The sequence below is a fragment of the Nocardia shimofusensis NBRC 100134 genome, assembly GCF_001613125.1.
Lineage (GTDB): Bacteria > Actinomycetota > Actinomycetes > Mycobacteriales > Mycobacteriaceae > Nocardia > Nocardia shimofusensis.
Genome location: NZ_BDBT01000030.1, coordinates 1 through 56,914 on the forward strand (window position 1 = coordinate 1; position 56,914 = coordinate 56,914).

Annotated in this window: 49 protein-coding genes (1 of these 49 cut by a window edge); 21 read left to right on the plus strand and 28 right to left on the minus strand. The window is 70.8% G+C overall.

What is annotated here, in order from left to right:
- The first annotated feature begins 236 nt into the window (after positions 1-236).
- Positions 237-1,502: a diguanylate cyclase domain-containing protein gene (locus NS3_RS23430; protein ID WP_067863568.1), complete on the plus strand. Its 1,266-nt coding sequence runs from the start codon at positions 237-239 to the stop codon at positions 1,500-1,502.
- 364 nt (positions 1,503-1,866) lie between these two features.
- Here NS3_RS23430 and NS3_RS23435 read toward each other — a convergent pair whose 3' ends face one another.
- The 3 genes from NS3_RS23435 to NS3_RS23445 all read right to left on the minus strand — a co-directional run bounded on the left by NS3_RS23435 (position 1,867) and on the right by NS3_RS23445 (position 5,068).
- The gene (locus tag NS3_RS23435) at positions 1,867-3,561 is read right to left on the minus strand and encodes an FAD-binding dehydrogenase (RefSeq protein WP_067863571.1); all 1,695 of its coding nucleotides are present in this window, start codon (positions 3,559-3,561) and stop codon (positions 1,867-1,869) included.
- Positions 3,558-4,226 (minus strand): TetR/AcrR family transcriptional regulator, encoded by a 669-nt coding sequence (locus NS3_RS23440; protein WP_067863574.1) that lies wholly within the window; start codon positions 4,224-4,226, stop codon positions 3,558-3,560. The genes NS3_RS23435 and NS3_RS23440 overlap by 4 nt, the downstream gene beginning before the upstream one ends.
- 350 nt (positions 4,227-4,576) lie before the next feature.
- Complete coding sequence (locus NS3_RS23445) at positions 4,577-5,068, minus strand: DUF8176 domain-containing protein (protein WP_245649773.1); 492 nt, start codon at positions 5,066-5,068, stop codon at positions 4,577-4,579.
- A gap of 394 nt (positions 5,069-5,462) precedes the next feature.
- Here NS3_RS23445 and NS3_RS23450 point away from each other — a divergent pair, with 394 nt between their 5' ends.
- Positions 5,463-6,149 (plus strand): TetR/AcrR family transcriptional regulator, encoded by a 687-nt coding sequence (locus tag NS3_RS23450; protein WP_245649774.1) that lies wholly within the window; start codon positions 5,463-5,465, stop codon positions 6,147-6,149.
- On the opposite strand, the gene NS3_RS23455 is transcribed toward NS3_RS23450, so the two are convergent.
- From NS3_RS23455 to NS3_RS23480, 5 genes are all read right to left on the minus strand, one after another.
- On the minus strand, positions 6,146-6,985 hold the full coding sequence (locus NS3_RS23455; RefSeq protein WP_067863583.1) for a DUF72 domain-containing protein: 840 nt from the start codon (positions 6,983-6,985) through the stop codon (positions 6,146-6,148). The genes NS3_RS23450 and NS3_RS23455 overlap by 4 nt on opposite strands.
- Before the next feature lie 10 nt (positions 6,986-6,995).
- A complete protein-coding gene (locus tag NS3_RS23460; RefSeq protein WP_157101498.1) occupies positions 6,996-8,333 on the minus strand; it encodes a hypothetical protein in 1,338 nt (445 codons plus the stop codon).
- Positions 8,334-8,457: 124 nt separating this feature from the next.
- Positions 8,458-9,162, minus strand: a complete 705-nt coding sequence (locus NS3_RS29295) for an Rv3235 family protein (protein WP_157101499.1) — start codon at positions 9,160-9,162, stop codon at positions 8,458-8,460.
- Between the two features lie 103 nt (positions 9,163-9,265).
- Positions 9,266-9,466 (minus strand): ferredoxin, encoded by a 201-nt coding sequence (locus tag NS3_RS23475; protein ID WP_067863596.1) that lies wholly within the window; start codon positions 9,464-9,466, stop codon positions 9,266-9,268.
- Positions 9,463-10,833: a cytochrome P450 gene (locus tag NS3_RS23480; protein ID WP_157101505.1), complete on the minus strand. Its 1,371-nt coding sequence runs from the start codon at positions 10,831-10,833 to the stop codon at positions 9,463-9,465. Before NS3_RS23480 ends, NS3_RS23475 begins: the two co-directional genes overlap by 4 nt.
- A gap of 217 nt (positions 10,834-11,050) precedes the next feature.
- On the opposite strand from NS3_RS23480, the gene NS3_RS23485 reads away from it, so the two are divergent.
- Positions 11,051-11,698, plus strand: coding sequence for a TetR/AcrR family transcriptional regulator (locus NS3_RS23485; RefSeq protein WP_067863599.1), 648 nt, complete (start codon positions 11,051-11,053; stop codon positions 11,696-11,698).
- 246 nt (positions 11,699-11,944) lie between these two features.
- Complete coding sequence (locus NS3_RS23490; RefSeq protein WP_067863602.1) at positions 11,945-12,364, plus strand: hypothetical protein; 420 nt, start codon at positions 11,945-11,947, stop codon at positions 12,362-12,364.
- A gap of 34 nt (positions 12,365-12,398) precedes the next feature.
- Here NS3_RS23490 and NS3_RS23495 read toward each other — a convergent pair whose 3' ends face one another.
- Both NS3_RS23495 and NS3_RS23500 read right to left on the minus strand, forming a co-directional pair.
- Positions 12,399-13,706, minus strand: coding sequence for a sensor domain-containing diguanylate cyclase (locus NS3_RS23495; RefSeq protein WP_067863605.1), 1,308 nt, complete (start codon positions 13,704-13,706; stop codon positions 12,399-12,401).
- Between the two features lie 32 nt (positions 13,707-13,738).
- Positions 13,739-14,548: an SAM-dependent methyltransferase gene (locus NS3_RS23500; protein ID WP_067863608.1), complete on the minus strand. Its 810-nt coding sequence runs from the start codon at positions 14,546-14,548 to the stop codon at positions 13,739-13,741.
- Between the two features lie 168 nt (positions 14,549-14,716).
- On the opposite strand from NS3_RS23500, the gene NS3_RS29300 reads away from it, so the two are divergent.
- Positions 14,717-14,869, plus strand: a complete 153-nt coding sequence (locus NS3_RS29300) for a hypothetical protein (protein ID WP_157101500.1) — start codon at positions 14,717-14,719, stop codon at positions 14,867-14,869.
- Positions 14,870-15,016: 147 nt separating this feature from the next.
- Here the strand turns inward: NS3_RS29300 and NS3_RS23505 are convergent, their stop codons facing one another.
- On the minus strand, positions 15,017-15,364 hold the full coding sequence (locus NS3_RS23505) for a cupin domain-containing protein (RefSeq protein ID WP_067863611.1): 348 nt from the start codon (positions 15,362-15,364) through the stop codon (positions 15,017-15,019).
- Positions 15,361-16,155, minus strand: a complete 795-nt coding sequence (locus tag NS3_RS23510) for a class I SAM-dependent methyltransferase (protein WP_067863614.1) — start codon at positions 16,153-16,155, stop codon at positions 15,361-15,363. The genes NS3_RS23505 and NS3_RS23510 overlap by 4 nt, the downstream gene beginning before the upstream one ends.
- Before the next feature lie 118 nt (positions 16,156-16,273).
- Here NS3_RS23510 and NS3_RS23515 point away from each other — a divergent pair, with 118 nt between their 5' ends.
- The 6 genes from NS3_RS23515 (at position 16,274) to NS3_RS23540 (ending at position 20,954) form a co-directional block, all read left to right on the plus strand.
- On the plus strand, positions 16,274-16,939 hold the full coding sequence (locus NS3_RS23515; protein ID WP_067863617.1) for a helix-turn-helix domain-containing protein: 666 nt from the start codon (positions 16,274-16,276) through the stop codon (positions 16,937-16,939).
- 173 nt (positions 16,940-17,112) lie between these two features.
- On the plus strand, positions 17,113-17,583 hold the full coding sequence (locus NS3_RS23520) for an MTB12 C-terminal domain-containing protein (protein WP_067863620.1): 471 nt from the start codon (positions 17,113-17,115) through the stop codon (positions 17,581-17,583).
- A gap of 13 nt (positions 17,584-17,596) precedes the next feature.
- The gene (locus NS3_RS23525) at positions 17,597-18,325 is read left to right on the plus strand and encodes an ABC transporter ATP-binding protein (RefSeq protein ID WP_067863623.1); all 729 of its coding nucleotides are present in this window, start codon (positions 17,597-17,599) and stop codon (positions 18,323-18,325) included.
- Positions 18,322-19,203 (plus strand): ABC transporter permease, encoded by an 882-nt coding sequence (locus NS3_RS23530; protein WP_245649776.1) that lies wholly within the window; start codon positions 18,322-18,324, stop codon positions 19,201-19,203. The genes NS3_RS23525 and NS3_RS23530 overlap by 4 nt, the downstream gene beginning before the upstream one ends.
- A gap of 58 nt (positions 19,204-19,261) precedes the next feature.
- Positions 19,262-20,344, plus strand: a complete 1,083-nt coding sequence (locus NS3_RS23535; protein ID WP_067863627.1) for a DNA polymerase III subunit beta family protein — start codon at positions 19,262-19,264, stop codon at positions 20,342-20,344.
- A gap of 118 nt (positions 20,345-20,462) precedes the next feature.
- Positions 20,463-20,954 carry a hypothetical protein gene (locus NS3_RS23540; RefSeq protein WP_067863631.1) on the plus strand — a complete coding sequence of 164 codons (492 nt, stop codon included), beginning with the start codon at positions 20,463-20,465 and terminating at the stop codon, positions 20,952-20,954.
- 70 nt (positions 20,955-21,024) lie between these two features.
- On the opposite strand, the gene NS3_RS23545 is transcribed toward NS3_RS23540, so the two are convergent.
- The gene (locus NS3_RS23545) at positions 21,025-21,471 is read right to left on the minus strand and encodes a DUF7144 family membrane protein (protein ID WP_067863634.1); all 447 of its coding nucleotides are present in this window, start codon (positions 21,469-21,471) and stop codon (positions 21,025-21,027) included.
- A gap of 215 nt (positions 21,472-21,686) precedes the next feature.
- Here NS3_RS23545 and NS3_RS23550 point away from each other — a divergent pair, with 215 nt between their 5' ends.
- Positions 21,687-23,717, plus strand: coding sequence for a winged helix-turn-helix domain-containing protein (locus tag NS3_RS23550; protein WP_067863636.1), 2,031 nt, complete (start codon positions 21,687-21,689; stop codon positions 23,715-23,717).
- Between the two features lie 39 nt (positions 23,718-23,756).
- On the opposite strand, the gene NS3_RS23555 is transcribed toward NS3_RS23550, so the two are convergent.
- A complete protein-coding gene (locus tag NS3_RS23555; RefSeq protein ID WP_067863753.1) occupies positions 23,757-25,265 on the minus strand; it encodes a flavin-containing monooxygenase in 1,509 nt (502 codons plus the stop codon).
- A gap of 71 nt (positions 25,266-25,336) precedes the next feature.
- On the opposite strand from NS3_RS23555, the gene NS3_RS23560 reads away from it, so the two are divergent.
- Positions 25,337-26,371, plus strand: coding sequence for an AraC family transcriptional regulator (locus NS3_RS23560; RefSeq protein WP_067863639.1), 1,035 nt, complete (start codon positions 25,337-25,339; stop codon positions 26,369-26,371).
- A gap of 34 nt (positions 26,372-26,405) precedes the next feature.
- On the opposite strand, the gene NS3_RS23565 is transcribed toward NS3_RS23560, so the two are convergent.
- Positions 26,406-27,134 carry a hypothetical protein gene (locus NS3_RS23565; protein ID WP_157101501.1) on the minus strand — a complete coding sequence of 243 codons (729 nt, stop codon included), beginning with the start codon at positions 27,132-27,134 and terminating at the stop codon, positions 26,406-26,408.
- A gap of 247 nt (positions 27,135-27,381) precedes the next feature.
- On the opposite strand from NS3_RS23565, the gene NS3_RS23570 reads away from it, so the two are divergent.
- From NS3_RS23570 to NS3_RS30185, 5 genes are all read left to right on the plus strand, one after another.
- The gene (locus NS3_RS23570; RefSeq protein ID WP_067863645.1) at positions 27,382-28,323 is read left to right on the plus strand and encodes an alpha/beta hydrolase; all 942 of its coding nucleotides are present in this window, start codon (positions 27,382-27,384) and stop codon (positions 28,321-28,323) included.
- A 53-nt stretch (positions 28,324-28,376) separates the two neighbouring features.
- Positions 28,377-29,138 carry a VIT1/CCC1 transporter family protein gene (locus tag NS3_RS23575; protein WP_067863648.1) on the plus strand — a complete coding sequence of 254 codons (762 nt, stop codon included), beginning with the start codon at positions 28,377-28,379 and terminating at the stop codon, positions 29,136-29,138.
- An 88-nt stretch (positions 29,139-29,226) separates the two neighbouring features.
- The gene (locus NS3_RS23580; protein ID WP_245649777.1) at positions 29,227-29,988 is read left to right on the plus strand and encodes a PhoU domain-containing protein; all 762 of its coding nucleotides are present in this window, start codon (positions 29,227-29,229) and stop codon (positions 29,986-29,988) included.
- A gap of 119 nt (positions 29,989-30,107) precedes the next feature.
- The gene (locus NS3_RS23585) at positions 30,108-30,869 is read left to right on the plus strand and encodes an HNH endonuclease family protein (RefSeq protein ID WP_084495865.1); all 762 of its coding nucleotides are present in this window, start codon (positions 30,108-30,110) and stop codon (positions 30,867-30,869) included.
- An 8-nt stretch (positions 30,870-30,877) separates the two neighbouring features.
- Positions 30,878-31,516 (plus strand): hypothetical protein, encoded by a 639-nt coding sequence (locus tag NS3_RS30185; protein WP_245649778.1) that lies wholly within the window; start codon positions 30,878-30,880, stop codon positions 31,514-31,516.
- Here NS3_RS30185 and NS3_RS23590 read toward each other — a convergent pair.
- The 7 genes from NS3_RS23590 to NS3_RS23620 all read right to left on the minus strand — a co-directional run bounded on the left by NS3_RS23590 (position 31,397) and on the right by NS3_RS23620 (position 50,332).
- Positions 31,397-32,203: an ABC transporter permease gene (locus tag NS3_RS23590; RefSeq protein WP_067863657.1), complete on the minus strand. Its 807-nt coding sequence runs from the start codon at positions 32,201-32,203 to the stop codon at positions 31,397-31,399. The genes NS3_RS30185 and NS3_RS23590 overlap by 120 nt on opposite strands.
- The gene (locus NS3_RS23595) at positions 32,203-33,063 is read right to left on the minus strand and encodes an ABC-2 transporter permease (RefSeq protein WP_084495866.1); all 861 of its coding nucleotides are present in this window, start codon (positions 33,061-33,063) and stop codon (positions 32,203-32,205) included. Before NS3_RS23595 ends, NS3_RS23590 begins: the two co-directional genes overlap by 1 nt.
- Entirely contained in the window at positions 33,060-34,043 is a 984-nt protein-coding gene (locus tag NS3_RS23600; protein ID WP_067863660.1) for a daunorubicin/doxorubicin resistance ABC transporter ATP-binding protein DrrA, read from the minus strand. The genes NS3_RS23595 and NS3_RS23600 overlap by 4 nt, the downstream gene beginning before the upstream one ends.
- Positions 34,044-34,057: 14 nt before the next feature.
- Positions 34,058-47,458, minus strand: coding sequence for a non-ribosomal peptide synthetase (locus NS3_RS23605; RefSeq protein ID WP_067863663.1), 13,401 nt, complete (start codon positions 47,456-47,458; stop codon positions 34,058-34,060).
- 284 nt (positions 47,459-47,742) lie between these two features.
- Complete coding sequence (locus NS3_RS23610; RefSeq protein WP_067863666.1) at positions 47,743-48,159, minus strand: AMP-binding protein; 417 nt, start codon at positions 48,157-48,159, stop codon at positions 47,743-47,745.
- Positions 48,160-48,307: 148 nt separating this feature from the next.
- The gene (locus NS3_RS23615; RefSeq protein WP_067863670.1) at positions 48,308-49,513 is read right to left on the minus strand and encodes an FAD-dependent oxidoreductase; all 1,206 of its coding nucleotides are present in this window, start codon (positions 49,511-49,513) and stop codon (positions 48,308-48,310) included.
- 174 nt (positions 49,514-49,687) lie between these two features.
- A complete protein-coding gene (locus tag NS3_RS23620; RefSeq protein WP_157101502.1) occupies positions 49,688-50,332 on the minus strand; it encodes a PadR family transcriptional regulator in 645 nt (214 codons plus the stop codon).
- 282 nt (positions 50,333-50,614) lie between these two features.
- On the opposite strand from NS3_RS23620, the gene NS3_RS23625 reads away from it, so the two are divergent.
- From NS3_RS23625 to NS3_RS23635, 3 genes are all read left to right on the plus strand, one after another.
- A complete protein-coding gene (locus NS3_RS23625; RefSeq protein WP_067863673.1) occupies positions 50,615-51,490 on the plus strand; it encodes an oxidoreductase in 876 nt (291 codons plus the stop codon).
- Between the two features lie 62 nt (positions 51,491-51,552).
- Positions 51,553-52,074 carry a transcriptional regulator gene (locus tag NS3_RS23630; RefSeq protein WP_157101503.1) on the plus strand — a complete coding sequence of 174 codons (522 nt, stop codon included), beginning with the start codon at positions 51,553-51,555 and terminating at the stop codon, positions 52,072-52,074.
- A 65-nt stretch (positions 52,075-52,139) separates the two neighbouring features.
- On the plus strand, positions 52,140-52,463 hold the full coding sequence (locus NS3_RS23635; protein ID WP_067863762.1) for a DUF3817 domain-containing protein: 324 nt from the start codon (positions 52,140-52,142) through the stop codon (positions 52,461-52,463).
- Positions 52,464-52,484: 21 nt separating this feature from the next.
- Here the strand turns inward: NS3_RS23635 and rdgB are convergent, their stop codons facing one another.
- The 6 genes from rdgB to NS3_RS23665 form a co-directional block, all read right to left on the minus strand.
- Positions 52,485-53,093 carry an RdgB/HAM1 family non-canonical purine NTP pyrophosphatase gene (gene rdgB, locus NS3_RS23640; protein ID WP_067863679.1) on the minus strand — a complete coding sequence of 203 codons (609 nt, stop codon included), beginning with the start codon at positions 53,091-53,093 and terminating at the stop codon, positions 52,485-52,487.
- On the minus strand, positions 53,093-53,866 hold the full coding sequence (gene rph / locus NS3_RS23645; RefSeq protein WP_067863682.1) for a ribonuclease PH: 774 nt from the start codon (positions 53,864-53,866) through the stop codon (positions 53,093-53,095). The genes rdgB and rph overlap by 1 nt, the downstream gene beginning before the upstream one ends.
- A gap of 47 nt (positions 53,867-53,913) precedes the next feature.
- A complete protein-coding gene (locus tag NS3_RS23650; RefSeq protein ID WP_084495868.1) occupies positions 53,914-54,678 on the minus strand; it encodes a cyclic nucleotide-degrading phosphodiesterase in 765 nt (254 codons plus the stop codon).
- 192 nt (positions 54,679-54,870) lie between these two features.
- Positions 54,871-55,584, minus strand: a complete 714-nt coding sequence (locus tag NS3_RS23655; protein WP_084495867.1) for a rhomboid family intramembrane serine protease — start codon at positions 55,582-55,584, stop codon at positions 54,871-54,873.
- Between the two features lie 90 nt (positions 55,585-55,674).
- On the minus strand, positions 55,675-56,637 hold the full coding sequence (locus NS3_RS23660) for a PLP-dependent cysteine synthase family protein (protein WP_067863689.1): 963 nt from the start codon (positions 56,635-56,637) through the stop codon (positions 55,675-55,677).
- 6 nt (positions 56,638-56,643) lie between these two features.
- On the minus strand, positions 56,644-56,914 hold the 3' portion of the coding sequence (locus NS3_RS23665; RefSeq protein WP_067863692.1) for a MoaD/ThiS family protein. It continues 17 nt past the right edge of the window; the window shows 271 of its 288 coding nt (coding positions 18-288); its start codon lies off the right edge, out of view — the gene reads right to left on this strand; it ends in the stop codon at positions 56,644-56,646.

Genomic DNA, 56,914 nt, shown 5'->3' on the forward strand with positions numbered 1-56,914 from the left:
CTTGCTCGGCTACGACGTGACCCGCGCGCTGGAAGGGTAATTGCCGTCGGCACGGGCATTCGCTATTGTCGATCTTCGATACCACTTAGTCTCTTTTGACTCTCGATGATCGCTCCTCCCGGTATCGGCATCTCGGACTCGGAAACCTCGGCGCAGGGTGGGTAATTCGCCGAACCGATGTCGTGATGCGAGCTACACCGTGCTATTCGCCGCGTCGTACGACGAACAGGATTCGCATGGCCCGAGACACCGCCGCCGCCGACACCGCGACACCCGGCGGCACCGCCGTGGCGCAACTGGCGCAGCGCTATTGCGCGCTCGTCGAGCACTCCCCCGACGCCATCTGCGTGCTCGAGGGCGGTTCGATCGCGTACCTGAACCCGGCGGGCATGCGGTTGTTCGCCGCCGGTTCCGACGTCCTCGGGCGGCCGCTGTCGGAGTTCCTGTCCCCCGCCGAGTTCACCAACCCGGTCCGGCCGAACCGCCGGGCACCCGCCACCCTGCTCCGCCCCGACGGCGTCCGGATACCCGTGGAGACGGCGACAGTGCTCACCGTATGGCAGGGCCGCGACGCCTACCAGGTGGTGCTGCACGACCTCAGCGCCCAGCGCGCGGCCGAGGCGGCCCGGCGGCAGATGGAACAGCACTTCGCCGCGGTGGTCTCCCAGCTCGAGGAGGGCGTCGTGGTGATGACCAGGGACGGGTGCATCGAATCGATCAATCCCGCCGCGCTGCGCCTGCTCGGTTGCGAGGGCGCCGAACTCGTCGGCCACAGTTACCAGGCGCTGTCCTTGCGCATGGTCGACGCCGACGGCGCGCCGCTGCCGCCCACCGCCCACCCGATGGTGCGCACGGTCCATACCGGGGAGCCGACGACCGGTTTCGTCTTCGGCATCGAAGGCCACCATCGGGGCAGGCGCTGGCTGGCGGGCAACTGCCGCCCGCTCGATCCCGCCGATCCGCACTCGGCGGTGGTGGCCTCGTTCACCGACATCACCGACAATCGCGACCGCCACCGCAAACTGCGCTACCAGGCCACCCACGACGATCTGACCGGGCTGAAGAACCGCGCCACCATTCTCGCCCGCCTCGAACACGCGCTGGCCGAGCCCGTGCGCGAGCAGATCTCCGCGGTGCTGTTCGTCGACCTGGACCGATTCAAATCCGTCAACGACCGACTCGGGCATTTGGCGGGCGACGAGGTGCTGCGGATCATCGCCCGCCGCCTGCGCCGCGCGGTGGCCGACGGCGATCTCATCGGCAGGCTGGGCGGCGACGAGTTCCTGATCCTGCTGCGCGGTCCCGGCCGCGACCCCGCCGCGGTCTCCGAGCGCCTGCACGCGGTCGTCGCCGAACCGATCCGGCTGCCGCGCCACCGTCTGGAGCTGGGGGTCTCGATCGGGGCGACCCGGCTCTCCGTCGCCGAGCCGCGCTCGCTCTCCGAGGTGCTGCACGACGCCGACATCGCCATGTACCGGGAGAAGGCGGCCGCGAGCGCCTGAGGATACGCCCGGACGCGCGATTGTCCGCGATGTCCGCGTGTGGGCGACAGCCGAATACCCCTGCCCCAGCGTACGATCGGCAATCGGATCGGCCCCTCCCTGAGCCGATTCCCGTGCGGCTCGAACCCCCTGCGAGTCGCGCATCTCCGAGTCGATGCCGCCGGGCTCCCCCTCCCGGCGGCATCATCGTTTCTCCTGACCCTCAAGGGTTTTCACGACCATCCCAGCAGTTGCCGTATCGCCCGCAATGCGCGCATCGCCCGAGACGGCCACACGCCAGGAGCGGACATCCGGCCCGCCCTGCGGTCGGGCAGACATCTGGAGCAACCTTGTGGTTGCCCCTCGAGTCGGCCCGAAATCGGGCTCAGGGCAACGACTTCGCCAGTGCCCGCCCGGCCGCGCGGCCCGAGAAGATGCAGCCGCCGAGGAAGGTGCCCTCCAGCGCGTTGTACCCGTGCAGGCCGCCGCCGCCGAACCCGGCGACCTCGCCCGCGGCGTACAGGCCGGGCAGCGGCGTGCCGTCGGGGCGCACTACCTGCGAGTCCAAGGTGGTCTGCAAACCACCGAGGGTCTTGCGGGTGAGGATGTTCAACCGCACGGCGATCAGCGGCCCGGCCTTCGGATCGAGGATGCGGTGCGGCTTGGCCACGCGGCCCGCCTTGTCGGCGAAGGACTGCCGCGCGTTGGTGATCGCCATCAGCTGGGCGTCCTTGCCGAACTTGTTGTCCAGTTCGCGATCGCGCGCCACGATCTGTCGCTCCAGGTCGGCGAGGTCCAACTGTGGGCCGCGCGTGATCTTGTTCATGCCCTCGACCAGTTCGGCCAGCGTGTCGGCCACCACGAAGTCCACGCCGTGCTTCTTGAACGCCTCCACCGGGCCCGGCGCGCCCTTGGCCACCCGGCTGGCGAGGGTGAGCTTGATGTCCTTGCCGGTGATGTCGGGGTTCTGCTCCGAGCCCGACAGCGCGAACTCCTTCTCGATGATCGACTGGGTGAGTACGAACCACGAGTAGTCATAGCCCGTCGCCAGGATCGCCTTCATGGTCGCATTGGTGTCGAAGCCGGGGAAACACGGTGCCGGCAGCCGCTTTCCGTTCGCGTCGAACCACAGCGACGAGGGACCCGGGATGATGCGGATGGCATGGTCGGGCCAGATCGGATCCCAGTTGTGGATGCCCTCGGTGTAGTGCCACATGCGGTCGCGGTTGACGATCGCGCCGCCCGCGGCCTCCGAGATCGCCAGCATCCGCCCGTCCACGTGCGCGGGCACCCCGGAGATCATGGTCCGCGGGCACGGTCCCAGCCGATCCACGGGCCAGTTCTGCCTGATCAGCTCGTGATTGTGGCCGATGCCGCCGGAGGTCACCACGACGGCTCTCGCGCGGAACTCGAACTCGCCCACCACTGTTCGCGAGGACGCCTTGCCGCGCTCGAGATCGGTGTCCTCCAGGACGCTGCCGCGCACGCCGACCACCGCGTCGTTCTCGACGATCAGTTCGTCCACGCGGTGGCGGAAGCTGAATCGGACCAGCCCGCGCTTCTCCGCGGCGAGGACCGGTTCGGCGAACACGCGCACCACCTCGGGCCCGGTGCCCCAGGTGAGGTGGAAGCGCGGCACGGAGTTGCCGTGGCCGTCGGCGGCGGCCCCGCCGCGTTCGGCCCAGCCGACCAACGGGGTCACCCGGAGTCCGAGCTGTCGCAGGTAATCCCGCTTCTCGGTGGCGGCGAAACGCACGTAGGCTTGTGCCCACCGGCGCGCCCAATGGTCCTCGTCGTCGCGGTCGAAGCCGGCCGAGCCCTGCCAGTCCTGCCAGGCCAGCTCGTAGGAGTCCTTGATGCCGAGCCTGCGCTGCTCGGGGGTGTCGACCATGAACAACCCGCCCAGCGACCAGAACGCCTGGCCGCCCAGGTTGTTACGGTTCTCCTGATCGATCAGGTGCACCTTCTTGCCGGCCAGCGCCAGTTCGTGGGCGGCGACCAGGCCGGCCAGTCCCGCGCCGACCACGATCACGGCGTCGTCGTGGGCCTCGCGCGCGAATTCGCTATTGCTCATCGTCATCCTTCGATTGGCGTGCTGTAGGCCAGCACGACGTGGCAGAACAGGTCGGCACGCCGACCGAGGACCGTCCGGTTGCCCGGCTCCATCAGCACCTGCGTGGCCGTGCCGTCGTGCACGGCGACCAGCGCTTGGCCGAGCGCGGCAGGATCGGCGACGGTGCGCCCCGCCCGGCGCAGCGCCGCCACCACGGTCGGCATCAGGGCGGCCACGATGGCCTCCTCCCGCTCGGCCATCACCCGGCGCAGATCGGAAGTGCGCAGCGCGTGCGCGGTGAATTCGGCGGTGATCCGGAACCAGGCCTCTTCCAGCGGCACCGCCGCCAGCAGGCCGGCGACGGCCGCGCGGACATCAGCGATGTCGGGTACAGCGGGGGCGCCGGGCAGCGCGGGATCGTCCACGGCAAGGGCGTCGAGCGCGACACGCAGATCCTCGAGCAGGGCGGCCGAGCGCTGCTCCCACATGGCCAGGAACAACTCGTCGAGGGAGGTGAAGTTCGAATAGAACGCGCCGCGGGTGTACCCCGCCCGCTCGCACACCCGCTCCACGGTCGCGCGGCCGAACCCCTCTTCGGCGAAGACCTCGTAGGCCGCGGCCAGCAGCCGCTCGCGAGTGCGTACCCGTCGCCGGCTCGGCGGCTTGCTCCCCGCGGCCGTGCCGGTCCGCACTCGCGCCTGGAGCGCGGGCGCCCGGGGCGGGTCGCCCGCCCGTGATTCTCCGGCCCGAGCTGCTGCCGTCACCGTTCCTCCTCGCGGCTTTCCGCCGCTGTCCGCTCCGCCGACGCCGCCGAGGTCGCGCCGCTTCCGACACGACCACTTCCGATACGTCACTGCTCTCGGCGTCACTGCTCTGGACGTCACTGCTCTGGACGTCACTGCTCTCGGCAGGGAACGCTTTCGATACAAGAATGTATCAGATACAGGAATGTATCGGCGGGGTCTCGAAGGAGGGCGGTTCGGTGGCCATCGCCTCGGCGGCGTTCACCGTCCACGGGGAGAGGCGACCGATCCCGCGCGACCTACCGGTCCGGCGGGCCGATCCGGGTGATGAGCACCCCGTCGGCGCGTTCGACCACCGTGACGAACTGCCGATAGGTCTTGACCGCGCCGTCGGGACGGACCTCGGTCAGCACCACGTCGAACCGGCCGTCCGGTAGCGGGGAGATGAGCACGCAGTGCCGGGTCTCGGGAGGCACCGAGGCGATGCCCGCGTCGATGACCTCGGCGGTCGAGACGGCCGCGTCCCGGGTGGTGATCGCGCGTGCCTGGCTACCGGAGCGAGTCACGTAGTAGGCGTACTGGAAGGCGAGCACGGCGTCCGGGCCGTTGGCCGCCGAGCCGGTGCCGTTGCCGCGCACCAACTGCGGGGTGCGCAGCGGTTCACAGCCGGGTCCGCCGCCGAGCACCGGATCGGCCACGGTCGCGGACTGCCGCGGGCCTGGCGCGGTGGAGACGTAGGCGAGCACCACCGCCACCGCCGACAGCGAAACCCCCAGCGCCACCGCGGTCACCAGCCAAGGTCTACGCCGTCGCGGTGGCCGTCCGCGCCGTCGTCGCTTCGCGAGGCTGCCGTGTCCGGGCGAGCCCCTGCGAGCTCGTCCGGCCTGCGTCTCCCCCGGAGTGATCATGCCCGGCCAGACCGGGCGCCGGGCACCCGGCGACGCACGTCGTGACCCCACCGCGTAGGACGCCATGACCGACGCACCTTCCCCTGTCAATACCGTTGCGCAGTAACAACATTGCACATCGAGCACGAAAATGACGGATGAACGGCCCGATCCGGCCCGTTCCGGACGGCCGCCGTGCGCTGTGAAAGGCGATGGCGCGCATAATCGGAACCCGCGCGCGGCGGCGCAGCGCACACGAGCGCGGTTGCGACCGGCGGCGTTCCCCGCGCCGTACCGCATGACCTCTGACAGAAAGGCTTTCATGCGCCCCTCGACAACTCGATGCGAGTCGTTGCACGACAGCGACCTCGCCGATCGTCGCGCGGCGGTCCGCACGGACTCCCCCTCGTCACCGCGCGGCCGACTGATCGCCGCGCTTGTCGAATGTGTCGAGGAGAAGGGCTATCCCGCGACCACGCTCGGCGACATCGTGGCCGCCGCACGGGTCTCGCGCAGCACCTTCTACGAGCACTTCACCAACAAGGAGCACTGTTTCGTCGAGTCGGTGCACACCGGTATCGCCATACTCGCCCAGCGCGTCCGCGCGGCGCTGGGCCGGCTACCCCGCGAGGCCGATCCGCGGGTCCGGATCGCCTGCGTCATCACCACTTTCTGCGACGCGGTCGCCGACGAGCCGCGCTTCGCGCGCATGGTGTTGGTGGAATCGGCCCGCGTCGAGCGAGCCGCGACCGCGGTGCGGGTGCTGGCGATGGACCCGATCACCGAGATGTACCGGCACTTCCACGCCAGGGCCAGGGCCGTCGATCCGCTGGTGCCGCCGGTCTCCTCCGAACTGATCGCGCTGATCCCGGACGCGATCAGCGAGCGCACCCGCCGCGTCATGCTCACCGAGGGCGCGCACGCCGTGCCCGCCTCGGCGCCACTGTTCATCGCGTTCACCACCGCGGTGCTCGGGATGGACTAGAACAGGGTCATCGGCTCCCGCGCGGCCGGATCGGGCAGCGGCTCGAGGTCGGGGACCAGCGCGCGCACCTCGTCGTGGAAGCGGCGCGCCAACCGCAGCGACGAGGCGTTGTCGGGGGTGTGCACGAACACCGTCGGGGTGCGGCCCGCGCGCAGCCAGTCCGCGACGACGGGCAGCCACGGCTGCCAGCCCGCCACGGTCGTCTCATCGTCGTCGCGGCCGTGATAACGCACCATGGGGTCGGCGGTGAGCGCGCGGGTGCGGCGCGGCAGATGCGGCTTCTTCGACCGCGCCTCCAGTTCGGCGGGACTGGAGGCGGGGGCCGAGAACAGCACCGTGGTGTCGAAGGTGGTCCACTCCGCGCCCGCGCGGTCGAGCACCCTCTCCAGCGCGGCGGCGGCACGCTGGTCGTCGTAGAACGCTCGGTGGCGGACCTCGACGGTGCGGCGGACGTCCGCGGGCAGGGTCGGCAGGAACCGGGCCAGCGCCCCGAGATCGCCGGGGCCGAACGAGCCGGGCAATTGCACCCACAGGGTGTGCAGGCGCTCGCCGAGCGGGGCCATGGCCTCCAGGAAGGCGGTCAGTTCGGCGTCGGCGCCGAAGAGTCTGCGTTCGTGGGTGATCGACTTGGGCAGCTTCGCGACGAACCGGAACTCCGGATCGGTCTGCTCGGCCCAGGAACGCACCGTGGCGGGTGAGGGCGTGGCGTAGAAGGTGGTGTTGCCCTCGACCGCGTTGCAGTGCCCGGCATACCGGCGCAACCGCTCCGACGGCGGCGGCTGCCGCTCCTGCCAGGACGGATGGGTCCACATCGCACATCCCACGTAGAGCCGCATACCCGCGACGTTAGCGCGGCCTGGGGATACCCCGATCCTCCCCCTGCTCAGCGACTGCCGCCTGGACCTCGCCGGCTGTCGTCGGCGCCGGAGGGCGTATCCGGCGCAACACCAGGATCGAGAGCGCGCATCCGACCGCGATGATCAAGGCGACCACACCGGTCAGCGCGAACAACAGCACATCGGAGGTACCGTCGCCACCCGGCGCCTCCCAACGTCGGGGCAGGGCGAAGCCGACACCGTAGATCCGGGCGCGCACGGCCACCGTCGGGCCGGGCAGGCACAGCACGAGCAGCCCGAGCGTCATGGCGGTGGCACCGTCCCGAGGCAATGCGGAGGCCAGGGCGTAGCCGACGAGCAGGGTCAGCACCAGGCATCCGCTGACCGTCGCGGGGGCGCTGGGGCCGTTGGCATCCACCGTCAGCAACGCGAACACGGCCAACCCGACCGCACCGAGGATCGCGGCCAGCGGCATCGGCCGGTAGACGCCCAACACGATGCCCGCCCCTCCGGCGGCGAGCAGCATCGGCACCATCCAACCGGTCAGCGGCACCAGGAAGACCGCCCCGCCCGCGGCTGCCACTGCCACCGCGACAAGCACCATCTCGCCCTCGCGCTGCGGCAGCAGCAGAGCGCCGAGCAGGGCCACGACCACGACCAGCAGGGCGACCGGCAGTGCGTCGTGAGGTGTGGAGCCGTCGCGGATCAGCCAGGACGAACCGACGACCCTGCTTCCGGTGATTATCAGCATCGCGAGAATCGGCCGCAACGGCAGTTCGACCGAGAGCACCGATTCCTCGGGTCGCGGGCGTCCGCGCGCGAACGCGCACCACACGATCAGCGCAGCGGTCGGGGCGATGAGGACTACCGGGAGGGACTCGGTCACGAACCAACCGAGCGGAGAATCGCCCGCGGTACCGGCGAACTCCGCGTCCGAGACGCTGAGGTCGCTGAGCATGATGGCGCCCATGCCACCGAGGGCGGCCAGCAGCATGAGCGCTCTGTGGTGCTGGATGGCCGAGAGGACCCCGCCGAGCACTATTCCGCCCGCCATGCAGTCCACGTAATTCAGGGTGGTGAGCGGCGCGAAGCCGGAGAATCCCAGCCACAGCAAATGATTGGCCAGCAAGATGAGGCTGCCGCCGAACGCGATCAACCAGGCGATCCGGGTGGAACCGGTCGTGGTCGCGAACCCCACCGTGATGATCGCCGCCATGCCGCCGACGGCAGTCGCCCTGGGCAGGCTGTGCATCAGCAGTTCCATCTCGAGTGAGGCGGCACCTTCGGCCCAGGCCAGCGAAATCGGAGTGGACAGCGCGAGACAACCCATCACAGCGGACAGAAACACCGTGATCGCCTCGATCACTCTCGGACTTCGCCGCACCCACTCCAAAGTAATCGAGCCGACCCGGCCTGTGGCCATTTGTGGAGGTGTGTCCGCTGTTCAGCGCATCTGCGGCCACACCAGCCACTCACCGCACACGCAATGCCGTCAGCCGCCAGCCGGTGGCGCGCCTGCGCACGGCTCGGGCGGCCAAGGCGAACCGCCTCTCGCCCCGGTTGTAGCCCGCGCACAACTCCGCGGTGTCGGCGGCGAGCAGCCGCACATCGATCCTGACCAGCACGGCCGAGCCGAGCGCGCGTTCGGGCGCCGGGCCTGCGCTCACCAGGGTGCGCACCGCCGCCAGCACCAGCGGATCGGCGACGCCGGCCAATTGCTCGACCTTCCTGCGCCGGTCCAGCACCTCGAGCACCGCGCGCAGCGAACGATCGGCGAACCGGTGGACCTCGGAGGTCGCCTCGGCGCGTTCGACGGCGTGCGCGGCACGCACAGCCAGCCGGACGCCCGCGCCTCCGGATCGCCCGCCGGCCCGGCCCGTGCGCCGATGAGCGGCGCGACCATTGCCGTCGACTTCCCGACTGCCGCCTATATGCGCACCGGCGTCGGCGTGCGCATCGGCGTCGGCGCAGCCGCCACCGCCGTCGACGCGCGCCCGGCCCTCGGCCCGCATACGGCCGTCCCCGTGCCCACGGCTCTCGGCAGGTCCACTGCCGTCGACGTGCACAACGCCCACGGTGTGCACCTCGCGTCCACGGTGCCGGGTGAGTGGCTGTTCACCCCGCAGCGGCGGCTCACTGCCCGGCGCCTGCGACAACAACCCGTTTTCCTCGGACATCCCCTGATCCCCTTCTCGCGTCCGGATTTCCGAAGATGATCATGAAACCGGCGCCGACGGACGACCCGAGTAGCCGACTACTCGAATTCCGCCCCAAGGGTGCTCAGGCCTGGCCGCGGTCCAAGCTCAAGGCCTGCACCGGGCAACTGTCGACCGCGAGTTCGACGATGTCCCGGTCGGCCTCGGCGACGGTCTCGCGGGTGAGGGTGACGATGCCGTCGTCACCGACGCGGAACAGCTCCGGCGCCAGCGCCTCGCACATACCGTGTCCCTCGCAACGGTCCCTGTCTGCGATCAATTTCATCGGTCGATCCGTTCCACAACGATGGGCAGGCCGTCGGCGGGGGTCGGCCCGGTACCAGCCACCAGCAGCGGTTCGTAGCCGGGGCGCACCGACCAGCGGAAGTTCAGCAGCATCTGGTGCAGCACCGCCTTGACCGTCATCCCGCCGAAGTACAGGCCGATGCACTTGTGCGCACCGCCGCCGAAGGGCGACCAGGCGAAGCGATGCGACTTGTCCTCGCGCCGTTCGGGTGAGAACCGCTCGGGATCGAATTCGTCGGGATCGCTCCAGTACTTCGCCATGCGCATCATCATGTACGGCCCGCACATGACCAGCGTGCCCTTGGGCACGTAGTACCCGCAGATGTCGGTGTCGGCGATGGTCTCGCGGGCCTGCTGAGCGACCGGCGCGTACATGCGCAGCGCCTCCTTGAAAGCCATGTCCAGCAACGGCATCGAGTCCAGATCCTCGTAACCGAGCGAGTCCTTGCCCAGCGCGCGGGCCTCTTCGCGCAGCCGCTCCTGCCATTGCGGATGCCTGCCCAGTTCGTAGACGAGCATGGAGGTCGCGATCGTGCTGGTGTCGTGCGCGGCCAGCATCACGAAGATCATGTGCTGGACGACTTCTTCGTCGGTGAAGGTGTGACCCTCGTCGGTGGTCGCCTTGCTCAGCACGCTGAACAGATCGGCGCCGTCGCCCGCGCGCTTGGCGTCGATCTCGCTGCGGAAGTACTCCTCGAGCTTGCGCCGCCCGCGCAGCCCGCGCGCCCACACGCCACCGGGCACATTGGCGCGCACCATCGCGGTGCCGCCGTGCACCGCGTCGTCGAAGGCGTGCGCCAGCGCCACGCTCTCCGGTCCCAGCTTCGCGCCGACGAAGACCTCGGTGGCCTGGTGCAGCAGCAGTTGCTTGATCGCGGTGTGCAGGTGGAATTCCGGCGAGGGCTGCCAGGCGGCGATACCGCGGCGCAGCAGTGGGCTGGTCAGTTCCTGGTAGCCGATCAGGCGGGGCCGGGTGAATGCCTGCTGCAGGATCCGGCGGTGGAACATGTGGTCGTCGAAGTCGCGCAGCAGCACGCCACCGTGGAAGAACGGCCCGATCAGCCATTCCCAGCCGCGCTGGGCGGAGAAGACCTTCTTACGATCGAGCAGCACTTCCTCGAAGGCCTCCGGACCGTTGACGGTGACCACCGGGCGGCCGAGCACGCCCAGCCAGGAGACCGGACCGAGCTGTTCGAACCGATCGCGGGAGAAGGTCATCGGGTCGGCGAGGGTGTGCAGGGTGTACCCGATGCCCCGCGGACCGTAGTCGCCCAGCGTGGGTTTCAGACCGCTGCCCGCGGGCGGCTCGGCGAGCGGTGTCGTGTGCGCCTTGTAGCGCTTCATCATCTTCACACCGGCACGCTGCACACGCCAGGACAGCTTGGTGCGCAGATGCCGGGCCGTGTCGGAGACCGTGCTGGTTTTGTTGGGCTGGAGCTTGTTGGGCAGGAGCAGACTCATGGCCGATTTCCCTTCGCGACGCTGCGAGTGATCTCGACCATATCGGAAACGATCGTTTCCGTACACGGTTGTTTCCCAATTGGCACTGTGAAAAGCTGTCCGGATGACGCGAGCACCCTCGGGCACGTATCGCGGAGCCTCGACCGAGGAACGTCGCGAAGATCGCCGCCGCCGGCTGCTGGACGCCGCACTGGAGATCATCGGCACCCAGGGTTTGTCGGCGTTGACTGTGCGCGGAGTCTGCGAGCAGGCGAAAGTCGGCCCGCGCTTCTTCTACGAGGCCTTCCCGGATCTCGACGCCCTGGCCATCACCCTGCTGCTGGAATTGCAGACCTCCGCCCTCGACCGGGCCCGCGCCGCCGTCGCGGCCTGCACCGGGCGCCCCGCCGAGCGGATCAGAGCGGGTGTGGGCGCGATCATCGGCGAACTCATCGACGATCCGCGACGCGCGAATATCGTCTTCGCCCAAGCCTTCGGCAACGAGGCGCTCATGCGATCGCGCTTCGCCAGCATGCGCACGGTGGCCATGACCATCATCGAGCAGACCCGGGTCGTCCTGGACATCCCCGAAGGTCACGACACCGCCATGGCGGCCACAGCGCAGCTGATCACCGGCGGCGCGGCGGAACTGGTGCTGGTCTGGCTCGACGGCGGCCTCGACGTCGACCGCGAGGGCCTGATCGAGCTCCTGGGCGATTTCACGATCGCGATGATCGAACGCCTGCCCGCGGTGGCCGGCCGCCTGGGCTGAGCTACACCGGCGAGTCGCGGCCCGCGAGTTCGATTCCGGCGGGGAAGATTCCATCGCAATAGGTAGCCGTCGGCTATACACTCATTTGCAGGTCGGTTCTCCTTTCAATTCCTCGAAGGGGGCGACCGGCGTCACAACTGCGGCATCCCCATCGAACGACCGCCCTGCTCATCTGATTACGTTGGGAGGCAAGATGATCCAATCGACCGGGCATCGCGTCGGCCCGCGTCCCACCGGAGGTGCGCGATGAGAGAGAGTGCTTCGGCCCCCGACACCACCGCCCACCAGACCACCGTCCCCGGCACGACCGCGCCCGAACCGGAGAGCCCCACGCACCGGCTCCCGGGCAACAGCATGTGGACGGTGTCGGCAGTGGTGGTCGAAGCCGACGGACCGAGTCCGCGTCCCGGCGTGGTGGCCTCGGCGAATCTGGGCGACGCCGCCGAGCAACTGTGCGAATACCTGCCCAGGGCCGGAGCCGTCGGCGACTGCTACCTCGTCGCCCGGCAGGTTCCGTTGATGCCCAACGGCCCCCAGGGCGCGGGCAGGCGCGCCTGGATCAGCCCGCTCCGGCGCGACGACGAGGGCCAGACGACCTGGGGCCGGTGGATCCGAGCGGAAGAGCATCCCGACTTCCGCCGCAGCGAGGCCCTGGCCTGGAACTGAGCGGCCCCGACGGGCAACTGCGCGCGGGAACGGCTCAGAGATGTTCCGGCGCGCCCGGCCGGTATTCCTCGGCGCCGCCACGGCGCAACGCGCTGTTCTTGTCCCGGTACATCGCGGCGTCGGCGGCGCGCAGCAGCTCGTCGGCTACCTCCGGCCGCTCACGCACGAACGCCGACCCGATGCTCGCGCCGACCCGCACGCGCTGGTCCACCACCTCGATCGGCTCGATCAGCGCCTCGTGCAGCCGCCCGATGAGCGCGTTCAACTGAGCGCATCCGGCGCAGCGTTCGACGAGCACGACGAACTCGTCGCCGCCCACGCGCGCGGGCAGCTCATCGGAGCCGACAGCGCCGCGCAGCCGCTGCCCGACCTCGCGCAGCACGGTGTCCCCGACGGCGTGCCCCCACCGGTCGTTGATCTCCTTGAACCCGTCGAGATCGACGTAGCACAATCCGATCGGCGCCTGCGCCGCGGCGATTCGGTCGAAGAACAGCGTCCGGTTGGGCAGGCCGGTGAGGCTGTCGTGATGGGCGTCGTGCCAGAGCCGGTCGGCCAGTTGCTTGCGTTCGGTCACGTCCACGGCCACCCCGATGAGAAATCGCATCTGCCCGTGCGCATCCCGCACCGCCGACATGGACAGGTCGATATAGGACACGTCCCCGTCCGGACGGACGTTCTCGGTCTCCAGCCGGAATCGGTCGATCTCGCCACTGATCATTCGCTGCAACTGCGTGTAGGCGGCACCGAGGTTGATCGGCCCGAGCAACTCGGCCACCGAGCGGCCGGGCATGGATTCCTGTGGCAGGCCGAGCATTTCGGCGAAGGCGGAGTTCACCTCGAGCACCCGGCCCCGAACGTCGACGGTGCCGATGCCGACCGAGGCGCCCGCGAACATCGCCTCGAAGCGGGCTTCGGACAACTGCCGCCTGGCCTCGGCTTCGCGGGCAGTGGCCAGCGCCGCGCCGAGCGTGGCCTCCTGCTCGACCAGCGCGGCGCTGCGCAGTGCGCCGGTGAACCCTTCGCCGAATTCGGCGGCCACGGCGACCGCGCGATCACGGCACTGCTCGAATCCCGGCTCGGCGCGCGGACAGCACGCCTCGGCCATGTCGGCGCAGATGACGCGCACCGTGCGGCTGACTGCGAGCGGGTCACGGTAGTTGGCGGCGACCAGCCGGGCGGCGACCGTGCGCGCGATCTCCGGTTCGCGATCGCCGCGGATCGCGGCGATCAGGATTTCGGTCAGCTCGGTCAGCAGGGTCTCGATCTCGCTGCGGGTGAGGGCGGGGGCAACGACGCCGTCCAGGGCATCGGCCCACCGCGCCGCCAGCTTCCGCGCACCCACCGGCCCCTACCCCCTTCGCCGCCGTGGCCGCGTCACACCTTGCGACCGACACCAGCCAGGGCGAGTGAGCGTCCCGGCTCCTCGTACCGATCGCGTTCGGATTCCGGTCGCCACATGGACGGTTCGACGACCCCGGGTTCCACCGGCACCCACCTGTCGAACATACCGATGATCTCGGACGCGGGACGGAAGTGGATGCCGACCTTGCTCGAGTTGTTGGCGCTCGCGCCCAGCGCGGCGGCGTCGTCGGGCCGCAGCTCCGAGGTCAGGTGCGAGATCGCGACGTAGGAGCCCTCGGCCACCGAATCGTAGAGCCGGCCGACCTTGTCCACCGGGTCGTCGGCGTCGGCGAGCAGATGCAACACGGCGATCAGCAGGACACCCACCGGACGATCGAGGTCGATCAGACCGGATTCGCGCACCCGCGCCATCAACTCGGCGGGCTTGCGCAGATCCGCCTCGATCGCGCTCGCATTGTCGTTCCCCGCCAGCAACGAGCGCGAGTGCGTGACGGCGACCGGATCGATGTCGATGTAGAGCACCCGCACCGAGGGGTCGATGGCTTGCGCGACCTCGTGCACATTGCCGACGGTGGGGATGCCGGAGCCGATGTCGACGAACTGGGTGATCCCCGCCTCCACCAGGTGGCGCACCGAGCGCCGGAGAAACGCGCGATTGCTCAGCGCCAGGCGCGGCAGGTCGGGCACCAGCTTCTTGCCCATCTCGGCCGCCATCCGGTCGATCTCGAAATTGTGCGAGCCGCCCAGGAGCGCGTCGTACATCCGCGCCGGGCTGGCCTGCTGCATGTCGACGCCCTCGGGCGCCCAGGACGGCCTGTCCATCGAATCCCCTCTGCCACGAGCGAATCCCCCGCGCTTCGGACGATCCGCACCCGGGTCGTCTGCACCCGGCGATGCCCACGCATGGTAGCCCCCCACGGTGATCGTCGCCGATCCACATCGGGAGCAAAATGCCAGCTACTGACGGGTGCGGGAAAGACAGCCGCAGACATGCGCAGCACCGGTCACGACCACGGTGTGGCCGCCGATTCCGATCCGCGCCGGCTCGGGATCGCGCACACCACCCGGCAACTCGACCACGCCGCGGACTGCCCGGCCGACGCGCACTGCGCCGAACCGCACGGGCCGACCCACCGGTCGTGACCGGCGGACGCGCCCGATCAGCGAACTCGGCCGCCCCGCCGAACCGGCCGGTGACTCGCGGCGAACCGCCCCACCGCACCGTGCGGGGGAACCGATCCGTGGCAGGCGTGCCGAAGACGCGCGCCGCCAGGGTCCGGCGAGTACGCCTCAGAGGTTGCGGTGCAGCGTGACGTGGACGACGGAGTCCGCCAGCGCGGTGAGCCGATGCGGATCACCGCCGGTGATGTAGACCGTCGAACCGGGCTCGAGCCGGTGCGCGCCGGGCGTCTCGCCGCCGGTGATCTCCAGGTCGATACGGCCGCTGACGCAGGTGACCAGGATCGGACCAGGGGCCTTGTGCTCGTCGAGCAGCTGGCCGGTGCGGAAGCTGAAGCCCACCAGGGTCAGTCCGGGGCCGGCGAGCAGCCTGCGGGCACTGGGGCCGGGGCCGTCGCCGGGCAGGAACTCGGTCGTGCCGGTGGCCGTGGGGGTCTGGGAGGCGATGTGTTCGGTCATGGTTTCGGCTTCCTCGCGATGACGGAGATGGCGCGCAGTTCGCGCTTGTGGGCGTTGAATGTGGAGCGCATGGCCAGCACCCGCTCACGGGCCGGCTTGTCGCGCAGGACATTGCCGATGATGCGCGCCGTGCCGAGGACCCCCTCGTCGGCGATCACCCGACGCGGCTGCAGCAGGGCCATCGGCGCGTAGCCGACATGCTCGATCTCGAAGCCGCCCCGCTCCAGGATGTCGCGCCATTCAGCGGCGGTGAGCGGGCGTGCGTTGACCTTGATGGAGCGGGCCAGCGCCTTGCGCAGCTCGGTCTTGGTCCCGTCGGGCAGATCGTCGGGCGTCAGCGACAGCTCGTGGATGGCGTAGCGGCCGCCGGGACGCAGCACCCGATACGCCTCGGCGATGATGGCCGACTTGTGCGCGTCGGTCTGCATGGTCAGCATCGCCTCGCCGACGACCGCGTCGGCGGACTCGGACTCCAGACCGGTGTCGGCGGCGTCACCGCTGCTGACCACGCCCGCGCCACCGACCGCGGCGGCACTGAGCGCGGCGGCATCGGCGTCGGCCTCCACGCCCCGGTAGCTGGCCGGGTTGCGGCCCAAGATGGAGGTGGCCGTCTTGCCGAGGCCGGGGGCGAGTTCGACCACATCGGCGCCGGTCAGCTTCGCCGCGTCGAGCATGTCCTCGGTCATCTTGGCCCCGCCGGGGCGCAGCACCCGCTTGCCGAGGCGGGCCAGGAGCCAATGGCCCGGCAGGTGCGCGGAATCGCGCTTGTCGAAGGGTAAGGGTGTGGTCATGTTTTCGCTTCCTGTCGGTTCGGCCGCCTCGGGGGCGGTCCTACAATCTGTCGGGAATGTTGTCGTCGGGGAGACCCCGGAACGAGTCGGCGCCGGGCGTGTCGGGAGAGGAACACCGATGACCGCCACACCCCGGCAGCGGGACAAGGTCCTCGCGCTCGTACGCGACTCCCTGGAACCGCTGGACGCGCCGGTCATCGCACGCCTGTTGGGTATTCACATCACCACCGCGCGCTTCCACCTGAACGCCTTGATCGACGCCGGGCTGGTGGAGGGCACCTGGTTGCCGTCGGAGACCGTGGGCAGACCCCGCAAGGGCTATCTCGCGGTCGGCGCGGATCCGGCCGCCCCGGTCCTGGCCGCCCTGCTCGCCCAGCTCGGCGACACCCCGGCCGAGCGACACGCGAAAGCCGTTGCGGCCGGTCGTATGTGGGCCGACAGCCTGACCGGCATCGGCGCCGCGGAGACAGACCTGCCCGATCCGGTCACGGTGGTGACGAGCACGCTCACCCGTCTGGGTTTCCAGGTGTCGCAGACCTTGTCGAGTTTCGGCGGTCACGAGATCAGCATGTGCAACTGCCCGTTGCGGCGTATCGCGCGCGATCTGCCCGAGGTGGTCGCCGGTGTCCAGCAGGGCATGATCGAGCGTGCGCTGCAACGACATTCGCCCACTCTGGCCTCGCAGTACGACGTCGAGGTGCGGCCGGACGCCACCGCGGGCGATTGCGGCGTCACGCTGCGGCTGACCAGCAAGTCGCCGTGCATCGCGCCGCTCACGCACTGACCACACCCCGCTCCACCTTTCGCCGCCGTCGCGCCCCGGGACTTCCCGGGCGCGGGATCGAGACTATTTAAATAAGCCTTGACCCTACGCCTTAGGCTAGGCTAACTTCCCTCCCCAACAGCTCGTTTTCGACGAAGACGGATGTAACCTCGCTCACTCGAAAGGTGAAATAGATGAAGAAGTGGAGCACGCTCGGCACGGTCGGGACCGCGCTGGCGGCCGTTTCGGCCGCCATGATCGCCTGCGCCTCGTCCGCGACGGCCGACCCCGGCTCCTTCTCCATCACCAGCGAAGTACCCACCCTGGACCAGCTCGAGCAGCAAGTGCACTTCCTGACCGCGACCCCCGCCTCCGACGAGGCCAAAGCCGCGAATCTGGAAGGCGGGATGAACGCGGTCGTCGTGCCACGCACCGTGTACAACCTGGGCCTGTTCCGCGAGCCGCTGGGCTGGAGCGAGGTGACCGGCCCGCAGACCCACGAGGGCGACGTGCACACCGCGATCCTGCACAGCAATTCCGCTGGTCGTCCGGCGATCACCATGAAGGTCACCTGGAAGCGCGTCGACGGCGCCTGGAAGCTGGCCAACAGCTCGCTGTGCGACGGCGTGCAGGCCGTCGGCCTGCCGATCGCCTGCGATTTCTGAGTCCTCCGGCGCGATGATCGAGATCCGCGATCTCACCCTGCGCTATCCCGGCGTCACGGTGCTCGAGGTGCCCGAGCTGACCGTCGCGGCCGGCGCGGTCACCTACCTGCTCGGGCTGAACGGCACCGGCAAGACGACGCTGCTGCGGTGCATCTGCGGGATCATCGCGCCCGCCGCCGGGACGGTGCGGGTGAACGGCGCTCCGGTACGCGCCGGGCACACCACGCCGCCCGGGCTGGGAATGCATCTGGATCATCGGTCCTTCGATCCCCGCCACACCGCGCGCAGGCATCTGCGCTGGATCGCGCGAGCCAGGGGCCTGGATCTCGCGCGGGTCGACGAGGTGCTGCGCCTTGTCGATCTCGACGAGGTGGCCGACCGCAGACTGGGCCGGTATTCGCTGGGCATGATGCAGCGCGTCGGCATCGCCGCCGCCCTGCTGTCCGAGCCGGCGACGCTGCTGCTCGACGAACCCCTCAACGGCCTCGACATCGCGGGCATCCACTGGATGCGCGCGCTGCTGCGCGAGCTCGCCGACAAGGGCGTGTGCGTGCTGATCACCTCGCATCTGCTCGACGAGGCCGAGCGCAATGCCGACCACATCGTGATCGTCGGCGACGGCAAGGTCCTCGCCGACGAACCGCTGGTCCGGCTGCTGGATGATGCCGAGGGCGGGCCGCGCCGCCTCGAGGACGCCTATCTCGCGGTCACCGGCGCCGCGCCGGCAGGAGTCCCCCGATGACCCGCGCGACCACCGAGACCGAATTCGCCACCCCATCGCCCGCAACCGTGAATCGCGCCCCCGCGCGCCCGGCGTCCGCGGCGACCCAGTTACGCCGGGCGCTGACGGCCGAGCGAACCCGCACCGGCGGTCGCGGCTTCCTGTGGGCGATCGCGGTGCCGCTGGCCATCGCGCTGCCACTGCTGATCACCTTCGGCATCGCCGTGGTCGCCGAGCAGTTCGCCGACAGCTCCGGCCAGTTCCGGGTGACCTCGGTGAGCACGGCCAACGCGGTCTACTGGGTGATCACCTTCACCACCTCGATCATGATGGTGACCGCCGCCTACGCGCACGCCTCCCAGACCCGCGGCACCCTGCGCGATCTCAACGCCTTTCTGTTCCCCCGATCCTGGATCGCCGCGCTGGCCCGCTGGATCTTCTACGGCGCGATCGCCGCGATCGCCACCGCGGCGCTGCTGGTGCTGGTCATGGTCACCCTGCCCAGGTTCTTCCCCGCCGTCTACAGCGGAGTCGACATCGCCGACGCGGCCGGGATCAGATTCCTGTGGACCGTCCCCCTCTACGCCTTCGCCGCCTGCGGCATCGGGGTAGCCGTGGGTGCGGTGATCCGGACCCCTTCCGCCGCGGTGGCGGCGTTGTTGTTCTGGGTGTATGTGGTCGAGAACTCGATCAATCTGCTGCCCAACGGCTACACCCTGCAGGCCTACGCTCCCTTCCTCAACGGCGTCGCCGCGACCGGGCAGCAGATGGCGTTCCTGCCGCGCTTCGGCCCCGGCGGCTCGCTGATCTACTTCTGCTGTATCGCCGTCGCGCTGTTCGCCCTGTCGATGCTCGTCACCGCCGCCGGACCGCCGCGCAGGCGCGAAGGACGAGGCTGAGCTCGCACCCGAGTTCCGCGCTTGACCTTCACCTTCGTCGAAGCTTCATGATGGCCGCGTGACGGAGCACGACCCACCGGGGAAACACCGGAATCGCGAACTCCTGACGATCGGCGCGATGGCGCGGGCCAGCGGCTTGACCGCCAGCGCCCTGCGCTTCTACGGCGATTGCGGGCTGCTGCTGCCCAGCGTGGTGGACGAGACGACCGGCTACCGCTACTACACGCAGGCGCAATGCGAGCGCGCGATCCTGATCCGCCGGCTGCGCGGGATCGACGTCCCGCTCCCGGAGGTCGAGCAGATCCTGGCCGGCGACCCCGGACTCGCCGCGCGCGTGCTCGACCGCCACGTGGCGGCGCTGACCGAACGAGCCCGCGTGGCGGCAGCCGTCGCCGAGGAGCTGCGCGGCGCACTCACCGCGACGCCGTCGGCCGATGCTTCCACCCACGTCCTCGAGGCCGCGGCTTTCGCGCAGGCCGTGGATCAGATCGCCCGTGCCGCGGCCCGCGACCGATCCATCCCGGTCCTGGCGGGGATGTTGCTGGAGGCCGACGACACCGGTCTGACCTTGACCGCCACCGACCGCTACCGGCTCGCCACCCGATCCCTCGCCCCGATCCGCACCGGCGGCGCCCCCTGGTCGGCCGTGGTCGCGGCGGCGGACGCGGCCGCCGCCGTCCGGGGCCTCACCGCGGGTGAGATCACCATCGACTACGACGGCATCGCAGTCCGCCTCACCGCCACCGCGACCCTGCGTCTACCCACCCTCGACGGTCGATTCCCCGACTACCGAGCCGTACTCGACGGACTGGCCCCCGTCCGCACCCGCGTTCTCGTCAGCCGCACCGCCCTGCTCGACCTGCTGGAATCCACCCCCGACGCCCCGCTCGGTCTCGACATCGACGCCACCGGCCTCATCCCCCGCCGCCCCGGCGCCACCCGAATCCCCGCCACCGTCACCGGCCCGCCACTGCGGCCCGCCTTCGACCCGGCTGTCCTGCGCCCGGCTGTCGACAGCGCCCTGGGCCCCGACCTCATGCTCGACCTCGCCGGTCCCGACCAGCCCGTCGTCGTCCGCTCCGCCACCGATGGCGACCTCACCGTCCTCGTCATGCCGATGCTCGATCGCCCGGCCGCCTGACTCCCAGCCGCCCGATTCCCCACTGGTCTGATTCCCCACCGCCCGATTCCCCACCGCCCGATTCCCCACCGCCCGACTCCCGCCCGACTCCCAACCCCGACGAACAGAGGGAAACACGATGCCCGACACCACCACCGATCCCACCATGGTCGCGATCACCCGAGCCGTCTCGCTCGGCAGGGAGGGCGACCGTGACGCCGCGCGCGCCCAGCTCACCGATCTCTGGCACACGATCGGCCCGCTCGGCGACCCGCTGCATCGCTGCACCCTCGCCCACTACCTGGCCGACCTCCAGCCCGACCCCGCCCAGGCCCTGGCCTGGGACATCCGCGCCCTCGACGCCGCCGACAGCCTCACCGACGAACGCGCCTCGGCCTACCATCCGACCCTCGCGGTCGCGGGCTTCTACCCGTCCCTGCATCTCAATCTCGCCGACAACTACCGCAGGCTGAGCGCCTTCGACGCCGCGCGACGCGAACTCGACTCCGCCCGCGAACACCTCGGCGCGCTCGGCCAGGATCCCTACGGCGAGATGATCCGCACCGCGCTGCGCGAAGTCGAGCAAGCCGTCCGCGCGGGTGACACGGCTCCGCGCCCCAGCGCTCCCTGACCGCCGCGCCGGTCGGGCACGACGACACCGACGCCCCACCTGCCGGGCGCCGGTGTCGTGACCGCGCGACTCAGGCGGGTTCGTTGCGCCAGGTGGAGATCGCCCAGATCACCACGATGTCGAGCGCGATGATGAGCAACGACCAGTACGGGTAGTAGGGCAGCGACAGGAAGTTCGCCACGATCGAGACCGCCAGGAGCGTGATCGCGGCGATCCGGCCCCAGGTGGCCCCGGTCATCAACCCGAACGCGCTGATGATCAGGATGGCGCCGAGGACGATGTGGACCCAGCCCCAGGCGGTCGTGTCGAACTGGTAGATGTACTCGGGGCCGACGATGAACAGTTCGTCCTCGACGACGGCCGAGATGCCCTGGAACAGTTGCAGCAGGCCGACGGTCAGGAGCAGGATCGACGCGCCGATGGAGACTCCCGCGGCGATGCCCTGACGGACCGGACGCGACGTGGTCGATGACGCCGGGTTCGTGGTGGTCGATGGTGCCGGGTTCGGTGTTGTCATGTCTCCATTGCAGTCCGCGCACCGGGGTGAACAGCTCACCCGTTTCGGGTGAATCGTGGCGCGGACTCGCGCTCTACCGTGGAACACGCCATTCGGCCGGTGTCAGGGCGCGGCGATCACCGCGCACCCCCCGGCGACTCCCGGCGCCTCGGCTCACTTCCCGGCCCGCGCCCACTCCTGCGTTTCATACCTCGCCATCCCGCCGAGGAGGCACGATGGTTCCCGCGCGTCTGCTCACCCGTCTCGATCGGGCCGCCGCAGGCCCCGCGCCGGTACTGCTGATCACCGCGCCCGCGGGCAGCGGCAAGACCGCGCTGACCGCCGCCTGGACCGAGCATCTGTCTCGCACCCGGCCCGGCACCCGTACGCTGCGCATCCCCGGCGAACGCGCACCGGAGTTCCTGCGACACCGCAATATCCACCGCCTGTGCGACGAGTCCCGCTACGGGGACACGGTTCTCGTCATCGACGACGCCCACCGGCTCGTCACCGAGGACGCGATCGGGACCGTCGAGCAGTTCCTGCATACCGCCCCGCCGCGACTGATCACCGTCCTCACCGCCCGGCGACCGCCGTCGCTGTCCTGGCACACCCTGACTTCGGCCGCCCGCCTGACCCGATTCGTCGCCGCCGACCTCGCTCTCGACCGGACCGGCGCCGCCGAACTCGCCGCCGACGCGGGCTGCCCGCTCGCGGCCGCGGAGCTCACCTCGGTCCACAACCTGACCTGGGGCTGGCCCACCCTGGTCCGCCTCTGCGCGACCTACCTCGACACCCATCACGAATACCGCTCCGCCGCCCTCACCATGCTCGAGCACGCCCCGCGCCCGCTCGCGGAATTCCTCGCCGGGGAAGTCCTGCCCGCACTGGAGGACACCGAGCGCGACGTCCTCGCCAGCACCCGCAGGCTCGACGAATTCACCCCCGACCTGGCCGACGCCCTGACCGGAGGCCGCGCCTCGGCCGCTCTCGAACGCCTCGAACACGCCGGCTTCCCACTGCGCCGCCACCTGCGCGACGGCATCCTCCACTACTCCTACCCGCCGCTTGTGCGGGGCCACCTCATCCACACCGCCCGCCCCGTCGCCGACGCCGTATGGATCGACCCGCCGCCGGTGAGTGTCCCCCCGCCGCCCTGCGCCGAGCCTCGGTCGTTTCCCGCCTCGCAGGCACCGGACCGGCCGACCGACCCACCGGCCACCCGGCGGATCGAGCCATCGGCACCGGCCATGCCTCGATCTCGCCCCGCGTTCGACGGAGCGCCCTCGCCGAACGAGACCGTGACAGCGCAGACAGAGCACACGACCGACGACGTGCCGCCCGACGAGGCACTGCGGATCTGGTGCCGCACACACCCGTCCGCGACGGTCCTGCCCCACCTGCTGGCGGCCCCCGACCGAGCCCAGCTGATCGAGTTCCTGAGCGAACACGCGGTCCGCCTGGTCCTCGACGCGAACGGCCCCGCCCTGTTCGGCCCGCTGGAGGACGCCCGCTCACCTCTGCTCGACGATCCCGCGCTGACCCTGCTGTACACGGCCGACGCCCTGGTGCGTGGCGCGCACCTGCCCCCGGTGCCGAACCCGCCGCGGCGCACCTCCCGCATCGTCGACACACCCCGGCTGGCCGCCCTGGAATCGGCGGTGACCGCGGATCTCGCGATCCACGCCGACACCGCCACCTTGCGCGCGCTCCCCCTGCCCGCGCATCCGCCATTCACCGGCCACGCCGCCATCGACTACTACGCCGAACTGTCCCTGGCCACCGCCCACGCACTGCGCGGGGATACCGCCCTCGGTGAGCGCGGGCTGCGACGCGCCCGGGCGCTCGCGGAGGCGATGGGCGCGCCGCGGTTACGTCTGCGCGCGCAGATCCGCCTGGCGCTGATCGCCGCACTCGCCGGGCGCCGGTCCGCGGCGAGGGAACGCGCCGCTCACGCGATGGAACTGGCCGTGCGATCAGGACTGACCGGCACTGCCGACCATGCTCGCGCGGTCGCGATCCGCGCGCTGTGCGCTCCCCGTCCGGCCGGAGCCCCGCACGGCGCCGAAACCCCAGAGCACGCCGAAACCCTCCAACGCGGCGATCCCGATCGGCGGGCCGAGACCTCCGAGCAGGCCGGCATCGCGCAACGCTGCGAAGCCACCCGAGACACCGAAGCCACCCGACAGTCCGACCCCACCCGAGACCGCGCAGCCACCCGAGACCGCGCGGCCACCGGGACTCCGAAGCCGATCGGAGAGCCGTGAGTTCCCGTGCGCCGAAACTCCCCCGAGCGCCGAGCCCGCTCAGCGCACGGACGCGGGCGTCGCCGAGCCTCGGGTCGCCGAAACCGGGGACAGCGTCTTGTTCAGATCGGTACGCAGGGTGGTGGCCGAATCCAACAGGTAGTTCTGCCTGACCTTCCACGGATGCCGATCGCCCTGCCGGGGGAACTCGCCGATCGAGCGCTGGATGTAGCCGGAGGCGAGATCCAGCAGCGGGCGCTGCGCGAGTTCACCGTCCGGGCGCGGCACGACCGCGTCGTGACCGTGCCGGTCCAGGTGCCGCAGCACCTTGCACACCAGGCGCGAGGTCAGGTCGGCCCGCAGCGTCCAGGAGGCATTGGTGTAGCCGATGCAGACCGCGAAATTCGGTACGCCGGTGAGCATCGCGCCCTGCCAGACGAACTGTTCGGCCAGCGGCACCGGCACACCGTCGACCTGCGGTGCGATGCCGCCGAAGGCGAGCAGGCGCAAGCCGGTGGCGGTGACGATGATGTCGGCCTCGAGCACCTCGCCGGAGGTCAGCACGATGCCGCCGGGCACGAACCGCGCGATGTGGTCGGTGACCACCCGCGCCTTGCCCTTCTTGATCGCCTTGAAGAAATCGGCGTCGGGCGCGGCGCACAGCCGCTGATCCCACGGGTCGTAGCTGGGCGTGAAGTGCTCGGCGACCATCCGCTCGTCCTTCAGGATGCGGGTGTTCAAGTCGCTGAGCACCTTGCGCGCCGAGGCCGGGAACCGACGGCAGTACTGGAAGAACGCGATGCCGAACAAAATGTTCTTCGTCCGGATCAGCCGGTGCGCGGGACCGGCGGGCAGCAGCCTGCGCAGGGTGTCGGCGCGCTTGTCGCGGCCGGGCACCGCGCTGATCCAGGTGGGGCTGCGCTGCAACATGGTCACCGATTCGGCCTGCTCGGCCATCGAGGGCACCAGGGTGACCGCGGTCGCGCCGCTGCCGATCACCACGACCTTCTTGCCCGAGTAGTCGAGGTCCTCGGGCCAGAACTGCGGGTGCACGATCTGCCCGGCGAAATCCTCGGCGCCGGGGAACTGCGGGTCGTGACCGCGGTCGTAGTCGTAGTAACCGGCGCAGACGTAGAGGAAACCGCAGGTCAGCGTGCGCTCGACCGTCTCGCCCTGCGCGTCGCGGGACGCCAGTGTCAGCGTCCAGCGGGCCTGCGCGCTGGACCAATCGGCCGCGAGCACCTTCGTCGAGTAGCGGATGTGCCGGTCGATGCCGTACTCGGTCGCGGTCTCGCGCAGGTAGCGCAGGATGGACGCGCCGTCGGCGATGGACTTCTCGTCGCGCCACGGCTTGAACGGGTAGCCGAGAGTGAACATGTCCGAATCCGAGCGGATGCCCGGATACCGGAAGAGATCCCAGGTGCCGCCGAGCGCCTCGCGCGCCTCGAGCACCGCGTAGCTCTTGCCCGGGCATTCGGTCTGCAGCCGGTAGGCCGCGCCGATACCGGACAAGCCGGCTCCGACGATCACGACGTCGAGGTGCTCCACAGGCGAATCGGTCCCGTTCATGAGGTCCATTCTTCCCGACCCCGCTCCCTCTGCTCTTGACTTCGCGCGACAACTCTTTGATTCTCGACGACATGTCGGTAATTCGTTCGGCGGGACTGCGTGGGTTCCGATCCACCGTGGCCGAACTCGGCGGCGACGCGGAGGCGCTCGCCCAGGCGGCGGGTATCCCGGCGGCCGCACTCGACGCCGACGACCTGCTCGTGCCCGATCAGGCGGTGGCCGCGGTCCTGGAGCTGGCCGCGCACCGGCTGAACTGTCCCGACCTGGGCCTGCGCATCGCCTACCGGCAGGATCTGGACATGCTGGGTCCGCTGGCACTGGCGATCCGCAATTCCCCGACCCTGGCCGACACCCTGGCCTGCACCTCGCGCTACCTGTTCGTGCACGCGCGCTCGCTGAGCCTGGACATCGAACCCGACCCGTACGGCGATCCGGAGATCGTCGCCCTGCGCTGCGGCGTGCGACCGGGTCTCCCGATTCCTGTGCAGGGCACCGACCTGAGCCTGGGCTTCCTGCACCGCGCGCTGCAACGCCTGGCGACCCCGCGCTACGGGCTGCGTTCGGTGGAACTGCCCTATCGACCGCCCGCCCCCGTCGCGGCCTACGAGCGTTTCTTCGCCGCCCCGGTGCACACCGGCAGGCCCGGCGCCGCGCTGCGCGTCCCCGCCGCGCTGGCGAGCAGACCACTGTCCGGCGGCGACGAGACCCTGCACCGGCTGGCCCTGGCGTTCCTCGCCGAACAGACGGCCACCGGCGGGGAGGACGGCGCCCCGACCCCGACCGCGCAACAGGTCAGGACCGCACTGCGGCAACTCCTCGGCACCGCCCCGGCCGAGATCGGCTCGGTCGCACGGCTGCTCAGCATGCATCCGCGCACCCTGCAACGCAGGCTCGCCGACGAAGCCACCGGCTTCGCCGCGATCCTCGACGACGTGCGCCGCAGGCAGGCCCGCCACTACCTCACCACCACCGATATGCCGCTCGCCCAGGTGACCTCGCTGCTCGGACTGGCCGATCAGGCCACTCTCACCCGCTGCGCCCGGCGCTGGTGGGGACGAACGCCGACGGCGGTGCGCCGGGCCGGACCCGGTGCACCGCCGTCGTGACACGCGGCCGTGCTGAACGGCCCGGACGAACACCTCAGTCGGCGTTGCGCACCTTGCTCACAGCGTCGAGGAACACCTGATCGAAGGTCGACTGATCGACGCCTTCCTTCAGCGCGCCGACCCGCACGATCACGGTCACGCCGCGCACGACCGCCATGCCCTGGTACGCGGTGGTGGTCAGCGGCTTGCCCTCGCCCACGGTGGAGGTGTTGATCGACTTGAACGCCAGCGCCTCGTCGGCGTTCAGGCCGTCGGGCACACCGAGGGTCTCGACCTTGCCGACGGTGGTGATCTGCTTACCCTCGATCGTGGACACGACCGTGACCTCGGGACACGTGGTGTTCGACTCCTCGACGCCTGCCAAGTCGCCGGCCCGCGACGCCACGAACTCGACGTACATCAGGCCTTGGGCGCCGTCGTTGGCCGCGATCACATCGGAGTCGGCGAGCAACTCGGAGGTGGCCGCGCCCAGGTCCTGCTGGGTCCGACCGCACTCGGCCGGGGTGATGGTCGAGTTCTGCTGGATGCCGGACAGATCGGTGACCGCGGCCTGCAGCCGATCGGCGGGCATCTCGATCTTCGAGGCGCCCTCCGGGAACTCCTCGATGCTCAGCAGCAGCTGGTCACGAGGCGTCGTCGGCGATGCCGTCTTCGTGGTCTCCTCGTTGCCGCCGCAGCCGGACAGCAGCAGGGCGGCCGCCGCCAGTCCCGCCGCGAGTCGTGTTCCCTGGTGCCGTGTTCCCCGGTAACGCAGTGTGCTCATGCCGGTCAGCATGCCAGTCCGGGGGACGATCCCCGAATCGGAGCGGGCAAGTCCGACCCGGCCGCGACGCGCCGTTTCGCCCGAAAACCCCACGAGGATAACCGAATTCGCAACAGTGAAGTGGGCCACATTCTTTCCGGCGCGCTTCGGCGGGCGGTCCCGGTGCTCTAGTTTCGCCACTGTGCCGGCTCAGCACAGTGCGCCCACTCGGCACGGCGCCCACGCCGAATCGGAAAGGACTGTCCCGATGCCCGGTCCGAGCAGAATCGTCCTCGCGCTACTGACCGTCCTGGCGAGCATCGCCGCCACCGTGGGCTGGGCGCCGCGCGCGCACGCCGACCCGGTGGTGCGCTGGGAGCATCGCGTCAGCGACCGGATCCTCGACATCGGAGTGTCCTCGCCGCACCTGGAAGGCCCGCAACAGGCGGTGAAAGTGGTGCGGCTGTTGTTGCCGCCCGGCTGGTCGCCGGACGCCGACCGCACCTGGCCGACGATCTGGGTACTGCACGGCGGCATGGACGATCACACCTCGTGGACCGGCAAGGGCGGCCTGGAAGCCCTCACCGCGGGCCGCGAAGCGATCTTCGTGCTGCCCGAAACCAGCTGGTGCAGCGCGTATTCGGACTGGTGGAACTACGGCGCCTACGGCGCCCCCGCCTGGGAGCGGTACCTGCTCGACGACGTGCGTCCCCTGCTCGAGACCCGTTATCGCGCGAGCACCACCCGCGCGATCGCGGGCAACTCGATGGGCGGGCTCGGCGCCATGAAGTTCGCCGCCGAGCACCGCGACATGTTCCGGGCGGCCGCCGCTTTCAGCGGCAATGTGGATCCGCTGCGTGAATCCGGCGCTCCCGGCGGCCCCGACCTGCCCGGACTCGGATGCGCCGCGGACTGGAAGCGGGTGTGGGGCGACCACGCCGTTGCCGAGCAGCGCGCCATCTGGCGGGAGAACAATCCCTACAGTCGCGCCGCCGACCTCGCCGGCATCCCGCTGTTCATCTCCTACGGCCGGGGCGATCCGGTGGAGGTCCCGGTCTACGAACAGAATCTGCGCTTCGCCGCGAGGTTGCGCGCGCTGGGCGCCGACGTCGACGAGCGCTACGGGCCCACCGACGGACACAACTGGGCGGCCTGGCAGGTGCGGATGAGCGAGGCGCTGCCGATGCTGCTGACAGCGGTCGGCGCCTGATCCGGCGGCGGCAGATCCGGCGGTCCATGGCCGCCCGGAGGTAGAGTCCGGTCATGTCCGGATCCGATGAATCTGCCTCGAAGAACCCGGGTACTGAGAGTTCCTCGGCGGCGGGGCCGCATGCGGAACCGCACTCCGAGAGTTTTCGGGGTCGGCTGAACTGGTTGCGCGCCGGGGTGCTCGGCGCCAACGACGGCATCGTTTCCACCGCGGGTCTGGTCGTCGGTGTGGCGGCCGCGAGCACCAGCACTCAGGCGCTGTTCACCGCGGGTAGCGCGGGCGTTGCCGCCGGGGCGATCTCGATGGCGGTCGGCGAGTATGTCTCGGTCAGCACCCAGCGCGATTCCGAGCGGGCGCTGCTTGCCAAGGAGCGCAGAGAACTCCTGGAGGACCCGGAGTACGAATTGCACGAACTGGCCGCGAACTACCGCGCCAAGGGGTTGTCGGCGGAGACCGCGCTCAAAGCCGCCGAGGAGCTGACCGCCCACGATGCCTTCACCGCGCACGCCGATGTCGAGCTCGGCATCGACCCGAAGGAACTGACCAATCCGTGGTCGGCCGCGGGATCCTCGGCGCTGGCGTTCGTTCTCGGCGCCCTGCTGCCCATGCTGGCGATCCTGCTGCCGCCGGTGAGCTGGCGCATCCCGGTCACCGTCGCCACGGTGCTGGTGGCGCTGGCGCTGACCGGAACGATCAGTGCGCGCCTGGGCGGAAGCCCACGGATGCGGGCGGCGCTGCGGGTCGTGATCGGCGGCGCGCTGGCGATGGGCATCACCTACTGCGTCGGACAGCTGGCCGGCGTCGTGGTCGGCTGACACCGGAACCACGCGTCCTCGGGGTCGGTCCCGCGCGACATCGGCTCGATCGATTCCGCTTGTCCCCCGGATGGGCGAGAATTCGTGTGTGCGCACCCAGTTCACCCATGAGCTCCACGACTTGACCAACAGCCTGACGCTCATGTGCCGGCTAGCCCATGACACCGTCGAACGAGGCGTCGATGCCCTGGCCGACGCCGATCTCACCGCCGCGTACGAGGTGTTCGCGCTCGAGGAGCAGCTACGCGCGGCGCACCGGACGTGCGAGTCGCGCACCGTGGCGCTGCTGGCCCTGCAGGCGCCGGTCGCCCGTGATCTGCGCCATGTCGTCACCGCGATGCAGATCGCAGGCCAGCTGGCCAAGGTCGGCGTGCTGAGCAGCCGGGTCGCCGACCAGGTCTATCGCCGCCACCCCGAACACGCCGCACCGCAACCGATCCTGGACGTGCTCACCGAACTCGGCCGCGCCGCCGCGCTGCGGATGGCTCGCGTCGGCGCGGCCGTCGCCTACGGACATCTCCCGGCCGACCGGGTTCGAGAGGATCCGCTCCCCGCCGATCCACCCCCGCGTGCGCATCGCCCTGCCGACCGCCACTTCCCGGACAGCAACGGCCGCACCGAATCCTCCAGCACCCCGGCGCAATTGCTCGAGCGGCTGCACGCCGCCCTCACCGAGCCCGGCGATCCGCATCCGCCCGCCGACATCATCGCCCTGACCTTGCTCGGCAGCCACCTGGAGCGCTGCGTCGAGCATGCCGACCGCATCGACGGATTGGTCCGCTTCCTCGACACCGGAGTGCCGCCTACCGCGCAAACCACCGACAGCGATCCACAACCCGCGGAAATCTGAGGTTTCGCCGGATTCGGCAAACGCCACTATGCTCTGCACGGGTCGTCGGCTCCGCCCGGTGACCTCGGAGAGTGAATGCGGGGACAGCTCGTCCCGGTCGTGAGGGAGTCGTTGTGAATATGTTCTCGTCCCAACGGTTCCGGCGCACCCTCGGCGTGGCCGTGCCCGCACTGCTGACGGCCGTCATCACGGGCGCCTGCACGATCGTCGAGAACAACGACGCCGAGGTGGGCAACTCCGCGGCCGTGATCTCCTCCGCCACCGAGGTCGAGGCACTGTTCGCGCAGTTGAAGGTGGCCGGGGAACGCCCGATGAACGGCTACAGCCGCGACGAGTTCCCGCACTGGGACACCGCCAAGGCCGAGCACGGCTTCGGCGACCAGTTCAGCCGGTACGCACGCTGCACCACCCGCGAGGTGATGATGCTGCGCGACGCCGAGGGCGAGGTGACGCTGGACGCCGCCACCTGCGATCTGAAGATCGGCGCGAACGGCGGCTGGCGCGACGAGTACGGCACCCTCGATCGCAAAACCGGTGCGCTCAAGCCCTACAAGTGGATCACCGACTCCTCCGGCGTGGACGCCGAGCACATCGTGGCGCTCGCCGAGGCGTGGCGTTCGGGCGCGGATCGCCTGGACAAGGACACCCGCAGGCGCATCGCCAACGACGCGCTGAACCTCGAGGCCTCCGACCCCACGGCCAATCGTTCCAAGGGTGATCAGGATGCCGCGAACTACCTGCCGCCGGGGAAGTTCCGGTGCGCCTATGTCGACCGTTACCTGCGGGTGAAAGTAAAGTACGGCCTGACCGTCGACACGGCCGAGCAGGCCGCGCTGCGCACAGCGATCGACGAGTGCACCCGGCAAGGAGGGTTCCGATAAACGACATCGTGCAGATCAGCGGCTCGGCCGCCGTGATGACCGACGAAGAGGGAACGGTCTCCGGCGAACTCGACGTCAGGCTCGACGACTCCGGCAAGGGCCTCGTCCGCTACCGCGGCACCGACACCTGGCTCACCATCGGCAACCTCGACGGCGAGCCGGTCCACCCGTGGGACAGCGTCGCCCGGTTGGCCGCCGCGATCGAAGCCGGGATCGGCCGGCGCGACGCCGCGGGCAACACGGTCCCGTTCGAGGTGTTCGCCGAGGAAGACCCCGCGGACGCGAGTCTCCCCGTCGATGAGCCGCAGCCACCAGGCGCCTCCGCGCCCGGTTCGGTGAGCGCGGCGGAAACCGCTGGTGACCCATCGAATTCGCCGGCAACCACACCGGATGCCACGACCGGCCCGTCCACCGATTCCGGTGACGCGACCAGCTCTGCACCGGCCTCGGCACCCGAATCGTCTGATCCCGTCGGCAAAGAGACGAACCAGGCGTCGGCGCGGACAGCCGATCCCGCGCAACAATCCTCAGCGACGGCTGGCCCGGCGGTAGCCGATGGCGGCGGGGACCGCGCAGACCAGGATGGCGCCCAGCGACCAGACCAGGATGAGAGTGAGGGGCCGGGCGAGCGGCCCGCCCAGGGATAGCGCCTTCATGGTGTCCACCGCGGCCGACATGGGCTGATTGCGCACCACCGGCTGGATCCACTCCGGGTAGGCGATCAGCGGCACGAATCCGGTGCTGAAGAACATCAACAGCGTGCTGAGGATGGTGATCCCCTCGACCAGCACCGTTTTGGCGGTGAACACGGCGACCGCGGTCACCAGCGTGGCGAAGGCCAGCCCGAACAGCACCGGCACGGCGATGAACGCCGCCGCCGCCACCGGCCCCTGCTGGAACCGGAAGCCCAGCAGATATCCCACGGCGACGACCACCAGGGTGCCCGCCAGGATCCGGCAGCCCTCGGCGAGCACCCGGGCGATCAGTCCCGACGCCCGGTGCACCGGCAGCACCCAGAACCGGGCGAGCAGCCCGCTGTCGCGTTCGCGTCCGAGCATCACCCCGGCGGCGACCGCGCCGGACAGCGCTCCCACCGCCGCCACCATCGGCACCGAGCCGTAGAGCGCGTCCTCGCCGGTGAACCGCTGGATCTGCCCGCCGACCACGATGTCGAGCATGAGCAACAGCAGGCACGGGATGATCAGGGTCTCCAGCAGCGCCACCGGATTGCGCAGCCAGCGCAGCAACAGGCGCTGGGTCTGCACCGAGACGTTCGACAGCAGGGTCAGCCCCGAATTCTCGGCGCGCAGTTCGCCGCTGATCGTCGACACCATCACGACCTCCGCATCGCGAAACGAATGGCGAACGGCAGCGCGATCGCCAGAATGGCCCCGATCCACAGCAGCGACGGCGCCATGGTCGCCCAGCTGACCACCCCGGCATTGCCCTGGCTGTCGCCGGCCAGGGCGCGCAGCGCGGTCGCGAACTGCGAGACCGGTTGATTGCGTACGAACGGCTGTACCCAGTCCGGGAACTGGCCCGCCGGGGCGATGCCGGTGGAGAGCATGCCCAGGATCAACGGTGGCAGCAGCAACGCCTGGGTGGTGGTCTCCGGGCTCTTGGACGCGGTGCCGATGACATCCGCGCCGATGGTGAAGGCGATGCCGATGAGCAGTCCGAGCGCGACGAATCCGACGGTGTGCGGCCAGTCCAGCCGGAACCGGAACCCGATGACGTGCCCGCAGGTCAGCGCGGCGGCTTGGGCGATGACCAGCCGGATCACATTGCCCGACATCCGCGCCGAGAACGGGATCAGCCGGCCGACCGGCATGGCCGCGAACCGGCGGTCCAGTCCCGAGACCGCGTCGGTGGCCGACCGGAACGCCGCGCCGATGGCGGTGAAGGCGGCGGCCTGCAGGATCACCAGCGGCATCATGAACTGCGCGTAGCTGCTGAAACCGAGGCCGGAGAAGCTCATCACGGTTTTGAGCGGAATGTAGAAGCTGGCCGTGAAGGCCGCGGGCGCGACGATCGAGGTGAGTATCTCGCCGGTCTTGATCGCGGGCGTGATGAGCCGGATGGTCAGCACCCACCATTGCCACAGCCGGACCGGCGCGGCGCGCAGCTCGGTGACCCACGCGCCGCTGTGCGGACCGGCCGGTGCGGCGAGGGCGACCGGTCGCGCGGCGTTCACGCGGGGACCTCGCTGTCGACGGCGACCTCGGTGGTGTGGCCGGTCAGGTGCAGGAAGACCTCGTCGAGCGAGGGGCGGCGCAGGGCGATGTCGAGCAGTTCGACGTCGGCGGCGTCGAGCCTGCGCAGCGCCTCGGCGAGAGTCTTGGCGCCGTCGGGCGCCGGGATGGCGAGCCGGTCGGCGTCGGGTGCGAGCGCGGCCAGGCTCTCCGGCGGCAGCAGCGGGCCCAGCGCGGTGACGATCGCGGGCAAGTCCTCGAGCCGCAACGGCACCACTTCGCAGTAGCTGCCGCCGGTGCGGGATTTGAGTTCGTCGGCGGTGCCCTCGGCGATGACGACGCCGTGGTCGATGACGATGATCCGATCGCACAGCGCGTCGGCCTCTTCCAGGTACTGCGTGGTCAACAGGGTCGTGATGCCGTGTTCGCGAAAGCCGCCGACCAGATCCCAGACGCCCTGCCTGCTGCGCGGGTCCAGACCGGTGGTGGGCTCGTCGAGGAAGACCACCTCGGGTCGCACGACCAGCCCGCAGGCGATGTCGATGCGCCGGCGCATACCCCCGGAGTAGGTGCCGACGCGACGGTCGGCGGCCCCGGTGAGGTCGAATTCGACCAACAGCTCCCGCGCCCGCGCCCGCGCCGCCTGTTTGCGCAGGCCGAGCAGCCTGCCGAACATGACCAGATTCTCGTAGCCGCTGAGCATGTCGTCGAGCGCGGCGAACTGGCCGGTGAGCATGATGCGGCGGCGGACGTCCGCGGCGTCGGCGACGACGTCGTACCCGGCGACCGAGGCGCGTCCGCGGTCCGGGGTGACCAGCGTGGACAAGATGTTGACCATGGTGGTCTTGCCCGCGCCGTTGGGGCCGAGGATGCCGAGCACCTCCCCCTGGGCGGCGGCGAAGTCCACGCCGCGCAGGGCGCGCACCTCGCCGAAGGACTTCTCGACGCCTTCGACCACAACCGCTGAGTCGTTCACTCCCATGCCTCCAAGGTCGTTCACTGCGTTCCTCCAAGGTGCCGGTCGAGCTGCCGGGCGATCCCGGGCAGGATGTGCGGCGCGGTCAGTTCGTCGTGGGTGGCTTCGATGTCGTAGCTGGTGATCGGACCGGTGATGTAGGGCCGCCAGCCGTCGGGACCGAAGACCCCGTCGGTGCCGGGGGTCGGCACCGTGGCGCGGAAGTAGACCGCGTCGCCGTGGAAGACCGGGCGCCGGTAGCCGGTACGGGTGCGGGCCGAAGCGTTGTAGGAGGCCGCCATCCTGGTGAGGGTGTCGGCGTCGAGCACCTGCGCGCCGCCCATGCGCGCGCCGATGTGTTCGGCGGCTTCTCGCGCTGTGGCGGTCTCCGGGATGTCGTCGATGCCGAAGACCGCGCCGAAGGTGTGCGCGAACTTTCCCGGCGTCAGCGGTTCGATGCTGTCGCCGTCGATGTCGCCGCTGTCGGCGTCGAGCAGGGCGAGCACGCCGACCGTCGCGCCGTCGCGTTCGAGCTGGGCCGCCATGGCGTGCGCGATGAGCCCGCCGAACGACCAGCCGAGCAGGTGATACGGCCCCTCCGGCTGCACCGCCCTGATCTCGGCGAGGTACCGGCGCGCGAATTCCTCGATACTGCGCGCCGACTGCTCGCGTCCGCTCAGGTCGGGGGCTTGCAGGCCGTAGATCGGGCGGCCGGGGGCGAGAGTGTCGGCCAGGCCGAGGTAGGTCCAGGCCATCCCGGAGGAGGGGTGCACACAGAACAACGCGGGTTCGCATCCCTCGGTGCGGATCGGCAGCAGCACGTCGAGTCCGAGTCCGGGCGGTGCGCTCGGCGTACTCGCCGCTGCCCGCTCGGCGGCGGCCCGGCGTTCCTCCTCACCCGCTCGTCGTCCCTCGGGCGTGTGCGCGAATCGCGCCAAGGCGGTGAGGAATTCGATCCACAGGTTCGCCAGCTCGGCGACGTCGGCGCGCTCGAGGAGAGTGGCGGGGAAGCCGAAACTCGCCTGCAAGCGGTCGCCGACCACCACCGCGTTCACATCGACCTCCACCTGCGCGGGCACGCTCGGGTGCTCGACGGCGGGCAGGTCGCCCAGGTCATCGGTGGGCAGCCAGCCCAGGCCCTCCAGACCTGCGGGGATGTCGGCGGTGGAGTAGCGACCGAGGTAGTTGAAGGCGATCCGGCCGGGCAGCGCGTGCGGAAGCTGCTGCGCGGTCTCGGGATTCAGGTAGCGGAGCAGACCGAAGCCGATGCCCTTGTCCGGGACGGCGCGCAGTCGGTCTTTCACCGCTCGTACGGCTGAGCCCAGCTGGGCCGGGTGGTCGACGTCGCCCGTGGCCAGTCGCACCGGATGGATGGTGGTGAACCAGCCGATCGTCCGCGACAGATCCGCGCCGGGGATCACCTCCTCCTGGCGGCCGTGGCCTTCCATCCGGACCAGCACGTCGCCGGTGTCGGTGCCCCGTCTGGACCGCCAGGTCCGCACGGCGCAGGCCAGTGCGGTGAGCAGCGCGTCCTCGACACCGCCGTCGAACAGCGCGGGCAGTGTCGTCAGCAGATCGGCGGTGGCCTGTTCGGGCACCTCGACCTCGACCTGCTCCAGCACGCCCGCCAGGTCGATGCCGGGATCGAGATCCCTGGTCCCGAAACCGGGGTCGGGGCCGTCGAGCATGTCGCGCCAGAAGCCGAGTTCGGCTGTGCGCCGCGGGCTGTGAGCGTGCTCGGCGAGCGCGTGCGCCCAGCGCCGCATGGAGGTGCCGGTGTCGGCGAGCACGGGCCGGTTGCCGGTGGAGACCTGCGCCCAGGCCGCCATCAGGTCCGGCACCAGGATGCGCCAGGAGACGCCGTCGATCACCAGGTGATGCGCGACGACGATCAACCGGCCCGAGCGGGGCCGCGCGCCCGCCACACCGATCGGGTCGAGCCAGATGAACCGCAGCACGGCGCCGTCGGCGGGATCGAGGCCCTCGAGTGCCGTTTCGAGCTCGGTGACCGCGAATTCGCGCAGGTCGACCGGGTCGGCGTCGGCGGGGAACTGCACCCGGCGCACCAGTGCGGACACGTCCACCTCGGCCGGATCGCGGGTCGCCAGGCGCCATTGCGACCCGTCGCGGGTGAGCCGCGCGCGCAGCATGTCGTGGCGGTCCAGCACCGCCGCCACCGTCGCGGTGAGCCCGTCTGCGTCGATGCCCAGCGGCAGTTCCAGCACCGCGGTCTGGGCGAACCGGTCGAAATCGCCGCCGCGGCCGATCATGTAGTGCACGATCGGCGTCAGCGGCATCTCGCCGATCCCGCCGCCCGGCAGTTCGTCGAGGGTCACCGCGACACCGGCCTCATCGGCGACGGCAGCCAGAGCGCCGATCGTGCGGTGCTCGAAGACCTGCACCGGGGTGAGCGTGATGCCGGCCGATTTGGCCCGCGAGACCAACTGGATGGCGAGGATGCTGTCCCCGCCGAGCGCGAAGAAGGAGTCCGTCGCGCCGACCCGTTCGCGGCCGAGCAGTTCGGCGACGATGCCCGCGAGTGTCTGCTCGGTCGGGGTGGACGGCGCGACGTACTCACCGTCCTCCGCACCGAACACCGGCTCCGGCAGGGACTTCCGGTTCAGCTTCCCGACCGCGTCGAGCGGGATGGCCGCCAGCACCACGAACGCGGCGGGCACCATATAGCCGGGCAGCGACTCGGCGGCATGCGAGCGCACCCCGGCCACGTCGATCTCGCGGCCGGGTTCCGGCACGAGGTAGGCGGCCAGCGCCGTGCCGCCGCCCGGACCGCGCACACCGAGCGTGAGGGCGAACTCGACCCCGTCGGCGGCGGCGAGCACCGCGTCGATCTCGCCGAGTTCGACCCGTTGACCGCGCACCTTCACCTGGAAGTCGGTGCGCCCGAGGTAATCCAGTTCTCCGGTGCGTGTCCAGCGCACCAGATCGCCGGTGCGGTACATCCGCTCCCCCGGCGCGCCGTAGGGATCTGCCACGAACCGCGCGGCGTTCAACCCCGGCCTGCCGTGATAGCCACGCGCCAGGGCGGGACCGGCCAGATACAGCTCGCCCGCCACGCCGACCGGGACCGGCCGCAATCGCGCATCCAGCACCAGCGCGCTCGTGCCCCGGATCGGGCCACCGATGGTGACCGGCTCGCCGGGCGTCAACGGTGCGGAGGTCGCCCAGATGGTCGTCTCGGTCGGGCCGTACAGATTGATCATGGTGCGCCCTGTCGCCCAGCGCCGCACCAGCTCCGCGCCGACTGCCTCGCCGGCGACCGCGAGCACCCGCACCGACGGCACCGAGTCCGGCTCCAGCGTGGCCAGCGCCGACGGGGTGATGACCATGTGCGTGACCTGCTGTTCGGCGATCAACTCGGCCAGCGGCGCACCGCCGAAGACCTCCGGTGGGGCGACCACGCTCGCGCCACCGGAGCCGAAGGCCATGATCGCCTCGAACACCGAGGCGTCGAAACTCGGTGAGGCGACCTGCAACACCCGCGCGTGCTCGTCGAGCTGCAGGATCTGCCGTTGCGCGACGACCAGATCCGCGATTCCGCGGTGGGTGACGGTGACCCCCTTCGGGGTTCCGGTCGAGCCGGAGGTGTAGATCATCCACGCCGGTCGGTCGGGCGAGGGGGCGCTGGACTCGGGCGGGCTCGCATCGAAAGCACCGTCCTGGTCGAGGAGCAGCCAGTGCGCCGATCCCGGCAGATGTTCGCGGTGCGCGGTGCTGGTCAGTCCCAGGACCGCACCGGAGTCGGTGAGCATGTGCTCGATCCGCTCGCTCGGATACTTCGGGTCGACCGGCAGGAAGGCGGCTCCGGCGCGAGCGACGGCCCAGATGCCGACAAGCAGGTCCGCGCTGCGGGCGAGCCCCAGCGCGACCACCGTCTCCGGACCCGCGCCTGCCTGGGCGAGCCGTCCGGCCAGCCGGCCGGCGCGCTCGTTCAGCTCGCGGTAGGTCCACCTCCGGCCATCGGCCACCACAGCGGTCCGGTCGGGGTGCGCGGCGGCGGTAGCGGCGAACAGGCCGGGCAGGGTGCGGGATTCGTCGCCGCTGTCCGGTCCCCGCGCCGGCACGAGTGCGCGTTCGGCGGGCAGCAGCAGGTCGAGGTCGCCGACACGAGTGTCGGGGTCGGCGAGCGCGGCGTCGAGCACGGCCAGCCAGCGCTGGGTCATGGCCTCGGCGGTCGGAGGCTCTAACAGGTCGGTGGCATAGGTCAGGACCGCCTCGATACCGGCCGGCTCGCCGCCGGCCCGGCGCTCCCGCAGGTCCAGGGCCAGATCGAACTGGGTGGCGTCGCGGTCGAGGTCCTCGACGGCGATGCGCAGGCCGGGCAGTTCCAGGACGGGTTCGACGAAGTTCTGCAGCGAGAGGGTCACCTGGAAGATCGGGTGATGGGCGGTGGAGCGCGGCGGGTCGAGGTGCTGGACCAGGCGCTCGAACGGGACGTCGGCCCGGGCGAAGGCCGCCAGGTCGGTCTCACGGACACCGGCGAGCAGCGCGCGGAAGGACCGATCGGGATCGACGGCCGTACGCAGGGCCAGGGTGTTGACGAACATGCCCACCATGCCGTCGAGTGCGGCGTCCCCTCGGCCCGCCACGGCGGTGCCGACCAGCACGTCGTCGGTGCTCCCGAGCCTGGACAGCAGCACCGCGAAGGCGGCGTGCGCCACCATGAACAGGCTCGCGCCGGACGCGACGGCCAGCTCACTCATCCGCCGATGCAGCTCGGCCGGGACGGTGAACGGCAGGTCAGCGCCCCGCATCGACTGGACGGCCGGGCGCGGGTGATCGGCAGCGAGTTCGAGCGATTCCGGTGCGCCCGTCAGGGTTTCACGCCAGAACGCCGTCTGGCCTGCGGCCAATGAGGTGGGATCGTCGTCCGCGCCGAGCAGTTCCCGATGCCACAGCGCGTAGTCGGCGTAGTGCACCGGCAGCGGCGCGAGCTCGGCCGATCGGCCCGCCGACTCCGCCGCGTAGGCCGCGACCAGGTCGGCCGCCAGCGGCGCCATCGACGCGCCGTCGGCGCTGATGTGATGGACCACCAGCACGATCACGTGCTCGGGCACCGCCTGTTCCGGTGTAGCCGCGCCATCCTGGATCGACGCCGCATCCTCAGGCCACGCCCCGTTCGGGGAGACCGCCCCGTCCTGGGTAGCCCGCCGGTTCCGGGACCCCGCCCCGGCCGAGGGATCCGATCCCTCGTTCGGACCGCGACGAGCGCCGGGCCGTTCCGGGTCCGAGGCGGACACGCGCAGCAGCAGTGCGCGCAGGGGCGGGTCGACGGTCAGATCGAACCCGGCGCTCGCGAACGCCGCGATGCGGGTGCGCAGGTCCGCTCCGTCGGCGATCGTCTCGACCGGTAGTTCCGGTACGGCGTGCGCGACATCGATCACCACCTGGCGCGGCCCCTCGGCGTCGGCCGGGTACACCGTGCGCAGACTCTCGTGCCTGCGCACCACGGCGGTGAGCGCCCGGTGCATGGCCGCGGTGTCCAGCGCGCCGGTCAACCGCAGGGCGACGGCGATGTTGTAGGCCGGGGACTCCGGTTCGAGGCGGTTGAGCACCCACATGCGCTGCTGGGCGGGCGAGAGCGGCACCCGGTCGGGACGCGGACGCGCGGCGAGCGCGAATCGGGCGCGCCGCCCCGGCTCGGCGGGCACCACCCGGGCGGCGAGCTGCGCGGGCGTGGGCGCGTCGAACAGGTCCCGCAGGGCGATCCCGGCGCCGAGCGCCGCATCGATGCGGGCGACCACCTTGGTGGCGCTGAGCGAATTACCGCCCAGGTCGAAGAAGGAGTGGTCGATGCTGACCCGCTCCACCCCGAGCACCTCGGCGAACACCTCGGCCACCGCCCGCTCCACCGGGGTGCGCGGGGCGAGGTACGGGCGGGCCGATATCGAGAAGTCGGGCAGCGGAAGGGCCTTGCGGTCCAGCTTGCCGACCGGGGTCAGCGGGACATCGTCCAACTCGATGACGACCGACGGCACCATGTACCCGGGAAGCGCCGCGGCCACACGAGTCCGCAGCCGCTCGGTGTCCAGTCGCGCCGGGGCCTGCTGTCCGCCCTTCGCGAGGACGTAGGACACGAGGACCGTTTCGCCGGAAGGTCCCGGGCAGCCCAGGGTGGCGGCGTACTCGACCTCGTCGTCGGCCGCGAGCACGGCGTCGATCTCGCCGAGTTCGATGCGCAGGCCGCGGATCTTGACCTGGAAATCGCTGCGGCCGAGGTACTCCAGCTCGAGCACGGCACCCCCGGGACGCTCGGATTCGACCCAGCGAACCATGTCGCCGGTGCGGTACATCCGCTCGCCCGGCCCGCCCCACGGGTCCGCGACGAAACGCGCCGCGGTGAGGGAGAAGCGGTTGAAGTAGCCGCGGGCGATGGCTGGGCCCGCGAGGTAGAGCTCGCCTTCCACGCCGACCGGGACGGGGCGCAGCCAGGCGTCGAGAACCAGCGCGGCGGCGCCGCGGATGGGGCCGCCGATGGTGACCCGCTCCCCCGTGCGCAGTTCGCCGGGACCGGTCGCCCAGATGCTGAATTCGGTGGGGCCGTAGAGGTTGAGCAAGCGGCGGCCGGGCGACCACTGCGCGGTCAGCTCCGGCCCGGACGCCTCGCCCGCGACCGCGAGCACCCGCAGGTCGGGCAGCCGGTCGGGGTTCATGGTGGCCAGCACCGACGGGGTGATGACGGCGTGGCTGACCCGCTGGTCGCGCAGCAGCCGTTCCAGTTCGGTGCCGCCGTAGACCTCTGCGGGCGATATCACCAGGGTGCCGCCTGCCGCGTGGGCGGACAACAGCTCGAACACCGAGGCGTCGAAGCTCGGGGAGGCGACCTGCAGGGCGCGAGCCGAGGGGTCCAGGTCGAGCGATTCACGTTGCGCGGTCACCAGATCCGCGATGCCGCGGTGGCCGAGCAGCACCGCCTTCGGTTTGCCGGTGGAGCCGGAGGTGTAGATGAGGTAGGCGACCTGGTCGAGCCGGATGGCGCCGCCGCGTTCGAGATCGGTGATCGGGTCGTCGGGCACGGTCATGACGCGACGGATGGTGTTGAGGTCGTCGAGCAGCAGCCAGTCGATCGTGCTCGGCAGGGTTTCGCCGGTGGCGCGCACGGTCACGCCGATGGGGGCCTTGGAGTCGGTGAGGATGTGCTCGATGCGCTCCACCGGGTGGTTGGGGTCCAGCGGCGCGAACGCCGCGCCGGTCTTGACCAGCGCCCACACCGCCACCACCGACTCCACCGAGCGGGTCAGCGCGAGCACCACGAACACCTCGGCCCCGATCCCGCGCCGCAGCAGCACCCGGGCGAAGCGGTTGGACCAGGCGTCGAGTTCGCGGTAGGTCATGGTGTCGGCGCCGGAACGAATCGCGATCGCGTCCGGGTCGAGAGCGGCCGCGGCGGTGAGGATCTCCGGCAGCGTGCGCGCGGGCACCGACGCCGGACCGCGCACCGGCAGCAGTGCGGCGCGCTCGGCGGGATCGCAGTGCTGCAGGGCCGCCACCCGGCGCGACGGGTGCGCGGCGATCTGGTCGAGCAGCGCGACGAAACGGTCGAGCAGTCGCGTGGCCCGCGCTTCGGGCAGGTGATCGGCCATGTATTTGATCGACAACCGCAGCCGGTCGCCCGGATCGCCGGGTTCGCCGTGCAGCGGAATCACCATGAGATTCAGCGGATACGGCGTCGCGTCGGTGCCCGCCACGTCCAGCACCCGCATGCCCGCGATGTCGAGGGATTGCGACAGCGCCGCGCGGTCGATCGGGTAGGACTCGAACACGGTGAGGGTGTCGAACAGTTCGGGCAGCCCGACCGCCTCGTGGATGGCGGCCAGCCCGACGTGCTGGTGGTCGAGCAGCGCGGCCTGTTCGGCCTGCACCCTCGCCAGCAGGTCGGCGACCTGCTCGGCCGGGTCCAAGCGCACCCGCACGGGCAGGGTGTTGATGAACAGCCCGACCATCTCCTCCACCCCGGGCAGTTGCGGCGGCCTGCCCGAGACCGTGCCGCCGAACACCACGTCGGTGCGGCCGGTCAGCATGGCCAGCAGCAGCGCCCAGGCCGCCTGCACGGCGACATTGACCGTCGCGCCCGCCGCGCGGGTGGTGGCCTCGAGCCGCGCGACGGCCGTCGCCGGGAGATCCACCGACACCGTCCCGGATTCGGTGGAGCGGATGCCGGCCAGCGTCGGCACCGCCCGGGTGGGGGCGTCGATCCCGGCCAGCGCGGCACGCCACACCGCCCGCGAGTCCGTCCCGCCGGCGGCGCCGGCCTCCTGCTGCTCGGCGAGCCAGGCCAGGAACGCGCGGTACGACGGTGCGGGTCCGAGCACCTCGGTGGGCTGCGCGCCGACGCCCGCGGCGATGTAGACGGTGAGCAGTTCACGCACCAGCAGCGGCGTCGACCAGCCGTCGAGCACGAGGTGATGGTTGGTCATCAGCAGCGTGTAGACGTCCTCGGATTCGCGGACGAGCTGGAAACGCAGCAGCGGCGGGCGGGTCAGCTCGAAGCGGGTGTTCGCGTCCACGGCCAGCAGCCGTTCCAGTTCGCGGGCTCTGTCCGCACTCGGCAGCGCGGTGAGGTCGGTGTCGCGCCAGGAGACCTCGGCATCGGCGAGCACCAGTTGCCGTGGTCCTTGCGGGGTTTCGACGAAGGCCACCCGCAGGTTCTCGTGGCGGTCCACCAGCACCTGCGCCGCCTGCCGCAACCGGTGCGCGTCGACCCGGCCCGCGAGGGTGAGGCGGGTCTGCACGGTGTAGCCGTCGGCGGTGTCGGTGTCGTAGCGGGCATGGAAGAGCAGGCCGTACTGCAACGGCGAGAGCGGCCACACCTGCGTCAGATCCGGGTATTCGCGTTCCCAGTCGTCGATCTCCGCTTGGGTGACGGTGGTGAGCGGGAAGTCCGACGGCGTGTGCCCGCCGGCACCCGGCGCGGCGGCGTGGGCCGCCAGCGCGGACTGGGCCGCGGCCCAGTGCGCGGCGAAGTCGGCGACCTCGTCCTCGTCGAGGATGTCGCGCGCGTAGGTCCAGGTGACGTCCAGTCCCTCGCCGCCGAGGATCGCGTTGATGTCGACGACGGCGGGCAACGGCGCCCGATCATCGGTGGTCGAGGCGAACCGTCTCGGCATCCAATAGTTCTCGCTGCCTTCGGCATCTCCGGTGACGCGCCCGAGGTAGTTGAACCCGATCTGCGGGACCGGCCCGCGGGCGAGCTGCGACGCGGTGTCGGGATTCAGGTGGCGCAGCATGCCGTACCCCACGCCCTTGTCCGGGATGGCGCGCACCTGCTCCTTGATCGCCCGCACGGCCAGACCCGCCGCCGGGCCGCCTGCGAACGCCTCGTCGAGATCGATGCCGCTCAGATCGAGGGCGAGCGGGTGGACGGTGGTGAACCAGCCCACCGTCCGCGCGAGATCCGCGCCGGGCAACACCGATTCCTCCCGACCGTGACCCTCCAGCGTGACCAGCGTCCGCGACCGATTCCGCCACCGGCCCACCGCCATGGCGAGCGCGGTCAGCAGCACATCGTCGGCGCCGCAATGGAACAACTCCGGCACGGTGTCGACCACCGTGCCCGCGACCTCGGCCGGCACCACGGTGCGCAGCTCCCCGGCCGTGGCGACCACGTCCCGCGCCGGATCGGCGCCGCGCCGCCCGAGCGGCGGGTCCTCGCCCGCGAGAATCCGCTGCCACACAGGCAATTCGACGGCCCGCGCCCCGGCCTGCTCGACCAGCGCGCGCGCCCAGCGCCGGAACGACGTCCCGGTCGTCTCGGGTTCGCCGCCCGCCCACGCGGTCACCAGGTCGGGCAGCAGGATTCGCCAGGAGACGCCGTCGACCACCAGGTGATGCAGTACCAGCCACAGCGACGGGGCCGCGCCGGGATCGGAGGGCTGGACGAGCGCGAACCGCGCCATCACCCCCGCCGCCGGGTCCAGCCCGTCGGCCGCGGCCTGCACCGCGGCCTCGAGCACACCGTCGCTCGTCGCGCCGCTGCCGCCGCCGGGAGGAGCAGACGCGATGACGACGTCGATCAGCGCGGCCGCGTCCACCGATCCCGGTTCGGCGACGATCCACTCCCACCCGTCGCCGCTCGGTCGCAGACGGCTGCGCAGCATGTCGTGCCGGTCGAGCAGCGCCTGCACGGCCGGGACCAGCTGCGCGGAATCGGTGCCGGGCGGCAGGGTGACGAGCGCGGCCTGGCCGTAGCGGTTCCAGGTCGGCCCCTGCTCGAGCATGGCCGCCACGATGGGCGTGATGTCGACGGGGCCGACGCCGCCGCCCGGCAGCTCGGTGACGGCGTCCTCGGTGGCGTCGACGGCCACGGCGGCCAGCGCCGCCACGGTCTTGCGTTCGAACACCTCGCGGGCGCTGATGCGCAGGCCCGCCGCCCTGGCGCGGGAGACCAGCTGGATCGAGATGATGCTGTCGCCGCCGAGGGCGAAGAAGTTCTCGTCCACGCCGACCGTGTCCAGCCCGAGCACCTCGGCGAACAGCGCCGCGAGCGTCTCCTCGCGCGGGGTGGACGGACCGCGGTGCACGCCGGGGCGCGCGCCGAAATCCGGTGCGGGCAGGGCACGCCGGTCGATCTTGCCCACCGGGGTCATCGGCAGCGCGTCGAGGACCATGATCACGCTGGGCACCATGTACGCCGGAAGCGATTCCCCCACAGCGGCTTTCAGCGCTTCGGGCTGTACCTCGCAACCGGGGGCGGCGACCACGTAGGAGGCCGTCGCCGTGGCTCCGGCGGGCGTGCTCACCCCGATGGTGACGGCCGAGGCCACCTCTGGCCTGCGTTCGATCGCCGCGTCGATCTCGCCGAGTTCGATGCGGTAGCCGCGCACTTTGACCTGGAAGTCGAGGCGGCCGGCGTAGTCCAGCTCCCAGCGGTCCCCCGCCGACCGCCACCGGACCAGATCCCCCGTGCGATACATGCGCTTGCCCGGCGCGTAGGGATCGGCGACGAACCGGCCCGCGGTCAGGCCGTTGCGCCGGTGGTAGCCCCGCGCCACGCCCTGACCGCTCAGGTACAGCTCGCCGACGACACCGGGGGCCACCGGTCGCAGCCAGGGATCGAGTACCAGTGCTGTGACGCCGGTGGTCGGCCCGCCGATGGTGACCGGGCCGTCCGGGCGCAGCGGTGCGCTCAGCGTCGTGGTGACGGTGGTCTCGGTAGGGCCGTACCCGTTGAGCAGGCGTCGTCCGGCCCAGCGCGTCACCAGTTCGGGCGGGCAGGCGTCGCCGCCGACGACGACGGTCGCCAGGTCGGGCAGCGTCGCCGGGTCGAGCGAGCCGACCACAGCGGGTGTCACGTTCAGGCAGGTCACCCGGTGCTCGCGCAGGACGGCCGCCAGATCCTCGCCGCCGTAGGCCGCGGGCGGTACCACCGCCACACTCGCCCCGGCCGCGAACGCCACGAGCAGTTCCTCGACGGAGATGTCGAAACTCGGCGAGACCGCGTGGGCGACCACCGAGGAGGCGTCGACGCCGAACGCGGTCCCCGAGCCCGCGACCAGGTTGGCCAGCCCTCGGTGGGCGACCATCACGGCCTTGGGCAGCCCGGTGGAACCGGAGGTGTAGATCAGGTAGGCGATCTGGTCGGGACGCACGGGGGCGAGGCGGTCGGCGTCGGTGACCGTCGCCGGGTCCTGGTCGTCGATGATCTCGGCGGTCGCGGTGTCGTCGAGGATCAGCCAGGTGATGTGGCCGGGCAGCGCCGGTCGCGCCGAGGCCACGGTCAGTCCGGCGAGCACACCGCTGTCGCCGATCATGTGCTCGATGCGGTCGGCGGGCAACGCGGGATCGATCGGCGTGAAGGCCGCGCCGGTCAGCGCCACCGCCCAGGTCGCCAGCACCGACTCCAGGGAACGCGGAATGGCCACGGCCACCGCGGTTTCCGGTCCGGCGCCGTGTTCGATGAGCAGGCGGGCCACCCGCGAGGCGTAGGCGAGGACCTCGCGGTAGGTCATGGATCGCCCGCCCGCCCGCACCGCCACCGCGCCGGGATCGCGGGCAGCGCCCTCGGTGAGGATCTGCGGCAGCGTCCGGATCGGGACGTCGGCGGGTCCGCGCGCGGGCAGCAGGTGCGCGCGTTCGGAGTCGTCGAGCAGCGGCACCGTGTGCCACGGCGCGTCCGGACCCGCGGCGAGGAAGGCGTGCAGGAAGGCCAGGAAGCGACGATGGTGCCCGGCGAGTTCGCGCGCGTCGTAGAGATCGGGGTTGGCCTGGAAGTCGATGTGGGTGGTCTCGCCGCCGATGCCGGGATACAGGTTCAGGAACAGGTCCTCGATCATCCCGGAGGTGAGCACGTGGGTACGGCCGACGACCTCGCCGAGGCTGATCCTGGTGTCGATCATCATCAGGTTCACCGTCGGGCCGAAGGAGCCTGCCTCGTCCAGCGCCCAGCCGAGATCGCGGACGATGTCCTCCTGGCGGTAACGCTGCCTGCGCAGCGCCGAGGTCAGCTCGCCCTGGGCCGCCCGGATCAGCGCGCGCGTCGTCACCCCGGACCCGGTCCTCACCCGCAGCGGCACCACATTGGCGACCATGCCGCCGGAGCGGCGCAGCACGGCGGTGGTGCGGCCGGAGACCGGCAGGCTCAGCGTCACCTCGGGCGAGGAGGTCATGGCCGCCAGATAGGCCGCGAAGGCGGCGACCACGACGGGCGCCACGCCCGAGTTCTCGGCCGCGGCCACCTCGTCGAGCAATTCCGCTGTCGCGGAGGGAAGTTCGGCCGAGGCGATGATCGGATGCGCGTCCACCGGCGCGGTGCGCCCGGCGAGACCGACCGCCTCCGGCATCCCGGCCAGATGCTCGCGCCAGTACTGCGCGTCGGCGCGGAAACGGTCCGAATCCCGGTACGCCGCATCGGCTGCCACGATTCCGCGCAGGTCTTCGGCCCGGCTCGGCGGCGGTTGTTCCCCCGCCGCCCCCGCGGTGTACAGCTCGGCGATGCGTCGCAACATGGTGACCGCGCCGAAACCGTCCAGCACGATGTGGTGGATGCGCTGGTACCAGTACCAGTGCTCGTCGGCCAAGCGCAGCATCGCGAAGGCGCCGAGCCGCTCGCCGAGCAGGTCCAGCGGGGCGCTGTACTCCGCGCGCATCCAGGCCAGCGCCGCCGCGGCCGGATCGGGCTCCCCGCGCAGGTCCACGACCGTCAACTCGTGCTCGATATCGGTGTCGACCACCTGATAGGGCAGCCCGTCGACCTCGATCAACCGCAGGTAGCCGGTGCCGAACTCGCGACCGGCCTGCCGCGACGCCGCCGCGAGCAGGTCGAGGTCGACCCGTCCGGTGAGTTCGACGTATTGCGCGATGGAGATCGGGGTACGGCCGGCGAAATGCTGGGCGAACCAGATCCCGCGCTGGGCGGCCGAGAGGGGAAAGGCGCCTGCGGGCACGTGCGCTTGCGCGGCGACCGGGGAGGCGGAACTCTGGGGCATGAATGTTCCTGCGTACTCGGGAGGGAGTCGGCTGGGGGACGGGATTCCATCGAGAAGCTCGGACAAGCTCGGACAAGCTCTGTCGACAACACAGTGTTGGTGGCACGCCGCGCCCGCGAGGGCGGGCACACCCCAGCCGTCGGCGGGCCGGGCTCGGCGCCGAGGCACCCGGCGGGTCGATCGACCAGCATGCGTGGAGAGGTTCCGCTGGGAATTTTACCGCCGGGCGGTGCTCTGCCAGCTCGGAATGCGCATGTCCGCCGCGTGGGCGGGCGTGCCTCGGCTCAGGAGGCCGGGCGCAGCCCGTTCAGCTCGGCGTCGGTGAGCGGGGCGTCCGAGCCGGTCAGGTACCGCAGCAGGGTGGATCGGTCGTCGAGCACCAGCCACGGGATCGTGTCGCCGAGCGCGCCGCGCGCGTCCTCGGTGGTGACGCCGAACGCGGGCGCGGGCACCTGGGTGCCTGCCGGAACCGCGGTGGCCCCGATCTTGGCGATCGCGGTGCGGGTGACCAGATCCTCGATCAGCGGCTCGACGGCCACGGCCACGACCGCGCCGGGACCGGCGCCCATACCCAGCAGCACCCGCGCCAGCCGATTGGACCAGCTGTCGAGTTCGCGGTGGGTGAGCGCGCCTTCCGGCGTCCAGACGGCGATCGCGGCGTCGGAACGGAAGGTGCGGGTGCGGGTGGCGGTGGTCTGCATGAGGGACTCCTGACGAGTCGGCGGGGCAGTGACGAGGTGGTGTCTCAACTCTGTCCGCAGGCGGTCGCCCACGACAGGAACCCCAGTGCTGCACCGCCCGCCTCCGAGGGTGAGCGTTTACCCACCCTCGGTGGGCGGGTAGGGCCGATCAGGCTCCGACGAGCTCCCGCGGAACCGGCGCCGCCCAGTCGATGCGATAACCGCGCTCGGCGGCGGCGCGCTCGTCGGGCTTCATAACGGTCCGAGTCATCACCGGCATCAGCAGGTTCATCACCGCCCGGCCCACCGGTCCGGGCGTCTTGCTGCGGTTGATCCTGGCCGCGCGGGCGGCGATGCCCTCCACCCGGGGGCGACGCAGCCGCTCGTAGGCGGTGAACGCCGCGACGGGATCGGGCAGGTCGCGCAGGCAACGGGCCAGCTGCACGGCGCTCTCCACCGCCAGCGAGGCGCCCTGGCCCGAACTGTTGGACGGCGCGTGCACGGCGTCGCCGACCAGCACCATGCGATCGCGGAACCAGTGCGGCACCGGCGGCATGATATGCAGGCCGCCGGTCACGTCGAGCTGGTCCGCCCGCGTCCGGCGCGCGAGTTCCCCGCCCGGGGTGTCCGCGCCGTAGGTCTCGCGCAGGATCTCGAGCCAGCGCGCGGCGGGTACGTCGCGGGCCTGCGCCAGCGTCAGATACTGCTTGGAAGGCAGATTGGCGCCCCAGCCGACCCGTCCGTCGCGGTCGGCCCAATACAGGTAGTAGGCGCGTTTGCCATAGGCGAAGACCATCGTCTCGGGTGGGGTCTCGACCTCGCATTCGACAGTCGCGCCGAAGCCGAGCAGTCCGGTGTAGGTCGGTCCCGGCGCGTCGGGGTCGATGAGAGTGCGCACGGTGGAACGGATTCCGTCGGCGCCGATCAGGATGTCGGCGGTGGCGGTGGAGCCGTCGGCGAAGCGTGCGGTGACGCCGTCGGCGTGCTCGTCGGCGCCGACGAGCCGGTTGCCGTAGTGGAACGGCACACCCGCGGCGAGGGCGTGCTCGTGCAGCACCGTGTGCAGTGCGGCGCGGTCGACCAACTGCAGCGGCGGCTCACCCTCGGCGACGGGCAGACGGTGCGCGCGGCCACCGATCGCGAGCATCATGGCCGAGACCGGAACGGCGATGGCGCGCACCGGATCTCCCGCGCCGAGCAGGTCGAGGGCGGCCAGGCCGTTCGGCGCCAGGGCGAGCCCGCTGCCGATGCCGTAGGAGGGACCGGGGTAGGCCTCGTAGACGCGGGCGTCGATCCCCGCTTTCAGCAAAGCGGTGGCGACGACGGGGCCTGCGATGCCGCCACCGGCGACGATCGCGGAACGTATTGCGGACATGGAAATACCTCCGAAAGGGTTCGTTCGGGACACGGCGAACCGCCGCGCCTGACCCACCCGGAGCTATCCTGTGGTTGCCAGCCTCGTGGCCGGGTGTGCGTTCGCGTGCGCGGTTCGAGTCGGTTGCCCTGTCCCGGCGGCGGTGTTGCCGCATCGCCGCCGGGAGCGGGTTCGTCACGGGTGCTCTGGGTCGGCCATCCCCCCTTCGGTGGACTCACGGACCGGGCCGGATTCCTGGATCGTGCGCCACAGCGCGAGATCGGGAAAGGTGCCGTCGACGAGTTCGGCGCGCCAGCCTCGCGCCCAGGCCGCCTCGGCCTCCAGCATGGCCAGCCCGTATTCGCTCTCGATCACGAACAACCTGGGCAGGCTTTCCGCCAGTTCGGCGAGTTCGGCGCGCACACCGGCGACGATGGCATCCAGCGCCGCGATCCGGGTGCCGAGCAGTTCGATCACCTGCTCCGGCGCCAGCATCGCCGTCACCGACAGACCCGCGGTGAACGCGTTGCGTTCCGGGCGCGGTTCGGCCAGCAGCTCCTCGGTCCAGTCGATCATCTCGGCGCGGCCCACTTCGGTGATGCGGTAGATGACTCGTTCCGGCCGCGCGCCCTGGCGTTCGCTGCCGACCTCCTCGAGAAAGCCGGCCTTGGTCATATTGCGAACGACCGTGTAGAGCGATCCCCACTTGATGTCCATGTCACGGTCCTTGCCGCGCTCGCGCAGCGTGGACGCGATCTCGTACCGGTGCATGGGCCGCTCGGCGATCACCGAGAGAATCGCCAGCGCCATCAGATTGTCGACCTTGCGTTTGGTGGGCACCGCGCCTCCCTACTCGCTCACGAATATACGTCGGCGAGTATTCGACAGCAACTGCACCGAGTCACCGTGCTCTGCGAACAATCGGGTAGTGGCCTCCAGAAAGCGGGTGCGCCGTTCGGCTTGGCGTTCGGCCGCCGTATTGTCTGTCCACCGAGATCGTCCCGCGCCAACGGCGGCGAAGACACCAGGACCACTTTCGGTTTCGGTCGCGCCCGGCTCGACAGAGCACCCGTTTCCCGGTCCGCTTCCGCCCAAACCTTACTTAGCAGTAAGGTTTGGCGCATGGCGTGGAACCCGACACAGATCCCTGATCAGACCGGCCGGACGTTCGTGATCACCGGAGCGAACGGTGGCCTGGGGGCCGAGACGACCCGAGCGCTGGCGGCCAAGGGCGCGACCGTCCTGATGGCCTGCCGCAATGTCGCCAAGGCCGAGCCCGTGGCCGCCTCGATCCCCGGCGACGTGCGGGTGGTGCCCTTGGACCTGGCCGACCTGTCCTCGGTGCGCGCGTTCGCGGAGAAGACCGACGAGTTCGATGTGCTGGTCAACAACGCGGGCCTGATGTACATCCCGTTCACCCGCACCGTCGACGGTTTCGAGACCCAGTTCGGTGTCAACCACCTCGGCCACTTCGCGCTCACCGGCCTGCTGCTCGACCGTATTCGCGACCGGGTGGTGACGCTGTCGAGCATCGCGCATCGCCAGACCCCGAAGCTGCGCGTCGACGACCTCAACTACGACCATCGTCGCTACTTCCGCAATCTCGCCTACTCCCAGTCCAAGCTGGCCAATCTGATGTTCGCGCGGGAACTGCAGCGCCGTCTCGCCGCGGCTGGCTCGGCCGTGCGCTCCTACGCCGTGCATCCCGGCGTCTCGGCCACCGAACTGTTCGCCCGCACCGAGACCCCGCTGGATTTCGTCCTTCGCCCGGCCGTACGGATCGTCGGACACTCCCCGGCCAAGGCCGCGCATTCGACCCTGTTCGCCGCCACCACCCCCGACGCCGACCCGGAGACCTACTGGGGACCCAACCGGCTGTTCGGCAGCCAGGGGCCGGTGGCGCCGTGCCCGTCGACCAAGCTGTCGAAGAACCGGGAACTGCAACTCGCGCTGTGGACCGAGTCCGAGCGCATGACCGGGGTCACCTACCGGTTCTGAGCGTGGTTTCCACGGCCGACCTGCTCCTACGGACTGCGTAGTAGACAGGTACCGTGGTAGACGTGTCCGCTCCTGCCTCCCGTCCGGCCTACCACCGTCCGGCCCTGATCGCGCTGGTCGTGGTGGCCTTCGCGGCCTGCCTGGCGCTGGCCTGGTGGCAGTGGGAGCGGTACGAATCGGCAGCCGGAACCGCGCAGAATCTCGGCTACGCACTCCAGTGGCCGCTGTTCGCCGGTTTCGTGGTGTTCGCCTACTACCGGTTCGTCCGCCTGGAACGCGAGGCCGAGCAGGACACCGAGCAGCCGGACACCGGGCCGCGCAGCGCAGCGCCCGCGAGCCCGGCGGCGGGTGAGCAGGTGGCGGCCGAGGGGCGCAGGCGTCGCACGCGGGATCTCCCGCGCGAGATCCCGGCGGGCATCCTGCCCGAGCGGCCCACAGCGGCCCGCTCGACCGACCCGGCGCTCGCCGAGTACAACCGATACCTGGCAGGACTGCATGCCGCCGACGTCGAGGAAGCGGTACGCACCGCCCCTGCCCCGAGCAGTGGCTCGAGCACAGGCACGAGCGAGAGGAGCGCTGGGTGAACGCCGGCGAGAACGAGACCGTCTCCGTCGACAAACCGGCGACCCCGGCGGCCCCGGCCACCGCGGTGGACCCGGCCAAGCGGGCCAAGATCAAGGGCGCGCTGCTGCGCTACCGGGTGCTCGCCTGGTTCACCGGTCTGTGGCTGCTGCTGCTCACCGCCGAGATGATCGCCAAATACGGCTTCGACGCGAACCCGCCGAGCTGGATCGCGATCGTGCACGGCTGGGTGTACTTCGTCTACCTGATCCTGACCGCCGACCTCGCGCAGAAGGTCCGCTGGCCGATCGGGCGCACCGTCGGCACACTGCTGGCGGGCACCATCCCGCTGCTGTCGTTCTTCGTCGAACACAAGAACGCCACGCAGGTCAAGCGCGACTTCGGCGTCTGACCGCTCGGAGACGGACCTGGTCTACCCCGCGAGCGCGGCCAGAGCGGGAAGCAGTTGACGCAGGGCGCGGCCGCGATGTGAGGCCGCGTCCTTCTCGGCGGGGGTGAGCTGCGCGGCCGAGCCGGCGCCCCCCTCGGGATGGAACAGGGGGTCGTAGCCGAAACCACCGTCGCCCAGCGGCTTCCGGCCGATCGTGCCCGGCCACTCGCCGCGCACCACGATCTCGTCCCGACCGGGGACCACCAGCGCGCAGGTGGACACGAACCGCGCGCCGCGCCGCTCGTCGGGGACGTCGCCCAGCTGGGCGAGCAACAGCGCGTTGTTGGCCGCGTCGTCGCCGTGGCCACCCGACCAGCGGGCGGAGAGCACACCGGGCATGCCGTTGAGCGCGTCCACCTCCAGGCCGGAATCATCGGCGACACAGGGCAATCCGGTGGCGGCGGCGCCGTCGCGGGCCTTGGCCAGCGCGTTCTCCTCGAAGGTCGCCCCGGTCTCGGGCGCTTCGTCGTAGGCGGGCACGTCGTCGAGTCCGACGATCTCCACCCCCGCCACCCCGGCCTCGGCCAGGATGCGGCGCAGTTCGGTCAGCTTCTTGGCATTGCGGCTGGCGACCAGCACGCGCGCGCTCATCACTTCTTCTTCGACGGCTCGGCGGGCTCGGGCAGGGTGCCGGGGTACGGCAGCGCCAGCGCCTCCTTCTGCACCACGAACAACTGCTCGCAGCCGGCCAGCGCCGCATCGAGCAGCTTGTCGAGGGTGGAGCGCGGGAAGGTGGCGCCTTCGCCGGTGCCCTGGATCTCCACCAGGGTGCCGGTGTCGGTCGCCACCACGTTCATGTCGACCTCGGCGCGCGAGTCCTCCTCGTAGGGCAGGTCCAGCCGGACCCGGCCGTCGACCACGCCCACGCTGACCGCCGCGATGGCGCAGGAGATGGGCTGCGGGTCGGCCAGCGCGCCCGCCGCGCCCAGCCAGGTCACCGCGTCCGAGAGCGCCACGTAGGCGCCGGTGATCGCGGCGGTCCTGGTGCCGCCGTCGGCCTGCAGCACGTCACAGTCGATGGCGATGGTGTTCTCCCCGATCGCGGCCAGGTCGATGCAGGCGCGCAGGGAGCGCCCGACCAGCCTGCTGATCTCCTGGGTGCGGCCGCCGACCTTGCCCTTCACCGACTCACGACCCGCGCGGGTGTGGGTGGCGGCGGGCAGCATCGCGTATTCGGCGGTGAGCCAGCCCAACCCGGAGTCGCGCCGCCACGGCGGCACCCCCTCGGTGACACTGGCCGTGCACATCACTCTGGTCTGCCCGAACTCCACCAGCACCGAACCCGCTGGATGCGTGGTGAATCCCCGGGTGATCCTGACCTCGCGGAGCTCATCGTCCGCCCTGCCATCGGCTCGTCTCGACACGGGGGCCAGCCTAGACGACAGCGTCGATCCGAATCCCGGGTGGCCGCTCAGATCTCGAAGGTCTCGCCGGGGGCGACCGCGTGCACCGGACCGGTGAACTCGGCCTTCGCCTCGGCGATCACGTCCTCGCGGGAGGTCCACGGCGGAATGTGGGTGAGCAGCAGTTCCTTGACCCCGGCGCGCGCGGCGATCTGCCCGGCCTCGGTGCCCGAAAGATGGATGCCCGGCGGACGATTGGCCGGATCGTGGGTCCAGCTGGCCTCGGCCATCAGCACGTCCGCGCCCTGGGCCAATTCCTGCACGGCATCGCACATGGCGGTGTCGCCGGTGTAGACGAACGTGCGCCCGGCCCTGGTGGTGATCCGCAGACCGTAGGACTCCGGCGGATGGAACATCCGGCGCGCGGTGACGGTGTGCCCCGCACCGAACTCGACGGTCTCGCCTTCGCGCCACGCCCGGTGATCGATCACATCCGACCAGTCGTCGCATTCGCCGCCGACCTCGGCGGAGGCGTTGCCGATGCGAAGCGGCGCGTCGGCCGGACCGCGCACGATGGCGCGCCCGACCGGCGGACTCGGGTGGTAGCGCCGCCACACCAGCAGGCCGGGCAGGTCCAGGCAGTGATCGGCGTGCAGGTGGGTCAGGAAGATGTCGGCCTCCCCCGGATCGACGTGACGCTGGAGCGCTCCGAGCACTCCGGGTCCGAAGTCGACGACAATCGGGTTCATGTCCGGGCCGGTCAGCAGGTACCCCGACGCTGGGGAGTCCGGGCCGGACACGCTGCCCGAGCACCCGAGGACGGTAAGGCGCATGCCCTCATGCTGCCACGCCGAATCGCCGCTCACGAAACGATCCCCCGAATTCTCCGGCGCCCCACCCGCGCGCGGTGGGGCGCTGCCGGCTCCCGCTCGAATCTCCCACGAACCTCGTCGTCCATCTTCCGAGGGTACCCAGCCGGCGCGGCCGCCATGCGCGGGCGGTGAATCCCGCTGCTGCGCAACGGCTCAGAACCGGGTGTGGGAGGGCGCGCGCTGCTCGGCGGCGCGCGCCCCGCGGTACGGCGCCCAGGCCGCGACCACACCGCCGATCGCACCGAAAAGATGCCCCTGCCAAGAGATCCCGTCCTGACCGGGCAACACGCCCCACAGCAACGAGCCGTAGAAGACGAGCACCGCCATCCCGAGCAGGATCTGCCAGGCGCTGCGCGCGAACCACCCGCGCAGGATCAGGAAGGTGAGCCAGCCGAAGACCAGCGCGGACGCGCCGATGTGCACGGTGCCCTCGCCGCCGGTCAGCCAGGTGCCCACACCGGCGATCACCCAGATGATCGCGGTCGCGGCCAGTCCCCGGCCGATGCCTGCCACCAGCACGAGGAAACCGAGCACGAGCACCGGCACGGTATTGCTGATCAGGTGGTCCCATCCGTTGTGCAGCAGCGGCGCCCACAGGATCCCCCACAACCCGTCGGCCTCACGCGGCTGGATTCCGGCCTGGTCGAGATTGCGGGGATCGACGGCGTCGTAGCCCTCGACCCCCCAGAGCACCAGCACGAAACCGGAGACCAGCGCGACGGCCTGTATCCCCACCTGCCGCACCGCCGCGAATCCGGAGGCGGACGGCCGGGCCGTACCCGGACGGCCGGGTTCGGGTCCGGGACGCGGCGGCGCGAACCGTTGCGGGTCGAACGACGGGCCGAAGCCCGAACCACCTCCGGACATGGCCGACCTCCTGGGCGCGCGGGCAACACTCGATTCCTGCTTCGAGCCTACCGAAGCCCACCCGGCCGACCTGGTTCGTCGCGGTTCCGCTCAGGCCCAGAGCTGGCCGTCCAGCCTGCTCTCGGCTTCTTCCAGGGTGCCGTCGTATGCCCCGGTCGACAGGTACTTCCAGCCGCCGTCGGCCACCACGAACGCGATGTCGGCGCGCTTGCCCGCCTTCAGCGCCTTGCGTCCCACGCCGAGCGCGGCGTGCAGGATGGCCCCGGTGGAGATGCCCGCGAAGATCCCCTCCTCGGCGACGAGTTCGCGGGTGCGTTTGACCGCGTCGTAGGGACCGACGGAGAACCGCGAGCTCAGCACGTTCTCGTCGTAGAGTTCGGGGATGAAGCCCTCGTCGATGTTGCGCAGGCCGTAGACCAGTTCGCCGTAGCGCGGCTCGGCGGCCACGATCTCGATGTCGGGCACCTTCTCGCGCAGGAACCGCCCGGTGCCCATGAGCGTGCCGGTGGTGCCGAGCCCGGCCACGAAATGGGTGATCTCCGGCAGGTCGGCCAGCAGTTCGGGGCCGGTGGTGTCGTAGTGCGCCTGCGCGTTCGCCGGGTTGCCGTACTGGTAGAGCATCACCCAGTCCGGGTTCTCCGCGGCGATCCGCTTGGCCACCGCCACCGCCTCGTTCGAACCGCCCGCCGCGGGCGAGTCGATGATGCGCGCGCCGTACATGGTCAGCAGCTGGCGCCGTTCCACCGAGGTGTTCTCCGGCATCACGCACACCAGTTGGTAGCCCTTGAGTTTCGCGGCCATCGCCAGCGAGATACCGGTGTTGCCGCTGGTCGGCTCGAGGATGGTGCAGCCGGGGCGCAGGGTGCCGTCGGCCTCGGCCTGCTCGATCATGCGCAGCGCGGGCCGGTCCTTGATCGAGCCGGTCGGGTTGCGATCCTCGAGTTTGGCCCACAACCGCACGTGCTGTTCCCCCTCCCACTGCGGGGAGAGCGTGCGCAGGCCGACCAGCGGGGTGTCGCCGAGGGTCGCGATCAGCGATTCGTAGCGCGCCACGTCGGATCAGCGACCGATCGGCGCGCCACCGGCGACGGCGGGCAGGATGGTGACACTCGCGCCCTCGGGCACCTCGGCCTCGAGCCCCCCGGCGAAGCGGACGTCCTCGTCGTCGACGTAGATGTTGACGAAGCGGTTCAGCTTCCCGTCCTTGAGCAGCCGCTCCGCCAGCCCGGGATGGCTGGCGTCGAGGTCGGCGATGAGCGCGGAGAGGGTCTCGCCCTCGGCCTGCACCCGCTTCTCGCCGCCGGTGAGGCCGCGCATGATGGTCGGGATG

What these genes read in the sequence shown, in the direction of transcription:
- NS3_RS23615 (WP_067863670.1), bottom strand. Translation starts at nt 49,513, where the DNA reads ATGTCCGCAATACGTTCCGCGATCGTCGCCGGTGGCGGCATCGCAGGC.
- NS3_RS23560 (WP_067863639.1), top strand. Translation starts at nt 25,337, where the DNA reads ATGTCGGTAATTCGTTCGGCGGGACTGCGTGGGTTCCGATCCACCGTG.
- NS3_RS23590 (WP_067863657.1), bottom strand. Translation starts at nt 32,203, where the DNA reads ATGGTGTCGACGATCAGCGGCGAACTGCGCGCCGAGAATTCGGGGCTG.
- NS3_RS23430 (WP_067863568.1), top strand. Translation starts at nt 237, where the DNA reads ATGGCCCGAGACACCGCCGCCGCCGACACCGCGACACCCGGCGGCACC.
- NS3_RS23520 (WP_067863620.1), top strand. Translation starts at nt 17,113, where the DNA reads ATGAAGAAGTGGAGCACGCTCGGCACGGTCGGGACCGCGCTGGCGGCC.
- NS3_RS23540 (WP_067863631.1), top strand. Translation starts at nt 20,463, where the DNA reads ATGCCCGACACCACCACCGATCCCACCATGGTCGCGATCACCCGAGCC.
- NS3_RS23490 (WP_067863602.1), top strand. Translation starts at nt 11,945, where the DNA reads ATGAGAGAGAGTGCTTCGGCCCCCGACACCACCGCCCACCAGACCACC.
- NS3_RS23550 (WP_067863636.1), top strand. Translation starts at nt 21,687, where the DNA reads ATGGTTCCCGCGCGTCTGCTCACCCGTCTCGATCGGGCCGCCGCAGGC.
- NS3_RS23575 (WP_067863648.1), top strand. Translation starts at nt 28,377, where the DNA reads ATGTCCGGATCCGATGAATCTGCCTCGAAGAACCCGGGTACTGAGAGT.
- NS3_RS23515 (WP_067863617.1), top strand. Translation starts at nt 16,274, where the DNA reads ATGACCGCCACACCCCGGCAGCGGGACAAGGTCCTCGCGCTCGTACGC.
- NS3_RS23565 (WP_157101501.1), bottom strand. Translation starts at nt 27,134, where the DNA reads ATGAGCACACTGCGTTACCGGGGAACACGGCACCAGGGAACACGACTC.
- NS3_RS23545 (WP_067863634.1), bottom strand. Translation starts at nt 21,471, where the DNA reads ATGACAACACCGAACCCGGCACCATCGACCACCACGAACCCGGCGTCA.
- NS3_RS23530 (WP_245649776.1), top strand. Translation starts at nt 18,322, where the DNA reads ATGACCCGCGCGACCACCGAGACCGAATTCGCCACCCCATCGCCCGCA.
- NS3_RS29300 (WP_157101500.1), top strand. Translation starts at nt 14,717, where the DNA reads ATGCGCAGCACCGGTCACGACCACGGTGTGGCCGCCGATTCCGATCCG.
- NS3_RS23435 (WP_067863571.1), bottom strand. Translation starts at nt 3,561, where the DNA reads ATGACGATGAGCAATAGCGAATTCGCGCGCGAGGCCCACGACGACGCC.
- rdgB (WP_067863679.1), bottom strand. Translation starts at nt 53,093, where the DNA reads ATGAGCGCGCGCGTGCTGGTCGCCAGCCGCAATGCCAAGAAGCTGACC.
- NS3_RS23500 (WP_067863608.1), bottom strand. Translation starts at nt 14,548, where the DNA reads ATGGACAGGCCGTCCTGGGCGCCCGAGGGCGTCGACATGCAGCAGGCC.
- NS3_RS23480 (WP_157101505.1), bottom strand. Translation starts at nt 10,833, where the DNA reads ATGATGAAGCGCTACAAGGCGCACACGACACCGCTCGCCGAGCCGCCC.
- NS3_RS23510 (WP_067863614.1), bottom strand. Translation starts at nt 16,155, where the DNA reads ATGACCACACCCTTACCCTTCGACAAGCGCGATTCCGCGCACCTGCCG.
- NS3_RS29295 (WP_157101499.1), bottom strand. Translation starts at nt 9,162, where the DNA reads ATGTCCGAGGAAAACGGGTTGTTGTCGCAGGCGCCGGGCAGTGAGCCG.
- NS3_RS23655 (WP_084495867.1), bottom strand. Translation starts at nt 55,584, where the DNA reads ATGTCCGGAGGTGGTTCGGGCTTCGGCCCGTCGTTCGACCCGCAACGG.
- NS3_RS23450 (WP_245649774.1), top strand. Translation starts at nt 5,463, where the DNA reads ATGACCTCTGACAGAAAGGCTTTCATGCGCCCCTCGACAACTCGATGC.
- NS3_RS23570 (WP_067863645.1), top strand. Translation starts at nt 27,382, where the DNA reads ATGCCCGGTCCGAGCAGAATCGTCCTCGCGCTACTGACCGTCCTGGCG.
- NS3_RS23455 (WP_067863583.1), bottom strand. Translation starts at nt 6,985, where the DNA reads ATGCGGCTCTACGTGGGATGTGCGATGTGGACCCATCCGTCCTGGCAG.
- NS3_RS23650 (WP_084495868.1), bottom strand. Translation starts at nt 54,678, where the DNA reads ATGCGCCTTACCGTCCTCGGGTGCTCGGGCAGCGTGTCCGGCCCGGAC.
- NS3_RS23505 (WP_067863611.1), bottom strand. Translation starts at nt 15,364, where the DNA reads ATGACCGAACACATCGCCTCCCAGACCCCCACGGCCACCGGCACGACC.
- NS3_RS23625 (WP_067863673.1), top strand. Translation starts at nt 50,615, where the DNA reads ATGGCGTGGAACCCGACACAGATCCCTGATCAGACCGGCCGGACGTTC.
- NS3_RS23485 (WP_067863599.1), top strand. Translation starts at nt 11,051, where the DNA reads ATGACGCGAGCACCCTCGGGCACGTATCGCGGAGCCTCGACCGAGGAA.
- NS3_RS23585 (WP_084495865.1), top strand. Translation starts at nt 30,108, where the DNA reads ATGTTCTCGTCCCAACGGTTCCGGCGCACCCTCGGCGTGGCCGTGCCC.
- NS3_RS23555 (WP_067863753.1), bottom strand. Translation starts at nt 25,265, where the DNA reads ATGAACGGGACCGATTCGCCTGTGGAGCACCTCGACGTCGTGATCGTC.
- NS3_RS23605 (WP_067863663.1), bottom strand. Translation starts at nt 47,458, where the DNA reads ATGCCCCAGAGTTCCGCCTCCCCGGTCGCCGCGCAAGCGCACGTGCCC.
- NS3_RS23525 (WP_067863623.1), top strand. Translation starts at nt 17,597, where the DNA reads ATGATCGAGATCCGCGATCTCACCCTGCGCTATCCCGGCGTCACGGTG.
- NS3_RS23610 (WP_067863666.1), bottom strand. Translation starts at nt 48,159, where the DNA reads ATGCAGACCACCGCCACCCGCACCCGCACCTTCCGTTCCGACGCCGCG.
- NS3_RS23600 (WP_067863660.1), bottom strand. Translation starts at nt 34,043, where the DNA reads ATGGGAGTGAACGACTCAGCGGTTGTGGTCGAAGGCGTCGAGAAGTCC.
- NS3_RS23475 (WP_067863596.1), bottom strand. Translation starts at nt 9,466, where the DNA reads ATGAAATTGATCGCAGACAGGGACCGTTGCGAGGGACACGGTATGTGC.